The 57,531-nt window shown below is 74.2% G+C and carries 46 protein-coding genes and 1 pseudogene (2 of these 47 running past the window's edge); 20 read left to right on the forward strand and 27 right to left on the reverse strand.

Annotated elements, in window-relative coordinates; genetic code table 11:
* The 3 genes from ACWERV_RS00230 to ACWERV_RS00240 all read left to right on the forward strand — a co-directional run.
* Nucleotides 1-792, forward strand: partial view of a Gfo/Idh/MocA family protein gene (locus tag ACWERV_RS00230; protein ID WP_452926738.1) — the 3' portion only. Its footprint begins 237 nt before the window's first position; the window shows 792 of its 1,029 coding nt (coding positions 238-1,029); its start codon lies beyond the left edge, outside the window; it ends in the stop codon at nt 790-792.
* Complete coding sequence (locus tag ACWERV_RS00235; protein ID WP_452926741.1) at nt 786-1,244, forward strand: DUF6917 domain-containing protein; 459 nt, start codon at nt 786-788, stop codon at nt 1,242-1,244. The genes ACWERV_RS00230 and ACWERV_RS00235 overlap by 7 nt, the downstream gene beginning before the upstream one ends.
* A gap of 99 nt (nt 1,245-1,343) precedes the next feature.
* Entirely contained in the window at nt 1,344-1,805 is a 462-nt protein-coding gene (locus ACWERV_RS00240) for a carboxymuconolactone decarboxylase family protein (protein ID WP_452926744.1), read from the forward strand.
* On the opposite strand, the gene ACWERV_RS00245 is transcribed toward ACWERV_RS00240, so the two are convergent.
* The 5 genes from ACWERV_RS00245 to ACWERV_RS00265 all read right to left on the reverse strand — a co-directional run bounded on the left by ACWERV_RS00245 (nt 1,790) and on the right by ACWERV_RS00265 (nt 6,682).
* Nucleotides 1,790-2,461 carry a response regulator gene (locus tag ACWERV_RS00245; protein WP_398176282.1) on the reverse strand — a complete coding sequence of 224 codons (672 nt, stop codon included), beginning with the start codon at nt 2,459-2,461 and terminating at the stop codon, nt 1,790-1,792. The two genes, ACWERV_RS00240 and ACWERV_RS00245, sit on opposite strands and share 16 nt — an antisense overlap.
* Nucleotides 2,413-3,501: a sensor histidine kinase gene (locus ACWERV_RS00250; RefSeq protein ID WP_452926747.1), complete on the reverse strand. Its 1,089-nt coding sequence runs from the start codon at nt 3,499-3,501 to the stop codon at nt 2,413-2,415. The genes ACWERV_RS00245 and ACWERV_RS00250 overlap by 49 nt, the downstream gene beginning before the upstream one ends.
* Nucleotides 3,498-4,856: an FtsX-like permease family protein gene (locus tag ACWERV_RS00255; protein ID WP_452926750.1), complete on the reverse strand. Its 1,359-nt coding sequence runs from the start codon at nt 4,854-4,856 to the stop codon at nt 3,498-3,500. Before ACWERV_RS00255 ends, ACWERV_RS00250 begins: the two co-directional genes overlap by 4 nt.
* The gene (locus tag ACWERV_RS00260; RefSeq protein WP_452927176.1) at nt 4,856-5,635 is read right to left on the reverse strand and encodes an ABC transporter ATP-binding protein; all 780 of its coding nucleotides are present in this window, start codon (nt 5,633-5,635) and stop codon (nt 4,856-4,858) included. The genes ACWERV_RS00255 and ACWERV_RS00260 overlap by 1 nt, the downstream gene beginning before the upstream one ends.
* A 213-nt stretch (nt 5,636-5,848) precedes the next feature.
* Entirely contained in the window at nt 5,849-6,682 is an 834-nt protein-coding gene (locus ACWERV_RS00265; protein ID WP_452926753.1) for a DUF4232 domain-containing protein, read from the reverse strand.
* A gap of 186 nt (nt 6,683-6,868) precedes the next feature.
* Here ACWERV_RS00265 and ACWERV_RS00270 point away from each other — a divergent pair, with 186 nt between their 5' ends.
* A complete protein-coding gene (locus tag ACWERV_RS00270; RefSeq protein WP_452926755.1) occupies nt 6,869-8,239 on the forward strand; it encodes a helix-turn-helix domain-containing protein in 1,371 nt (456 codons plus the stop codon).
* Nucleotides 8,240-8,345: 106 nt separating this feature from the next.
* A complete protein-coding gene (locus ACWERV_RS00275; protein WP_452926758.1) occupies nt 8,346-9,590 on the forward strand; it encodes a glycosyltransferase family 4 protein in 1,245 nt (414 codons plus the stop codon).
* 292 nt (nt 9,591-9,882) lie between these two features.
* On the opposite strand, the gene ACWERV_RS00280 is transcribed toward ACWERV_RS00275, so the two are convergent.
* Complete coding sequence (locus ACWERV_RS00280) at nt 9,883-10,518, reverse strand: TetR/AcrR family transcriptional regulator (RefSeq protein WP_452926761.1); 636 nt, start codon at nt 10,516-10,518, stop codon at nt 9,883-9,885.
* 80 nt (nt 10,519-10,598) lie between these two features.
* Here ACWERV_RS00280 and ACWERV_RS00285 point away from each other — a divergent pair, with 80 nt between their 5' ends.
* The gene (locus ACWERV_RS00285) at nt 10,599-10,988 is read left to right on the forward strand and encodes a Dabb family protein (protein WP_452926764.1); all 390 of its coding nucleotides are present in this window, start codon (nt 10,599-10,601) and stop codon (nt 10,986-10,988) included.
* Between the two features lie 107 nt (nt 10,989-11,095).
* Here ACWERV_RS00285 and ACWERV_RS00290 read toward each other — a convergent pair.
* Nucleotides 11,096-11,311, reverse strand: a pseudogene (locus ACWERV_RS00290) (hypothetical protein); the annotation flags it as partial.
* Between the two features lie 24 nt (nt 11,312-11,335).
* Nucleotides 11,336-11,962: a TetR/AcrR family transcriptional regulator gene (locus ACWERV_RS00295; RefSeq protein ID WP_452926767.1), complete on the reverse strand. Its 627-nt coding sequence runs from the start codon at nt 11,960-11,962 to the stop codon at nt 11,336-11,338.
* 15 nt (nt 11,963-11,977) lie between these two features.
* Here ACWERV_RS00295 and ACWERV_RS00300 point away from each other — a divergent pair, with 15 nt between their 5' ends.
* Complete coding sequence (locus ACWERV_RS00300) at nt 11,978-12,790, forward strand: alpha/beta hydrolase (protein WP_452926770.1); 813 nt, start codon at nt 11,978-11,980, stop codon at nt 12,788-12,790.
* Between the two features lie 45 nt (nt 12,791-12,835).
* On the opposite strand, the gene ACWERV_RS00305 is transcribed toward ACWERV_RS00300, so the two are convergent.
* Together ACWERV_RS00305 and ACWERV_RS00310 are read right to left on the reverse strand one after the other, a co-directional pair.
* Nucleotides 12,836-13,456 carry a TetR/AcrR family transcriptional regulator gene (locus ACWERV_RS00305; RefSeq protein WP_398176314.1) on the reverse strand — a complete coding sequence of 207 codons (621 nt, stop codon included), beginning with the start codon at nt 13,454-13,456 and terminating at the stop codon, nt 12,836-12,838.
* Between the two features lie 113 nt (nt 13,457-13,569).
* Complete coding sequence (locus ACWERV_RS00310) at nt 13,570-15,303, reverse strand: MFS transporter (protein WP_452926772.1); 1,734 nt, start codon at nt 15,301-15,303, stop codon at nt 13,570-13,572.
* A 281-nt stretch (nt 15,304-15,584) separates the two neighbouring features.
* Between ACWERV_RS00310 and ACWERV_RS00315 the strand changes: the two genes are divergently transcribed.
* From ACWERV_RS00315 to pcaB, 4 genes are all read left to right on the forward strand, one after another.
* The gene (locus ACWERV_RS00315; RefSeq protein WP_452926775.1) at nt 15,585-17,477 is read left to right on the forward strand and encodes an LCP family protein; all 1,893 of its coding nucleotides are present in this window, start codon (nt 15,585-15,587) and stop codon (nt 17,475-17,477) included.
* Nucleotides 17,478-17,845: 368 nt separating this feature from the next.
* Nucleotides 17,846-18,175, forward strand: a complete 330-nt coding sequence (locus ACWERV_RS00320; protein ID WP_452926777.1) for a hypothetical protein — start codon at nt 17,846-17,848, stop codon at nt 18,173-18,175.
* A gap of 482 nt (nt 18,176-18,657) precedes the next feature.
* The gene (locus ACWERV_RS00325; protein ID WP_452926779.1) at nt 18,658-20,646 is read left to right on the forward strand and encodes an FAD/NAD(P)-binding protein; all 1,989 of its coding nucleotides are present in this window, start codon (nt 18,658-18,660) and stop codon (nt 20,644-20,646) included.
* A gap of 19 nt (nt 20,647-20,665) precedes the next feature.
* Nucleotides 20,666-22,057: a 3-carboxy-cis,cis-muconate cycloisomerase gene (gene pcaB, locus ACWERV_RS00330; protein WP_452926781.1), complete on the forward strand. Its 1,392-nt coding sequence runs from the start codon at nt 20,666-20,668 to the stop codon at nt 22,055-22,057.
* A 115-nt stretch (nt 22,058-22,172) separates the two neighbouring features.
* Here the strand turns inward: pcaB and ACWERV_RS00335 are convergent, their stop codons facing one another.
* The gene (locus ACWERV_RS00335) at nt 22,173-23,618 is read right to left on the reverse strand and encodes a collagen-binding domain-containing protein (protein ID WP_452926784.1); all 1,446 of its coding nucleotides are present in this window, start codon (nt 23,616-23,618) and stop codon (nt 22,173-22,175) included.
* Between the two features lie 165 nt (nt 23,619-23,783).
* Nucleotides 23,784-24,773, reverse strand: coding sequence for an AraC family transcriptional regulator (locus tag ACWERV_RS00340; RefSeq protein ID WP_452926786.1), 990 nt, complete (start codon nt 24,771-24,773; stop codon nt 23,784-23,786).
* Between the two features lie 270 nt (nt 24,774-25,043).
* Here ACWERV_RS00340 and ACWERV_RS00345 point away from each other — a divergent pair, with 270 nt between their 5' ends.
* Entirely contained in the window at nt 25,044-26,309 is a 1,266-nt protein-coding gene (locus ACWERV_RS00345) for an MFS transporter (RefSeq protein WP_452926788.1), read from the forward strand.
* Between the two features lie 34 nt (nt 26,310-26,343).
* On the opposite strand, the gene ACWERV_RS00350 is transcribed toward ACWERV_RS00345, so the two are convergent.
* The 11 genes from ACWERV_RS00350 to ACWERV_RS00400 all read right to left on the reverse strand — a co-directional run bounded on the left by ACWERV_RS00350 (nt 26,344) and on the right by ACWERV_RS00400 (nt 42,833).
* Complete coding sequence (locus ACWERV_RS00350) at nt 26,344-29,742, reverse strand: DEAD/DEAH box helicase (RefSeq protein WP_452926791.1); 3,399 nt, start codon at nt 29,740-29,742, stop codon at nt 26,344-26,346.
* Between the two features lie 94 nt (nt 29,743-29,836).
* A complete protein-coding gene (locus ACWERV_RS00355; RefSeq protein ID WP_452926793.1) occupies nt 29,837-32,554 on the reverse strand; it encodes a PLP-dependent cysteine synthase family protein in 2,718 nt (905 codons plus the stop codon).
* A 51-nt stretch (nt 32,555-32,605) separates the two neighbouring features.
* Nucleotides 32,606-34,261, reverse strand: a complete 1,656-nt coding sequence (locus ACWERV_RS00360; RefSeq protein WP_452926796.1) for a copper resistance CopC/CopD family protein — start codon at nt 34,259-34,261, stop codon at nt 32,606-32,608.
* Nucleotides 34,258-34,980: a YcnI family protein gene (locus tag ACWERV_RS00365; protein ID WP_452926799.1), complete on the reverse strand. Its 723-nt coding sequence runs from the start codon at nt 34,978-34,980 to the stop codon at nt 34,258-34,260. Before ACWERV_RS00365 ends, ACWERV_RS00360 begins: the two co-directional genes overlap by 4 nt.
* Nucleotides 34,980-35,780 carry an ABC transporter ATP-binding protein gene (locus tag ACWERV_RS00370; RefSeq protein WP_452926802.1) on the reverse strand — a complete coding sequence of 267 codons (801 nt, stop codon included), beginning with the start codon at nt 35,778-35,780 and terminating at the stop codon, nt 34,980-34,982. Before ACWERV_RS00370 ends, ACWERV_RS00365 begins: the two co-directional genes overlap by 1 nt.
* Nucleotides 35,774-36,892 (reverse strand): ABC transporter permease, encoded by a 1,119-nt coding sequence (locus ACWERV_RS00375; RefSeq protein ID WP_452926804.1) that lies wholly within the window; start codon nt 36,890-36,892, stop codon nt 35,774-35,776. The genes ACWERV_RS00370 and ACWERV_RS00375 overlap by 7 nt, the downstream gene beginning before the upstream one ends.
* Before the next feature lie 8 nt (nt 36,893-36,900).
* Nucleotides 36,901-38,124, reverse strand: a complete 1,224-nt coding sequence (locus tag ACWERV_RS00380) for an ABC transporter substrate-binding protein (protein ID WP_452926807.1) — start codon at nt 38,122-38,124, stop codon at nt 36,901-36,903.
* 530 nt (nt 38,125-38,654) lie between these two features.
* Complete coding sequence (locus ACWERV_RS00385; RefSeq protein WP_452926809.1) at nt 38,655-39,302, reverse strand: GNAT family N-acetyltransferase; 648 nt, start codon at nt 39,300-39,302, stop codon at nt 38,655-38,657.
* A complete protein-coding gene (locus ACWERV_RS00390) occupies nt 39,299-40,438 on the reverse strand; it encodes an LLM class flavin-dependent oxidoreductase (RefSeq protein ID WP_452926812.1) in 1,140 nt (379 codons plus the stop codon). Before ACWERV_RS00390 ends, ACWERV_RS00385 begins: the two co-directional genes overlap by 4 nt.
* A gap of 51 nt (nt 40,439-40,489) precedes the next feature.
* Nucleotides 40,490-41,788: an NtaA/DmoA family FMN-dependent monooxygenase gene (locus ACWERV_RS00395; RefSeq protein ID WP_452926815.1), complete on the reverse strand. Its 1,299-nt coding sequence runs from the start codon at nt 41,786-41,788 to the stop codon at nt 40,490-40,492.
* Between the two features lie 406 nt (nt 41,789-42,194).
* Nucleotides 42,195-42,833, reverse strand: a complete 639-nt coding sequence (locus ACWERV_RS00400; RefSeq protein WP_452926817.1) for a TetR/AcrR family transcriptional regulator — start codon at nt 42,831-42,833, stop codon at nt 42,195-42,197.
* Nucleotides 42,834-42,923: 90 nt separating this feature from the next.
* On the opposite strand from ACWERV_RS00400, the gene ACWERV_RS00405 reads away from it, so the two are divergent.
* The gene (locus ACWERV_RS00405; protein ID WP_452926820.1) at nt 42,924-43,889 is read left to right on the forward strand and encodes a zinc-binding dehydrogenase; all 966 of its coding nucleotides are present in this window, start codon (nt 42,924-42,926) and stop codon (nt 43,887-43,889) included.
* Between the two features lie 32 nt (nt 43,890-43,921).
* On the opposite strand, the gene ACWERV_RS00410 is transcribed toward ACWERV_RS00405, so the two are convergent.
* The gene (locus ACWERV_RS00410) at nt 43,922-44,725 is read right to left on the reverse strand and encodes an inositol monophosphatase family protein (protein ID WP_452926823.1); all 804 of its coding nucleotides are present in this window, start codon (nt 44,723-44,725) and stop codon (nt 43,922-43,924) included.
* A 55-nt stretch (nt 44,726-44,780) separates the two neighbouring features.
* On the opposite strand from ACWERV_RS00410, the gene ACWERV_RS00415 reads away from it, so the two are divergent.
* The gene (locus tag ACWERV_RS00415; protein WP_452926827.1) at nt 44,781-46,106 is read left to right on the forward strand and encodes a WD40/YVTN/BNR-like repeat-containing protein; all 1,326 of its coding nucleotides are present in this window, start codon (nt 44,781-44,783) and stop codon (nt 46,104-46,106) included.
* Here the strand turns inward: ACWERV_RS00415 and ACWERV_RS00420 are convergent.
* The 3 genes from ACWERV_RS00420 to ACWERV_RS00430 form a co-directional block, all read right to left on the reverse strand.
* Nucleotides 46,078-47,253 (reverse strand): serine hydrolase domain-containing protein, encoded by a 1,176-nt coding sequence (locus ACWERV_RS00420; protein ID WP_452926830.1) that lies wholly within the window; start codon nt 47,251-47,253, stop codon nt 46,078-46,080. The two genes, ACWERV_RS00415 and ACWERV_RS00420, sit on opposite strands and share 29 nt — an antisense overlap.
* Nucleotides 47,254-47,603: 350 nt before the next feature.
* Entirely contained in the window at nt 47,604-48,605 is a 1,002-nt protein-coding gene (locus tag ACWERV_RS00425; RefSeq protein WP_452926833.1) for an acetylxylan esterase, read from the reverse strand.
* Between the two features lie 64 nt (nt 48,606-48,669).
* The gene (locus tag ACWERV_RS00430; RefSeq protein WP_452926835.1) at nt 48,670-49,707 is read right to left on the reverse strand and encodes a LacI family DNA-binding transcriptional regulator; all 1,038 of its coding nucleotides are present in this window, start codon (nt 49,705-49,707) and stop codon (nt 48,670-48,672) included.
* Nucleotides 49,708-50,032: 325 nt separating this feature from the next.
* Between ACWERV_RS00430 and ACWERV_RS00435 the strand changes: the two genes are divergently transcribed.
* The 6 genes from ACWERV_RS00435 to ACWERV_RS00460 all read left to right on the forward strand — a co-directional run.
* Nucleotides 50,033-51,031 (forward strand): ABC transporter permease, encoded by a 999-nt coding sequence (locus ACWERV_RS00435; protein ID WP_452927178.1) that lies wholly within the window; start codon nt 50,033-50,035, stop codon nt 51,029-51,031.
* Between the two features lie 35 nt (nt 51,032-51,066).
* Nucleotides 51,067-51,951, forward strand: a complete 885-nt coding sequence (locus ACWERV_RS00440) for a carbohydrate ABC transporter permease (protein WP_452927181.1) — start codon at nt 51,067-51,069, stop codon at nt 51,949-51,951.
* Between the two features lie 116 nt (nt 51,952-52,067).
* Entirely contained in the window at nt 52,068-53,741 is a 1,674-nt protein-coding gene (locus ACWERV_RS00445; protein ID WP_452926838.1) for an ABC transporter substrate-binding protein, read from the forward strand.
* Nucleotides 53,742-53,832: 91 nt separating this feature from the next.
* Nucleotides 53,833-55,380: a GH39 family glycosyl hydrolase gene (locus ACWERV_RS00450; protein WP_452926842.1), complete on the forward strand. Its 1,548-nt coding sequence runs from the start codon at nt 53,833-53,835 to the stop codon at nt 55,378-55,380.
* Entirely contained in the window at nt 55,377-56,066 is a 690-nt protein-coding gene (locus tag ACWERV_RS00455; protein WP_452926845.1) for a hypothetical protein, read from the forward strand. Before ACWERV_RS00450 ends, ACWERV_RS00455 begins: the two co-directional genes overlap by 4 nt.
* On the forward strand, nt 56,063-57,531 hold the 5' portion of the coding sequence (locus ACWERV_RS00460; RefSeq protein ID WP_452926847.1) for a beta-galactosidase. It continues 562 nt past the right edge of the window; only the first 1,469 of its 2,031 coding nucleotides appear in the window; it begins with the start codon at nt 56,063-56,065; the stop codon falls past the right edge of the window. The genes ACWERV_RS00455 and ACWERV_RS00460 overlap by 4 nt, the downstream gene beginning before the upstream one ends.

A 57,531-nucleotide genomic window follows, 5' to 3' on the forward strand; every position in this document is an offset into this window, starting at 1 on the left:
GCCGCGGTGTGCGCGGACTTCCTGCGCGCGGGCGTGCCCGTGTGCGTCGAGAAGCCGCTCGCCCGCACCGTGCCGGAGGGCGCCGAACTGGCCGCGCTGAGCGCTCGGTTCGGGACGCCGCTGTTCACCGCCTTCCACCGGCGGTACAACTCCGCCGTCACCGCGCTCGCGGCCCGGCTGGCGCGCGGCCCGGCTCCGGTCGAGCACGTCACCGTCCGCTACTTCGAGCGCATCGAGGAGCACATCGGGCGGGACCGCTGGTACCTGGACGCGGCGCGCTGCGGAGGCGGCTGCGTCGCCGACAACGGGCCCAACGCGTTCGACCTCGTCCGGCTGCTGCTGGGGGACGTCGAGGTCGAGCGCGCGCGGATCCGGCGGGACGCGGCCGGGCTGGACCGGCAGGCGGTCGTCGAACTGCGGGCCGTCTCCGGCACCGCCCGCGCCACGGTCGAGCTGGACTGGTCCTACCCGGGCGAGGTCAAGGACGTCCGCGTGCGGTTGGCGGACGGCACGGCCGACCACGCCGACATGCTGGCCGGGCACCACGGCTTCAAGGCCTCGCTCGGCCACGAATACGCCGCGATCCTGGCCGACTTCACCGCCCGGCTCGCCGCCCCGACCGTCCCCGCCCCCGCCCCCGACCCCGGCGGCACCGCGGCCCTGGGCCTCGTCGAGGCGGCCTACCGCGTCGCCGTGCCCTGGCCCGGCCCGCACCACCCCGCACCCGCACCCGTACCCGCACCCGAATCCACAGACGGACCCGAACCCGTACCGGAGGCGCTCCCGTGCTGACCTCGCCCGCATCCCTGCCGCGCCCCGCCGTTCCCGAGGACGGCCGCAAGCGCATCGTGCACGGCCCGCTCGTCAAGGTGCTCCTCCACCGCAGGGACGACCGCGGCATGACCCTCGAACCGCACGCCAGCCGGTGCGTGCGCGCGGGCGAGGTGCACGAACTGGTCACCACCGACCACGACGACACCGCGCCCGGCGCCCGGATCGACCGCGTCGGCTTCCTCGGCTTCGTCGAACTGGCCTGCGGCGGGGTCGTCGACCGAGGCGACACCGTACGGATCGGGGGGCGGCGGGTCGGCACCGTCCTCGGCTTCGACGCCTGCCACTTCCCCAACCACTACAACATCGTCATCCGCGCCGACGCCCCGGTGACCGGGGCCGATCTGCGGCTCGCGCCCGAACTCCCGGTCAGCTTCGAGCAGTCACCGCTCACCGCGCCGCCCACACCGTAGGAACCGGCGCCGTACGACCCCACGCCGTACGACCCCACGCCGTACGACCCCACACCGCAGGACCCGACCCGTACGACCGCACCCGCAGGGAGCCCCCCCATGACGCGTACCAACCCCATCGCCGCGGCGCCCGACGCGCTGGCCGCGCTCACCGAGCTGTCCTCCGCCTCCGCCGAGGGCCTGCCGCCCGCGCTCGCGCAGCTCGTCAGCCTGCACGTCTCCCAGCTCAACGGCTGCGTCTACTGCACCGGCCTGCACCGCGACGGGGCCCTGGCCGCGGGTCAACCGGCGGTCAAGCTGGAGGCGTTGGCCCGCTGGGCGGACTCGCCCGACTTCACGCCCGGCGAGCGCGCCGCCCTCGGTCTCGCCGAGCACCTCACGCGGCCGTCCGGCGGCGCGGTGCCCGAGGACGTGCACGCGGAGGCCGTCCGGCACCTGGGGGACGCGGCGGCGGCCCGGGTGATCTGGACGGTCGCGGCCGTCAACGCCTGGAACCGCGTCGGCATCGCGACGGCCGCCCCGCTCGCCGGGCGGCGGCCCGCCGCTCAGGAAGGGGTCTGAGGGCTCCCGCCCTCCGTCCGCAGGTATTCCAGCACTGCGAGCACCCGGCGGTTGTCGTCCGGCGCGGTCGGCAGGTCCAGTTTCGCGAAGATGCTGTTGATGTGCTTGCTCACGGCGTTCTCCGTGACGACCAGGGCCGCGGCGACGCCCGCGTTGGAGCGGCCCTGCGCCATCAGGGACAGCACCTCGCGCTCGCGCGGGGTGAGCCGGGACATCGGCCCGCTGCCGCCCAGCCGGGAGACCATCGCCGAGACGACCTTCGGGTCGAGCACCGTCGCGCCCCTGGCCACCTGCCGGACCGCGTCCACGAAGTCCGGGACGTTGCCGACCCGGTCCTTGAGCAGATAGCCGATCGCTCCCTCGCCCGAGCTGAGCAACTCCCTTGCGTAGAGCTGCTCGACGTACTGGCTCAGCACCACCACCGGGAGTCCCGGGCGGCGTTCGCGGGCGGCGAGGGCGGCGACCAGGCCCTCGTTGCTGAAGGTCGGCGGCATCCGGACGTCCACGACCGCGACGTCCACCTCCGCGCGGGCCAGCGCCTCCGACAGCGCCTCCGGGTCGCCGACCGCGGCCACCACCTCGAAGTCGTGCGCCTCCAGCAGGCGGGTCAGGCCGTCCCGGAGGAGGGCGAGGTCTTCGGCGATGACAACGCGCACGGCACCTCCATCGTCACCCGGGTCGGGCCCCCGGGCGGGCTGTCCACGGCGAGCGTGCCGTCGAAGACCTCCAGCCGGCGCGCCACCCCGCTCAGCCCGCTCCCGGCGCCCGTGGAGGCACCGCCGGAACCGTCGTCCCCGACGACGACCGTCAGCGTACCGGCGCGGTGCGCCAGTTCCACCCACGCGCGGCTCGCCCCGGCGTGCTTGACGACGTTGGCCAGGCATTCCGTCGTCGCGAAGTACACCGCGGACTCCACCGGCGCCTCCAGCCGCCCCGGTACGTCCGCCGCGACGGTGACCGGCAGCGCCAGGTCCAGCGCCACCGCCTGCACCGCGCCGGCCAGTCCGCGGTCCGCCAGCACGGGCGGCTGGATCCCCTCCATGACGGTGCGCAGCTCCTCCAGCGCGGTCAGCGTCGTCGCCCGCGCCTCCGCCAGCAGCGCGGCGACGGCGTCCGGGTCGCGGCGCAGCAGCTCGCTCGCGAGCCCCAGGTTCATCGCCAGCGACACCATGCGGGCCTGCGCCCCGTCGTGCAGATCCCGTTCGATCCGCTTCAACTCGGCCGCCTGCACGTCGAGTACGCCGCTGCGGGTGCGGTGCAGCGCGGCCACCCGTGCGGTCAGCTCCTGCTCGCGGGCCGGGGGCAGCCGTTGCAGCCACCACGCGTGCACCACGAGGGCGACGGCCACCACGGGTGTGCTGAAGACGGGCCAGAAGAAGCCGCCGCCGGACAGCGCCCACGAGACGATGTCGATGCCCACCCACACCGCGCTCAGGGCCAGTTGGAGCGCGAACGCGCGCCGCCGCCCGCGCGGCTTGCGCAGTGCCCAGCGCAGCCCGTACTGGAGCGCCAGGTTGACGCCGAGCCCGAACCACACCCAGCGCGGCCAGAAGTACATCGGCCGCAACTGCGCCCACACCAGCGTGTCCACGACCCCGATGACGACCGAGGCGACGGCCTGCCACACCAGGAACACGCCCCAACCGGGCCAGCGCAACCGCAGGCCCGGTCGGGGGAGTTGCCGCCCCGCGCTCACGCGGCCACCGCCGTCCGCAGGGCGACCGTCGCGGGGGCGCGCCCCGCGCGGTGGGCCGCGGCGAGCGCCGCGCCCAGCCCCAGCACCGCGACCCCGGCGACCACGGCGGCGTGGATGCCGACCGCCGCGCCCGGCAGGACCTCGCCCGTCACGGCCAGGCTGTACGGCACCGCGGACGCCACGGCCGCGAGCGTGCCGAACAGCAGCCCCGTCACCAGCGTCAGCGCGGTCTCGGCGGCGACCTGCCGCAGCACCTGCCGCGGGGTCGCACCGGCCAGCCGCAGCTGGGCGAACTCGCCCTGCCGGGCGGCCGTCTCGGCCACCACCAGGTTCACCAGCATCACCGCGGAGAAGACCGCGAGCATGCCGACGACGACGTAGTTCAGCGTCGCGGTGCCCTTGTCGTCCGCGGACAGGTGCGGGTGCGCGGAATTCCACACCGACTGCATCGCGAGCGTCCCCGTGGAGATCGCCGTGCACAGCACGACCGGCATCACCGCGGTCGCCGCCCGCTGGACGCGCTGCCGCACCGCCAGCACACCGAGCCGTCCCGGCGCCCCGAACGCCCCCAGCAGCGGGGCCAGCACCGCCGCCACCGCCCGCAGCAGGACGGGCGCCAGCAGCGCGAAGCCCAGCGCGGACAGCACCGCGCCCTCGCCCGCGACCGACTGCGCGTCGATCTTCGAGCCGTCCACCGCGGTCGCCGTCACCACCGCGCAGCTCGTCCCGGCCACCACCAGCAGCACCCCCGCGGCCAGCCGGAAGCGGCTGGTGCGGCGGCCCCCGGCGGCGGCCTGCCGGTGCGCCTCCACCGCCCGGCGGCGGGCCGCCCGCCGCGCGGTGCCGAACGAGGCTGCGAGCGCGGCCAGCAGGCTGCCGCCCGCCCCGACCGCGAGCGCGGAGGCGCCGAACCGGAAGCCCACCGCGTCGCCGACCTGACCGGTGTCCTGGAGCAGGTGCAGCAGCGTCCAGCCGCCGCCGTAGCCGACCGGCAGCGCGAGCAGCACACCCGCGAGCCCCACCAGGGCCGTCTCGCCGACGACCAGCCGGACGGTCTGCGCGGGCGTGGCGCCCAGCGAGCGCAGCAGCGCCAGCTCGCCCGCCCGCTGCCGGGCCGCGACCGCCAGCGTCGTGGCCACGGCGGAGGCGACGACGAGCACGCCCCAGCCGCCGACGACCGAGGCCATGATCGTGAGCGTGTCCCGGTCCGTGCCCGTGACGTGCGGGCCGCCCGCGGTGTCCAGCAGCGCGGCGAAGGACATCAGGATCGCCGCGCCCAGGAAGACCGCGAGGAAGGCGGCGAGGAAGCTGCCGCGCCGGTGCCGTACGGAGGCGCGGGCGAGTCCGCGGGCCATCACGCGACCTCCGTCCGGGGAGCGGCGGGGGTGCGGGTGCCCGCGGACGCGGCGGAGGCGCCCGCACCGACGTCCAGGGCGGCCATCCGGCGCGCGGTCTGCGCCGCGTCCGGGGAGCGCAGCTCGTCGACCAGCCGGCCGTCGGCGAGGAAGAGGACGGTGTCGGCGTAGGCCGCCGCCACCGGGTCGTGCGTGACCATGACGACCGTCTGCCCGAACGCGTCCGCGCTCTCCCGCAGCAGCGCCAGCACCTGCCGGCTGCTCACCGTGTCCAGCGCGCCGGTCGGCTCGTCCGCGAACAGCACCGCGGGCCGCGTCGCCAGCGCGCGGGCGACCGCCACCCGCTGCTGCTGCCCGCCCGACAGCTCCGCCGGCCGCCGCTCCGCGAGGTCCGCGATGCCCAGCCGCTCCAGCACCGCCGCCGCCTCCGCGCCCACCCGGCGCCCGCGCCGCCCGGCGAGCGACTGCGGCAGCAGCACGTTCTGCCGCACGGTGAGGTACGGCACGAGGTTGTAGTGCTGGAAGACGAAGCCGATGCGCGACCGGCGGAAGCGTGTCAGCTCCGACTCCCCGCCGCCCGGCAGCTCCACCCCGCCGACCAGCACCCGCCCCGAGGTCGGCCGGTCCAGGCCCGCCGCGCACTGCAGCAGCGTGCTCTTGCCCGACCCCGACGGCCCCATGACCGACGTGAACGTCCCCGCCGCGAGCCCCAGCGACACCCCGTCCAGCGCGGTCACCGGCTCCCCGTCGCCCCCGTACACCTTGACCACGTCCACCATCCGCAGCGCCTCCCCGGCGCCACCGCGTGTCCCGTCCACTGCCCCGTCCTCCCGCCGTCCGTGCCGGTGTTTTCCGACACCGACGACGCTACGGACCCCCGGATCCCCCAGACATGCAGCCAGTATCCGGATCCCGGACTACAGAAAACCCCACCCCGCGGGTGTCCTTTCCCGTGGGGAGGGGCTGCTGCGCCAGGTCAGGGAGGGGCCGGGTCAGGACTGGTAGTCGGCGGTCTTCATGGAGGACACCGCGTCGGCGACCGTGGTGCGGTAGAGGCCGAGCTTGGGGTGCAGGACGGGGGTGGAGGCGGGGAGCGGGAAGTTGAGGGTGGCCGCGTTGGGCATGTGGTCGCCGTCGGCGAGGACGTTCAGCTCGTCGATGCCGGGGACGGTGCCGGTGGTCGCGCCGCTCGGGTCGAGGTCGATCACGGCGTAGGCGGTGCCGCCCGCGTACACCGGGTAGGCCGGGGCGCCGCCGAGGCCGCTGGGGATCAGCGGGTGGACGGCCTTGTCACCGTTCGGGGCCTTCGCGTTGTCGAGGTAGACGAGCGGGTAGTAGCTCAGGCCGCACGAGCGCTTCCCGGTGTTGCGCACCTCGATGACCCGCTGGGAGGGGGCGCCGGAGCGGCCTGTCACATGCACCGAGAGCTGCTGCGGCGTGCAGGGGTGGGTGAAGGCGTAGCTGTCGCTGGTCGCGTCACCGCCGCCCTTCGAGCTGCTGCCCTGCGAGCCGGTGCCCTTCGCGCCGCTGCTGCTGCCGTTGCCGTTCCCGCCGCTGGTGCCGTTGCCGCTGCCGTTCCCGCCGCTGCTCTTGCCGTCGCCGGAGTGCGAGGCGGCCGGCGCGGGGGACGCGGGGTCGGTGGAGGGGGCCGCGGTGGACGCGCCCGGGGCGGTGGTGCTCGACGCCGTCGTGGACGGGGCCCCTGCCGTGTCGTCCGACTGGCACGCCGTGAGCGTGAGCACACCGAGTCCGAGGACGGCGGCGGACGCGAGCGCCCGGACGGAGGTGAGGGACGCGGCGGACAGGAAAGCGGGCTTCGTCGGCATGGTGGCCGCCCTTCGTGTGGATCACTGGGTGATTCGCTGACTGGCTTGCGTCATCACCGTCGGGCGTGGCCCGTCCCGTCCGCCACAATCTCGCGACAGTCCGGGACGCTGGGACATTCCAGCCCCTCTGAGCTGCGATGATGTACCCACCTGGAACGCCGTTCCGGGACGGGGAGGGACTGGGGCATGACCACGCACGTCGAGGAGTTCGCGGGGCGGCTGCGCGAGCTGAAGGAGCGCTCGGGGCGCAGTTACGGCCAGCTGGCCACTCGGCTGCACCTCAGCACCTCCACTCTGCACCGCTACTGCAACGGCGCGGCCGTACCGACCGACTACGCCCCCGTCGAACGCTTCGCCCGGCTTTGCGGCGCTACGTCCGAAGAACTGCTCACACTTCACCGCAGCTGGGTGCTCGCGGACGCAACACGCCGCGAAACCGACCGACCGGGGGAGCCGCGGCCCGCGCCCTTGACGGGGCCGGTCGCTGAGTCGGCTGCCGAACCGGTCGCGGGACCGGCCGCGGGACCGGCTGCCGAGCAGGTCGCGGACCGCGCGCAGGACCCGCGGCCCGCCGCCGAGCCCGCCGCCGAGCCCGCCGCCGAACCCGAGCCCGAGCCCGGACCCGACGTCACCGCCGAGCCCGGTGCCGCCGCGGGCCGGCCGCCGCGGCGGGCCCGCCGCACCGTGCTGGTCCTGGGGGCCGTCGCGGCGATCGCGGCCGTCGCCACGCTGCCGCTCGCGCTGCACGGGAGGGGCGACGGCGACCGCGGCAGCGGCCCGCCCTCGCCGCTCCCGGCGACGCACAGCCTCACCGCCGCCCCGCCGACGGCGCCGCCGTCCCCCGCCGTGACCTCGGCGTCCGCCACCCCCACGACGGCGTCCCCCACGGCGACCGCGCCCACCGCGCCCGCCACCCACGCCCCCGACACCGGCCCGGCGCCCTTCACGGTCAATGTGATGGCCGACAACTGGAACTCGCAGTGCGGGCAGTGGTTCCGGATGCCGCAGCAGCCCGGCAAGGTGCCCCCGCCGCCGTCGCTGGAGCAGACGGACGCGTGGGCGGCGGCGCTGGGCGGCGTCCCGGCGGGGCACCTGCGGCTGGAGCTGACCGCGCAGACCGGGGCGACGCAGCCGATCGTGCTGCACGCGCTCTACGTCCACGTCGTGAGCAGCAAGCCGGCGCGGAAGGGCACCGTCTACACCCCCGGCTCCGGCTGCGGCGGCGCCCTGGACCCGGCGTACTTCGCCGTCGACCTCGACGCGACGACCCCGCGCACCACGCCGGTCCGCGGCTTCGCCGACGACGGCCAGACGCGGACCCTCAGCACATTCCCGTACCGGATCTCCGCGACCGACCCCCAGGTCCTGGACGTGGACGCGGGCACCGCCGACCGCGACGTCAGCTGGTACCTGGAACTGTCCTGGAGCAGCGGCGACCGCTCCGGCAGGCTCACCGTCGACGACGGCGGCCACCCCTTCCGCACGGTCGGCCTCAAGGGCGATCCGGCCTACTTCTACAACGGCGAGGCGTGGGCCCCCACGACGGCGGACAGCTGACAGCCGGCCGCCGGACGGCCGGTGTTCAGCCGGAGTTTGGTATTCGCACAGTTTTTGCCTAGGTTCGGGGGTCAGGCGGTGGAGCGAGGTGTGGGGGAGCGCAGGCGTGAAGATCACGTTCTTGATTCATGACCTTTACGGGCTCGGCGGGACCAACCGGACGACGCTCAACCTCGCCGCCGCGTTCGCCGAGCGGCACACCGTGACGATCGTGTCCGTGCGTCGGCACCGCACGGAGCCGGAGTTCGAGATAGACCCGCGCCTGACGGTCGTGCCGCTGGTGGACGCGCGGTCGGGGTCCGACGACCGGGCCGACCCGCTGACGGCGCAGCCTTCGACGGCCTTCCCGCAGGCCGAGAAGCGGCTGCACCAGTACAGCCGGCTCATCGACCGCCGGGTCGAGGAGTATCTGCGCGACTGCGACGCCGACATTGTCATCGGCACCCGGCCCGGCCTCAACGTCTACCTCTCGCGCTTCGGCCCGCCCACGGCCCTGCGGATCGCGCAGGAGCACCTGACGTTCGAGAGCCACGGCCGAAAGCTGCGCGCGCAGTTCGCCCGCTTCTACCGGCGGCTGGACGCCCTGGTCACCATCACCGAGGCGGACGCCGCGGTCTACCGGGCGCGTATGAGCCTGCCCGGCCTGCGTGTGCTGGCGATCCCGAACTCCGTGCCCGACATCGGTGTCCCGCCCGCGGACGGCACCGCCAAGGTCATCGCCGCCGCCGGGCGGCTGGCCCGCGGCAAGCGGTACGACCTGCTCATCGACGCGTTCGGCGACGTCGCCGCCAAGTACCCGGACTGGACGCTGCGGATCTACGGCGTCGGCCCGGAGAAGGCGGCGATCCAGCAGATCATCGACGACCGCGGGCTGAGCGGCCGGGCGGTGCTGATGGGGGTCGTCTCGCCGATCGAGGGGGAGTTCGCGAAGGCGTCGATCGTGGCGTCCGCCTCGGAGGCGGAGTCCTTCGGCATGACGCTCGTCGAGGCGATGCGCTGCGGTCTGCCGGTCGTCTCGACCGACTGCCCGCTCGGCCCCGCCGAGATCATCACCGACGGGGTCGACGGCCGCCTGGTGCCCGTGGGCGACCGGGACGCGCTGGCCGCCGCGCTGCTGGAGCTCGTCGCCGACGAGTCCGCCCGGCGCCGGATGGGCCGGGCCGCGCTCGAATCCGCGCACCGCTACGACCCCGAGCGCATCGTCGCCGCGTACGAAGCCCTTTTCGCCGACCTCGACGCCTCGCGCCGCTCGCGCGCCTTCGCCCGGCAGACCGCCCGCGTCCGCCACTCGGTAACCCGTACCCCCGCCGCCGCCCTGCGCCGCGCGGCCCGGCGGCTGCGCCGCGGCTGACCCGCCACAGCGGGCCCTGACACCTGAGCGGGGCCCGCCGCTCTCAGGCGAATCCGGGGGTCGAGGAACATCCGTGCAGAGCTGCTGACGGCCGAGTGCGACGACCGGGCCCGCCGGCGACTCGGGCACCGGCAAGTCGCACCTGTTGATCGCAGCTTCCGAGGTTCTCCCGACGAGCAGGACTCCCCAACGACTTGCCGACGACGAACACTGATCCTCCGGGAACAGCGGCTGCCGCCTCTTCGAGCACCGGGGTCGCCCGCCGCACGATCGTCTGTAACTGCTGGCCGCCCTAGGCGCGGTCCGCCCCATAGGCGCGCAGGAAGACCTCCACGGCCGCGTCTGCGATCGCATCCGGGTCGGCGTCGGGCCGGTACTCCAGTGGGCCGGTGAGCAGGGCGAGGAGGTGCTCGGCGGCAAGCTCCGGGTCGCACGGGCGCAGGCGGCCGACGAGCGCCAGGCGGGCCAGTCGGTCAGCGAGCGCGGACCGTATCCTCAGGGCCGTGCGCTCGCGCACGCTCGCCGCCAGGCCGGGGAACTGCCCCGACTCGGCACTTGCCAACCGCCACACCGCGCGCGCGTCTTCGTCACGGCAGGCCCGCAACAGGTCGCGGGTCGCGACCCCGAGCGCGGCGCGCGGGTCACCGTCCGCCGCAACCTCCCGCAGCTGCTCGACGATGGCGACGCCCCGCGCGCCCACCCGGTCGGCGGCGGACTCCACGGCCTCGCGGTAGAGGCTCTCCTTGTCGTGCAGGTGGTTGTAGACGGTCGGCTTCGCGACGCGTGCCTCCTGCGCGACCTCCTGCACGCACGTCTGCGCGTAGCCGCGCCGCGCAAACAGCGCGAACGCGCTGTCCAGGATCGCCTGCCGCCGATCGTCACGCCCACGAGGCCTGCCGACGCTGCCGGTTGACACTTCTGAACCCATGGGTTCAGTCTAATGCTGAACCAGCTGGATCGGATTTCTGAACCGACCAGTTCAGTCAACCTGAAAGGGGTGGGGCGGACGTGATCGTCCACATGCTGCGTTTCTCGTTCAAGGAGACCGCGACAGAGGAGGAGCGCGAGCACGTGCTCGCGGTGATGCGGCGCACGGCCTCGGTGGAGTCGGTGTCGTTCTCGACGGTGGGCCAGAACCTCGACGACACCGACGGCTTCACCCACGCCTACTGCGTGGGAATCGCGGACCTGCCGGCGCTGCGGCGCTATATGCACGACCCGGTCCACCTGGCCGGCGACCCGGAGATCATGCCGCACCTCGCCAGGCTCGCCATCGGCCCGGACCTGTCCGACGACATGACGCCCACGCTGGCACGGGAGATCCTCGCCCTGCACGACGAGAAGGTCGCGCTCTACCCGGGGTGGGCCGCCGAATTCGGCCCACTGCTGGCGGCCTAGCTGACGCTGTGGCCGAGAAGGTGCGGCCAGAGCACCAGTGAGTCCTGAGCCGTGCCGTCCAGCCCATCCGCCACAGGGTCTTCTCGCGCAGGTGGACGTCGCGGCGGGCTGCCCCACAGCAGCTCCAGCGTCTCGCCGATCTCGTCGTCCGCGACGGCGCCGAGCGGGCGGCCCTCGCCGATCCGCTCGGCGGTCTTCCCGACGGCGATGCCGTAGTTCCGGACGGTGTTCGGGTGGGTGAGCGAGCCGAGGAAGGCGTCGACGGCCGTCCGGACGGTCAGCGCGAAGACTTCACCACCGCGCTGGGGCCGACGGACCGTCAGCCGCTCACCAGCGGCGATCCGGGCTCAGCGCACGATCCGGGATGGATGTTCCGCAAGCCCGAATCCCCGCTCCAGCGCGTCCAGCGCCGCCCCCGCCGCCGCCCGGACGTCCGCCCCGACGCGCTCCGGCGGGTGGTCCGCGACCAGGCCGGACTGGGCGACGTCCTGCCGCAGCGCCAGCGTGCCCGCCGCCAGCGCACCCCACGCGCGCGAGCCCACCGCCTCGGCGAGCGGGTGCGACCACCCCTGGGTGAGGGCGGCCCGGCGTACGGTCAGGGCGGGGGAGTCGCGCTCGCAGCGCGCCCACACCCGCATCGCCTCCCAGGTCGCCGCGTCGACCGTGTCCCAGCGGCAGGGCCCGGCGAGGAGCGGGCCGTCGAGGACGAGCGGGCGCAGTGCCGCGGTGGCGGCGGCGGGCGTGAGGCCGCGGACCGTCGTGACGAGGTGGTCGAGGACGGCGGGCTCGGTGTCGAAGAACAGCTCGTCCTTCGCGCCGAAGTAGTTCGTCACGGTCTTGACGGACACCCCGGCGGCCGCCGCGACCTGCGCGAGCGTGACGTTCTCGAAGCCCTGCCGCTCGAACAGCCGGGTCGCCTGGTCCGAGATCCGCTGCCGGGTCTCCGCCTGCTTGCGCTCCCTCAAACCTGCCATGGTAGAAATATTATCATGATGGAAACTTTCGAGACCGCGCTGGTCTCAGGCTCCTTCCATGCCGCCTCCGCGGACCGTACGGTCGACTACCGCGTCCTGCTCCCCGCCGACCGCGCCCCCGGCGAGCGGCTGCCGCTCGTGCTCCACCTGCACGGGGCGAGGTCCTCGGCGGCGTCCCTGGAGCTGCTGCGGCCGCTCTACGACGCGGCGGTCGGCCGCGGCGACCTCCCGCGCGCGGTCGTCGCGTGCGTGAGCACCCCGACGCAGGGCGGCTTCTACATCGACGGGCCCGGCGGGCGCTGGGAGTCGGTCGTCGCCGCGGACTTCCCCGCCCATCTCGCCGCGCACCTCGGGCCGCTGGGCCCGACCGCGCTCCTCGGCTCGTCCATGGGCGGCTACGGCGTGCTCAAGCTCGCCTTCGCCGAACCCGAGCGCTGGGCGGCCGTCGCCGCGCTCTCGCCCGTCGTCTTCCCCGGCGAGACGCCGGACGGCGTCCCGGCCCGCGCCCTGCCCTCGCTGCTCGGTGAGCTGCACGCGGCGATGTCGCTGGGCAGCGGCGACCCCGCCGTCTACACGGCCAACAGCGTCCACGGGCGGGCCCGCGCGCACGCCGACCGCATCCGCGCCGCCCGGCTCCCCGTCCTCGTCGACTGCGGCGGGGCGGACGAGTTCGGCCTGCACGAAGGGGCGGAGTACCTGCACGGGGTGCTCGACACGCTCGGCGTCGCGCACACCTACCGGCTGGTGCCCGGCGCCGGGCACGTCGGCCCCGAGGCGGACGCGCGCACGGCGGACGCGATCGCCTTCGTGGGGCGGGCGCTGCGCTGAGAGCCGCCGGACCGGCGGGCGGTACGGGGGCGGTACGGGGCCGGGTCAGCCGGCCAGGTAGCCCTGGACGGCGCGTCCGATACGGCCGACGACGTCCTCCAGCGGCGCGTCGCACAGCGGCGGGATGCGGTAGACGTACCGCACGAGGGCGGCGCCGATGAGCTGCGAACCGGCGAGTTCCGCGCGCAGTTCGGCGTCGTCGCCCTCCAGCATCGCGCCGACGCGCGCGATGACCTCGCCCCGTACGAAGTCGCGGAGCACCGTGGCGGCGGCCTCGTTGGAGGCGGCCGAGACGAGCATCGCCTGGAAGGGGTGGCGGCGCTCCGGGTCCTCCCAGATGCCGAAGAAGTACGCGGCGAGCGCGTGCCCGAGGCCGTCCGCGCCGCTGCCCCGGCCGCCCGCGGCCAGGACGCGTCCCACACCCTCGTGCGGCTGCACCGCACCGTCGAGCACCGCCTTGAACAGGCCGTCCTTGCCGCCGAAATACTGCACGATCAGCGACGGGTCGACGTCCGCGGCCCGTGCGACCGCCCGCACGCTCGTCGCCTCGTAGCCGTGCGCGAACTGCTCGCGCGCCGCCCGCAGGATGTCCCCGCGGGTGTCGGCGTCGCCCCCGCGCCGACCCCCCTTGCGCCGGGCGGGCGGCTGGGGGGCGGAGGTGGGCACGGCGAGAAGTATAGGCGGGGCCGGTGAGGGCCCGGCGGCTCGCGGAGCGGCGGGGGCCGGTGACGGCCCGGGAGTCCGCGGAGCCGCGGGGGCCGGTGACGGCGGCTCGGGGGTCATGCCGCCGGGAGGGTCGAGACGTCTCCGCCGCGGACCCGCGGCAGCGCCGCCACCAGCAGGAAGGAGAGGGCGAAGACGCCCACCTGCCAGCCCAGCGCCTGCTGGAGCGTGCGGCTGAAGTCGTGCCGCCGGGCCTGCGGCAGGGCCTCGGCGAGGACGGCCCGCCGGACCGCCGCCCGTACGTCCGCGGGGGCGGCCGCGGCACGGGCGTCCATGCGGGCGCAGCTCGCGGGGGTGGCAGCGGGGTCGGTGGCGTGGGCGCGGTCGGTGAAGCAGGCGGTGAAGCCGGTGAGCACGTCGCGCTGCTGGTCCGCGGTGAGGTGGGCCGCGGTGAGCCGCTGGCGCAGCTCCGGGGTGACGGCGTCGACCGAGCGCTGCGCGTTCCCGCCGAGCAGGCCGAAGAAGACGACACCCGCCACCGCGATGCCGAGCGCCGCGCCGACCTGCTGCGCGGTGGCCAGCACGCCCGAGGCGGACCCGGCGTCGCGCTGCGGCAGCCCCGCGGTGATGACGCCGGTGACGGGGGCGAGGAAGAGCCCGGCGCCGACGCCGGCGACGGCGAGCGAGGGCAGCAGCTGGTAGCCGTGCAGGCCGGTGCCCGCGGCGTGCAGGGTGAGCAGCACGCCGGTCATGCCGGCGACGAGCAGCGCGGTGCCGAGCGAGAGCGTCCGGGTGCCCAGGCGGCGGACGGCCGCGCTGGAGCGGGCCGAGGCGAGCGCGACGAAGACGGCGAAGCCGAGCGTGACCGTGCCCGCGCCGACCGCGCTGTAGCCGAAGCCCGCCTGGAGGGTGAGGATGAAGAGGAAGAAGAAGCTCGGGATCCCGGCGAAGAAGACCAGGTTGACGGCCAGGCCGACGCTGAAGGAGCGGCGGCCGAAGAGTCCGGGCCGGATCAGCGGGTCGGCGTCCACGTGCCGTCCGAGCCGCCGCTGCTGCGCGGCGAAGGCGCCGAGCACGGGCACGCTGAGCGCGAGCAGCACCCACGCCCACACCGGCCAGCCCTGGTCGCGGCCCACCACGAGCGGCAGCACCAGCAGGAAGAGCCCGCCGGTGACGAGCAGCGCGCCCGCGAGGTCGAGGCGGCGGCCGCGGTCGCCGTACGTCTCGGGGAGGATGCGCAGCGCGCCGACGAGGGCGAGGGCGCCGATGGGCAGGTTGAGGTAGAAGATCGCGCGCCAGCCCGTACCGAGGACGTCGGCCGCAATGAGGGCGCCGCCGAGGACGGGCCCGGAGATGGTCGCCAGGCCGATCGAGGCGCCGTACGCGCCGAGCGCCTTCGGGCGGCTGCGCTCGTCGTACAGGCTCTGGATGATGGCCAGGACCTGCGGGAACATCAGGCCCGAGCACATGCCCTGCACGAGCCGCGCGACGACGAGGGTCGTGGCGTCCGGCGCCGCGCCGCACAGCGCGGAGGTGAGGACGAAGCCGAGCATCCCGATGAGGAAGAGGCGGCGCCTGCCGTGGCTGTCGCCGAGGCGGCCGCCGGTGACGAGGGTGCAGGCGAAGGTGAGGCTGTAGCCGGCCAGGACGAGCTGCACGGTGCCGAAGCCGGCGCCGAGGTCGTCCTGGATCGACGGGATCGCGACGGTGACGATCGTCGTGTCGAGCAGCTGCATGAAGACGGCCGAGAGGACCACCACCAGCGCGAGCGCGCGGTGGCCGCGCCTGGCGGCGAGCCGGGCGCCGGCGGCGGTGACTCCGTCTCCGGCGGCGGGAGTTGCGGCGGACATGGATAACTCCTCGCGTGTTGAGTTCTTTGTGCCGCGCAGAACTCTACGCTTGTTGAGTTTCTTGTCAACGGCTCGGACGCGACCGGTGCCGCAGGGGGGCGGACGGGGCGCGGGCGGCGGCCCGGACGTACGCAACGGGTGCGGTTGTGGGGGAAGTTGGGCGCGAATGATCAACCGGCCTACAACTTTCGGCCGTCCGTGACCGTCTTACCGGGTGTCGGCGGACTGTCCCGCCCGGCCGCGCCACGGGCGAACGCCCATGACATGGGGGATGGTCACGGATGTACGGCGACACGACGGAGGGCGGCGGCCCCTGGCCGGACGGCGGTACGGGCGCGGGTCCCGGACACGGTTACGGGCCCGGTTACGGCCCCGGTCCCGGCCCCGGCGCGGACACCGGCTACTCAGGCCGTCCCGGGCACCCCGGCCGTCCCGACCCCTCCGGCTACCCCGGCTATTCCGGTCACCCCGGCGTCCCCGGCCCGCGCCATCCCGAGCCCGAGCCCGAGCCCGAGCCGGAGCCGGAGGCGGAGTCCGGGGGCGACGGCCCCGACCACGGCCACGGCTCCCATGACGGCGACGGGCCGCAGCCCGGCGTCACCCCGCAGCCCGGCGGCGGCCACCGCCGGGGCGGCGCCCGTGGCCGGAAGAAGCCGGTCAGCCGCCGCCGCAAGGTCCTCAAGTGGACCGCCATCGGCACCTGCGTCGTCGTCCTCGGCACCGCGGGCGCCGCGTTCGGCTACTACGAGTACCTCGCCGGCAAGATCCAGAAGGGCGAGCGCGTCAGCGGCAAGAGCACCGTCCACAAGGCGAAGGCCAACGCCGACGGCACGAGCGCGATGAACATCCTCATCATCGGCTCCGACAACCGCGACGACCCCGAGGACGCCAAGCTCGGCGGCGCGAAGGACGCCAAGGGCGAGCGCGCGGACGTCATCATGATCGCCCACCTGTCCGCGGACCGCAGCAACATGTCGGTCGTGAGCATCCCGCGCGACACCCGGGTGCAGATACCGGAGTGCACCGATCCCAAGACGCACCACGTGTACGCGCCGACGGAGGACATCATCAACGCCTCCCTCACCCGCGGCGGCGCGGGCTGCACGCTCGCGACCGTGCAGAACCTCACCAAGGTCTACATCGACCACTGGATGATGATCCGCTTCCACGGCGTGGTGGACATGGCACGGGTCGTCGGCGGCGTGGACGTCTGCGTGGAGAAGCCCGTCTACGACCACCCGACGCCTCAGGCCCCCGGCACGTCCCACCTGCTGCTGAAGAAGGCCGGCAAGCAGACCATCACCGACCCGGAGATGGCGCTCGCCTGGCTGCGCGCCCGGCACCCCTTCATGGACGACGCGGGCCGCGCCAAGGCCCAGCACATGTACATGAGTTCGCTCATCCGCAAGCTGCGCGGCGAGAACCTCTTCAGCAACCCGTCCAAGCTCAACGACATCGCCACGACGGCGATGTCGGCCTTCGTCGTCTCCGAGGAGATCGGCACCCCGAAGAAGCTGTACGACCTGGGGATGCAGCTCAAGACCGTGCCGCCGGACCGCATCACCATGGCGACGATGCCGCACGACGCCGACCCCGAGGCCCCCAAGGCCCACTACATCCCGTCCAAGGACGCCGAGACCGTCTGGGCGATGCTGCGCAACGACACCGCGATGGACGCCAACGGCAAGCCCAAGTCCACCGTCTCGCCGACGACTTCGCCCAAGCCCTCGGGCCCGCCCGCGGCCGCCCCGGCGACCGTCGCCGTCACCGTCGTCAACGGCACGGCGGGCAACGCGACCGGTCAGGCCGTCCCGGGCCGCGCGGGCGACATCGCCGACGCGCTCAAGGCGGCGGGTTACACGCAGGCGGACTACGACAAGCAGGCCGCACCCAGCCCCGCCACGACCGTCACCTACCCGACGAGCGGCGGCGCGCAGGCGAAGGCCGACGCGACGGCGGTCGCGGGCGCCCTCAAGATCCCGGTGAGCGGAGTGAGGGCGAGCGCCGACGCCGAGCACATCACCCTCACGGTCGGCGCGGACTGGCGCACCGGCACCGATTACGCGAAGACCGCCCCCAAGGCGGGCGGCATCCCGAAGTCCGCCCAGGTGGTCAACGGCGCCGAGGAAGGCTGCATGCCGGTCTACTGGCCGTACGTCTACCACGGCAAGTAGGCCCCGCGGGCCCGGCGTTCACCGCGCGCGGGCCGCGTCGCCGACTACGGGGCGGAACGACCCCCTCGGCTTCGGCCTCGACCGCGTCCTCGACGGCGTCCAGGCCCTCGTCGACCGGGCCCAGGACGTGTCCTGGGCCCGGTCCGCCGTGCGCGCCGGAGCGCGCGCCGGTCGCGCCTGTGACGGGTGTGCCTCCGCAGACTTGTTCATGGCTGAATCATCTGGGGCCGGATCCGGTCTGATGGGCGTATGGTCATTTGTCCGGTCGGCTGCGCGGGGGCGCACCGGCCGTACCAGCGGCGGAGCGCCGGGGGAGGCCGCACACGCCCGTCCGCGGAGGGGGACTCATGACAGGGGGGCGACGGGAGATGGACGACGGAAGACGGGACGAAGAAGGCCGGCTCGCCGAGGTCCTCGACGAGCTGGCCGGCCGAACCGGGCTCCCCGTGGGGGAGGCGGACGTCGGCGGTGCCGACGACCACTGGCCGCTGTACGAGGCGGCCCTCGCCGACCCGGCCAACCACGCGCTGCTCTTCGAGGCGGTCTGGTTCGAGCCGGACCAGAACGTCGCGCTGAGCGTCGTCCTGCGTGTGCTCGGCGGGCTCCCCGAGGATGAGCAGGCACGATGGGTCGCCCAGCTCCGCTGGGAGTACGCCCGCGAATACGCTCGCCGCTCCGCACACGGGGCCCTCCGCTGACCCCCACGCGGGGTGCGCATGCCGCGCCGGGCAACCACCAGGGGCGCGGGGAACTGCGCGAGCAACCCACCACCGGCCGGTGGTCCGGATCGGACCGAAGAGACCCTTTGGGTCGGTATCCGACCCGCGCCCCGATGGGGGCTGGGGGCACCTCCCAGGCGAAGCTCTGGGGGAGCGCAGTTCCCCGCGCCCCTGAAAACGCTCGCCCGGCGCGGCACGCGCGACCTCCCCCGCGCGGCAGCGCAAAACGTGCCCGGCGCGGCTCGCGCGGGTGGGAAACGGGTGGCGCGAGGGGGGCTACCAGCGCGCCAAGGGCGCGGATAGTGCGCGGCAAGGCGGCAGACCAAAGGTGGGCGTAGTCCGTAAAGTTATGCACTCACCTGGGAGAGGAGCTGGCCCGGATGACGTACTCCGGGGGCGAACCGCGGCCCGGCGGAACGGCGGGGGCGGGGGGCCCGGCGCGCGGGTTGGAGGTGTGCGTCGTGGGGGCCGGCCCGCGCGGCCTCTCACTGCTCGAACGGCTCGTGGCCCGTGAGCGGCGGCACCCGCGGTGGCAGCGGCTCACGCTGCACGTCGTGGATCCGGATCCGCCGGGCGCGGGCCGGGTGTGGCGGCTGGACCAGTCGCGGCATCTGCTCATGAACACCGTCGCGAGCCAGGTCACCGTCTTCACGGACGCGAGCGTCAGTATCGAGGGGCCGTTGGAGCGGGGCCCGAGCCTGTACGAGTGGGCGAAGGCGCTCGCCGACATCGCGGACGCGTCGGGTGCGACGGGACCGGACGACGCGGCGCTGTGCGAGGCCCGTGCGCTCGGGCCGGACACGTATCCGACGCGCGCGCTCTACGGGCAGTACCTGACGTGGGCGTTCCGGCACGTCGCGGCGGACGCCCCCGCGCACGTCCGGGTGCGGGTGCACGCGTCGCGGGCGGTCGCGCTGGACGACGGGGACGGCGCCCTCGGCCCGCACGGGCCGCAGACCGTCACGCTGGAGGACGGCACCCGGCTGACCGGCCTCGGCGCGGTGCTGCTGGCGCAGGGCCATGTGCCGGTCCATCCGACGAGCACGGAGCGGGAGTTGGCGGCGTTCGCCGACCGGCACCGGCTCACGTACGTCCCGCCAGCGAATCCGGCGGACACCGACGTGTCGGCGGTCGCGCCCGGCGAGACGGTGCTGCTGCGCGGCCTGGGGCTGGGCTTCTTCGACTACATGGCGCTCTTCACGCACGCCCGCGGCGGGGTGTTCGAGCGCAGCGGCGGCAAGCTGGTGTACCGGGCGTCGGGCAAGGAGCCGCACATGGTGGCGGGTTCGCGCCGCGGTGTGCCGTACCAGGCGCGCGGCGACAACCAGAAGGGCGCGCACGGGCGTTACACCCCGCGGCTGCTGACCGCCGAGTACGTCGCGGCGCTGCGGACCCCGGCCACCGCGCGGGAGCCGGTGCGCTTCGGCACCGGGCTGTGGGCGCTGATCGCGATGGAGGTGCAGTGCGTCTACTACGAGACGCTGCTCGCGCACCGTGAGACCCCGGCGGTGGCGGCGGACTTCGCGGCCCGCTACCTGAACGCCGCGCCCGGCGAGGACCAGCGGCGGCTGCTGGACGAGGCGGGGATCGCCCCGGCGGACCGCTGGGACTGGGAGCGGCTCGAACGCCCCTACGGCGCACCGCAGTTGCGGGACGCGGCCGCCTTCCGGGCGTGGCTGCGCGGCTATCTGGACGACGATGTGCGCAAGGCCCACGAGGGCAATGTGGACGGGCCGTTCAAGGCGGCCCTGGACATCCTGCGCGACCTGCGCAACGAGGTGCGGCTCGCGGTCGATCACGGCGGGCTCGACGCGGCCTCGCACCGCGACGAGCTGGACGGCTGGTACACCCCGCTCAACGCCTACCTGTCGATCGGGCCGCCCGCCTCCCGGATCGAGGAGATGGCCGCGCTCATCGACGCCGGGATCCTGGACGTCACCGGTCCCGGCCTGCGGGTCGGCATCGCGGCGGACCCGGCGGACGGCGGCCCGTGCTTCGTGGCGACCTCCACGGAGATCCCCGACGTGCGGGTGCGGGCCACCGCGCTGATCGAGGCCCGGCTGCCGGACATCGACCTGCGCCGTACCGCCGACCCGCTGATGACGCACCTGCTGCGGACCGGCCAGTGCCGCACCTACCGCGTCCCCGGCACGGACGGCACGGACTACGAGACCGGCGGCCTCGCCGTCTCCCGCCGCCCGTGCCGCCTGCTCGACGCGCACGGCGCCGCGCACCCGCGGCGCTTCGCGTACGGGGTGCCGACGGAATCGGTGCACTGGGTGACGGCGGCGGGCATCCGCCCGGGGGTCGGCTCGGTGACGCTGGAGGAGTCCGACGACATCGCCGCGGCCGTCCTGGCGCTGCCCGAACCCGGACTCCCGCAGGGCCGGTTGCCGGAGCCGGCCGACAGGCGCGACCGTACGGTGAAGACCGCCGGGACACCGGGATGACGGGACGAGGAGAGCGCGCATGAGCTACGGGGAGCACCAACCCGCCTGGGTCGACCTGGGGTTGCTCTCGCCGGTACGGGCCGGTACCCCCGCCGAGGCCGCGGTCGGCGACGCCGCCTGGCTCCAGGCGATGCTGGACGCCGAAGCGGCGCTGGTACGGGCGCAGGTGCGCTGCGGTACCGTGCCCGCGGCCGCCGCCGAGGCGATCACGGCGGCGGCGCGGGCCGAGCACCTGGACGCCCGCCATCTCGCGCTCGCCGCACGGGAGACGGCCAACCCGGTCGTCGGACTGGTCGCCGCGCTCACCGCCGTGGTGGCACAAAGGGCGCCGGACGCGGCGGAGTTCGTGCACCGCGGCTCCACCAGCCAGGACATCCTGGACACCGGTGCGATGCTGGTCGCCGCGCGGGCGCTGCGGCTGATCCGCGCCGACCTGCACACGGTCGCCGACACCCTCGCGGTGCTCGCCGCCGAGCACCGCGACACGGTGATGGCCGGCCGCACCCTCGCCCTGCACGCCGTGCCCACCACCTTCGGGCTGAAGGCCGCGGGCTGGCGGCAGTTGGTGCTGGAGGCGGCCGAGCGGATCGGCGCGGTCGCCGACCGCGGGCTGCCGGTGTCGCTGGGCGGCGCCGCGGGCACCCTCGCGGGCTACCACCAGTACGCGGGGGAGGGCGCCGAACCGGCCGCCGTGCTCGACCTGGTGGCCGCCTTCGCCGCCGAGACGGGCCTGGCCGTGCCCGCCCTGCCCTGGCACGCGCTGCGCACCCCGCTCGCCGACCTCGGCGCCGCGCTCGCGCACACCACGGGCGCGCTCGGCAAGATCGCCGCGGACGTGCTGGTGCTGGCCCGCACGGAAATCGCCGAGGCCGCCGAGCCGGGCGGCGTGGGCCGCGGCGCGTCCTCCGCGATGCCGCACAAGCGCAACCCGGTGCTGGCCACGCTCATCCGCTCGGCGGCGATCCAAGTGCCCGCGCTCGCAGGCGTGCTGGCGTCCTGCCTGGTCACGGAGGACGAGCGGTCGGCGGGCGTCTGGCACGCCGAATGGCAGCCGCTGCGCGAGTGCCTGCGGCTGACGGGCGGGGCCGCGTACACCGCGGTCGAGCTGGTGCGCGGCCTCACCGTCCACCCGGAGCGGATGCGCGCCAACCTCGCCGCGACCGGCGGGCAGATCGCCTCCGAGCGCGTCTCGGCGGTGCTGGCCCCGGCCCTCGGCAAGGCCGCGGCGAAGGAACTGCTGGGCGCGGCCTCGCTGCGCGCCGCCGCCGAGGGCCGTCCGCTCGTCGACGTTCTGGCCGAAGAGCCCCGGCTCCAGGGCCTGCTGGACGCGACGCAACTGGCCTCCCTGCTGGACCCGGCGAACTACACGGGCGCGGCAGGCCCGTTGGTGGACCAGGCCCTCAAGAGCTGACCCCTGCCGGGGACCGGTGGCGGGACCTGGCGCGGGACCTGCGGCCCGTGGCCCGCCACATGTGCGGAGCCGCGGGCCGCGCCGGTATCCCGTACGCGGTGGCGGTGTGCGGGCCTCAGCCGCCGTAGCCCTGCCCGTAGATCGGCGGCTTGGTGCTCGGCGGGCAACTGGTGGACGGGGACGGGCTCGGCTTACGGGTGGGCGGAGCGGTGGTGGGGGGTGTGGTCGGGGGTGTGGTGGGGGGAGTCGTGGGCGGTGTGGTCGGGGGTGTGGTGGGGGGAGTCGTGGGCGGTGTGGTCGGGGGTGTGGTGGGGGGAGTCGTCGGGGGTGTGGTCGGGGGTGTCGTGGGCGGTGTGGTCGGGGGTGTGGTGGGGGGAGTCGTAGGGGGTGTGGTCGGCAGGGTCGTGGGCCCGGTGGTGGGCGGGGTGGTCGGTGGGGTCGTCGGCGGGACGGCGCCGCAGTCGATCGAGGCGTCGAAGGGGAAGTTGTGGATCTCGCCCGCGTTGACCCAGGTGCCATCGGCGAGCTGCGGGCCCGCGGTCAGTCGGCGTACGACGATGTCGCCCTCGATGTTGGAGGCGTCGGTGTCGGTGAGGTGGGCGCGGGGGGCGAAGATCGTGCCTTCGAGGCTGTCCCCGGTGGCGAGATCGATGTCCGTGGCGTCGGGGAAGTCCCAGAGCATGTACGGAGCCTGGTCCCCGTCGACGCCCGCGAGCGTCGGTACGTCCCACGTGTACTGTCCGCCGGTGGCCGTGGTGTCCACGACGACCAGGAAGGGCGTGTCGGCGGTCGGCTGGTCGCGGAAGGTCAGGGTGCCGATGCGGTTGAGGTCGTCACCGGTGACGTGCAGGACGTTGGTCCGCCCGGGGACGAGGCGGACGTACGCGTTCGTCCCGGCCGGGAAGCCGGACTGCGGGTCGAGCGGGTCGCCGTTCGAGTCCTCCAGCACCACGTTGGCGTCGCACGTCGCCATCGCGTCGGCGCGGGCGCGGTAATCGGCGAAGAGCGTCGTGAAGTCGATGAGGCCGGGCTTCGGGGCCACGGAGGCGGGCGGCTGGTCGGTGGTGAGCTGGATGCGGGGGGTGGCCCCGTAGCCCGCGCCTTCCGGGACGACCTGGGTGCTGACGCTCGCGCCGTTCGCGTCCCGGTCGAGGACGTCCACGCCGGTGGGGTCGCCGATCTTGACGTAGCCGTTGTTCAGTACCTGGAGCACCCCCGCCGGGTCGCTCGCTCCGGGCAGCACACGGCCACCGACCAGCAGCGCGGTGGGCTGCGCGTCGCCGTCGTCGACGAAGGTGCCGGTGGTGTGCAGCGCGACGTTGTAGCCGGGGCCGAAGGACAGGTCGCCGCCGAGGGCGACCGTCCCCTCGGTCTCGGTGGTGCCGAGCAGGGCGTCGTGCTCGACGACGGTCCCGAAGCCCTGGTTGCCGACGACGGGGTTCCCGACGGCGCGGGTGGCGGCGACCGCGGCGGGAACGGAGGGCATGGCGACGAGCCCGGCGACGGCGAGACCGCACGTGCACACGGTGAGACCGGCGGTGACGAAGAGTGGTTTGCGCATGCCCGCGACCGTAGGCAGCGGGCATCGCGAACCCTCCGGACCGGCCGGGGGCACGCCACCCGTACATCCGATCGGCGCACCCCGCTGTGGGCCGTGCGAGTAGTACCGGCACCGGCACCGGCCCCGGACCAGCCCGGGGGAGTCCGCGGCGGACGGGACGGGGAGTCAGCGTCCCTCGGGATGGGGGAGGAGGTGGGCGGCGTGCCGGAAGTCGCGGGGGGTGACGCCGTAGGCGGCGCGGAAACTGCGGCTGAAGGTCGCGTGGTCCTTGAAGCCCCAGCGCGCGGCGATCGCGTGGACGGGCACGGACTCCCGTGCGGTGTCGGCGAGTTCGCGGCGGGCGCCTTCGAGCCGCTGCTCGCGGATGTACGCGGCCACCGTCGTGCCCTGCGCCTGGAAGAGCCGGTGCAGATGGCTGCGGGAGATGTGCCGGGCGGCGGCGACGCTGCTCGGCGTGAGGTCGCCGTCGGCGAGGTGGCCGCGGATGAAGGCCATCAGCTCCAGCGTGAGGGCGCGGGTGCGGGTCTCCGGCGGGAGGCCGTCCTCGGCGTCGAGGACGTGCGCGAACTGCGCGCTCACCAGGTCGGCGAGGACCCGCCCCAGGCGCGGGGCGTCGGCCTGCCGGTACTCGCTCGTGTGCGAGGTCACCTGGGTGAGGAACTGCGCGACCAGGGCGCCGATGCCCGTCCGCCCCGGGAGGTCGCGCCCGACGACGTCACGCACCCGGTCCCACGGCAGGCTCAGCGCGCAGCGGGGCACCTCGACCCCGATCATCTCGATCCACGGTCCGGCGCCGGCGACGCTCATCGGCACCGACGAGACGTTCATGTGGAAGTCCCCGGCCCGGAGGTCCCGTTGCGGCCGGTCCGGCCACCGGGTCGACGCCTCGCCCTGCACGACCAGCGACAGGTTGACCGTCTCCGGGTCGGACTGGCGGATGCGGCGCGGGGTGCGGTGGAAGGTCAGCTGCGGGAAGTTCGCGGGCCACAGCGTCATCCCGCCGAGGTCCATCAGCCGCAGCGTCCCGCGGAAGTCGGCGGCGTAGTCGCTCGTGAGGTCCATCGGCGCGTGGGTGCTGCTCATCAGGTCGTGCCAGACGTCGAAGCGGTCGGCGACCGCCACGTCCTCGCTGCGGTAGACCATCTCGTCCAGCATTCAGGATCACCCCCGACGCTCCTGCCCCAACCGGCCTCCCCGACGCTGGCGTAGCGGAGTCAACCGCATCCCCCGTGCGGGCGCCACACTCGGCGACGCTCCGGGCCCGCCGGGAGTTGCGCACCGCGCGACTTCTGGCCCGAATTCGGTTGCGGCCAGCCGGTTCGGCACGGGAACATCCGCGGGTGTTCACCACGCCCCGGGTCTCGTAGCTCGGCACCAAGCGCGACACCGCCCTTGTGCCCATGAGCGACCACGGAGCGTATTCACATGAACACCCCTCGTCAGACCGGTCCGTTGCGTGACCGGAACCTCCCGCTGCTGCTGAGCGGCCAGATCCTCTCGTCCGTCGGCGACCAGGCGCAGGGCATGGCCCTGCCGCTCGTCGTCCTGGCCCTCACCGGCTCGGCCACCCGCGCCGGGCTCGTCCTCGGCCTGAGCACCCTGTCCTTCCTCGTCTTCGGGCTCGCCGCCGGGGCGCTCGCCGACCGCTGCGACCGGCGCGCGCTGATGGTGTGGTGCGACGCCGGGCGCGCCCTGCTCACCGCGGGCGTCGCCGTCGCGCTGTGGCGGGGCGTGCTGGGCATGCCGCAGCTGTACGCCACGGCCGTGCTGTCCGGCATGCTCACCACGCTGTTCCAGACCGCGAGCACCGCCGCGCTGCCCGCCGTCGTCGGCCCGCGGCGGCTGGCCGCCGCACTCGGCTGGTCGCAGACCGCGACGGGCGCGGTCGGTGTCCTCGGCGCGCCGCTCGCGGGCGCGCTGTACGCGGCCGGGCGCGTCGTGCCCTTCGCCGTCAACGCGGTCTCCTTCGCCGGGTCGGCGCTCGCGCTGCGGCTGCTGCGCGCGGACTTCCGGCCCGCGGCGGCCGCCTCCCCGCGGCCCGGCCGGCTCGCCGCCGACATCCGCGAGGGCCTGCGGTGGCTGTGGGACCGGCCCGTCCTCCGCTTCCTCACCCTCGTCAACGCCGCCGACAAGATCCGCTACGGCGCCGGCTACCTGCTCATCGTGACCCTCGCCCGGCAGGCGGGCGCCTCCCCGCTGTGGATCGGCGTCATCTTCGGCGGCGCCGCCGCGGGCACGATGGCGGGCGCGCTCGTCTCCCAGCGGGCCGTCCGCCGCTTCCCGCTCGGGCGGATCGCGGTCGTGATGCTGTGGTCCGAGGCGCTGATGTTCCCGCTGTATGCGCTCGCGCCCGGCCCCCTCGCTCTCGCGGCCGTCGCGGCGGCGGAATCCGTCGTGGCCCCCGTGTACATGGTGGCCATGACCACGCACCAGCTCCGTGCCACGCCGGACGCGCTGCGCGGCCGGGTGTCGGCCGCGGTCTCCACCCTCACGACGGGGGCGCTGTCCGCCGGGACGCTGGCGGGCGGGTTCCTGCTCTCCTCGCTGGGGGCGCACCCCCTGGTCTGGGTCTCCACGGCATGGCTCGCCGCGCTGGCCCTGCTGACGACGGCGCATCCGGCGGTCCGCGCGCCGGTGCCCGAGCCGCCGGGCGACCCGGCGCGGTCGCCGGACGCGGCGACCGCGTCCTGACGGACCCGACAACACCGGGGCGGTCGGCGCCGGTTCAGTCCCGGTGCTCCTGGTAGTCGACGCGCCGCAACTGCCCGGCGAGCACGGAGAAGTGCGTGTGGCCGCGCCAGGACTCGTGGTCGCCGATGACGACCAGGCGGCGCCTGGCGCGGCTGACGGCGACGTTGAGGAGGTTGGGCTTCGCGGCCGCCCAGCGGCGGGACCCGGCCGCGTCCGGGTGGGTGCCGAGGACGAGGACCACCACGTCGGCCTCCTTGCCCTGCGCGGTGTGGACGGTGCCCACCCGCTGCCACGGGACCAGGCCCCGCAGTTGCTGCGCCGCGCGGGTCGCGACCTCCCGGAAGGGGCTGATGACGTAGAGCCGGTCGGCGGTCAGGCCCTCGGCAAGGAGCCGCTCCACGGTCGCGGTCAGCGCGCGGCCCTCGGCGGGCACCCACTTGCCCTCGGCCTGCGGGGAGCGCACATGCCACCAGAAGCTCTCCCGGGGCGGCCGGAAGTCGCCCCGGTCGCCGGTGCCGTGGACCATGAGCCCGGCGTACGCGATGGTGTTGCTGACGGTGAACATCGGCTCGTCGCAGCGGCGGTGGACGCGCAGCGGCGCGCCGACCCACACCTGCGTGGAACCGTCCGGGAGCTGCGCGGGCAGGGTCGTGCCCCACCGGCCGAGGCGGTCCGCGACCTGCTGGGCGGACGTCCAGGACGGCGCCCATTCCTGGGCGGCGCCGTGGTGTTCGCGCAGCCGCTGCTGGGCGGTCCACGGCAGCACGACGACCGGCTCCAGTTGCAGCGGGTCGCCGACGAGGACGGCGCGGCGGGTCCGCCACAGCGCGCCCACCGGCATCTGCGGTGAGGCCTGCCCGGCCTCGTCGACGAAGAGCCAGCCCAGGTCGCCGCCGCCGAGGCCGGTGAAGAGCCGGTCGTAGGAGGCGAAGGTGGTGGAGACCACCGGGACGGTGAGGAAGAGGCTCTGCCAGGCGGCGCGCACCGCCTCGGGCGCGAGGTCCTTCGGGGCGCCGCCCCCGACGACCTCCATGGCGGCCTGGAGGTTCCGGCGCATGACGTCGCCCGCGGCGCCCAGGAAGGCGCGGTGCAGCCGCAGCGCCTCCAGGAAGAGCCGGGTGCGGGCCTCGGCGAAGGCGGTGTCGGACCAGGGCGCGGACTTCTCCCGGCGCTCCGCGGCGGCGTCGTCGGCGTCCTCGGTGAAGTCCGCCGGGTCCGGGACGGCGTCCCCCCAGCGCTCACGGGCCGTGCGGACGGTCGCCTCCAGGGCCTCGACGGCGCCCCGCCGGACGTCCGCCGCCTCGGCCATGTGCTCCGCGGCGGCCAGCGTGTCGGCGGCCCGCCGGTGCCGGTCGCGGGCCGCGGCGGCGTCCTGACCGGCGCGTTCGGCGGCCGCGGACAGCCGCTCGTACGTCTCCTGCCAGGTGCGGTGGGCGCGGCCCGCGCCCAGCAGATTCCGCAGACCGGCGGGCTTCGCGGCGAGGTGCGCGCGGAGGTGGTCGCGGTGGCCGTGCTCGCTGTCCGCCGCCCGCTCGGCCTCCCGGGCCGCCTCGGCCTCCTGCCGCCGCAGCTCCGGTACGGCGCCCGAGGCCACGGCGGCGCTCGCCACCGCGTCGGCCAGCTCCCCGCGGGCCGCGGGCAGGGCGGCGAGCGCGTCGGCGACCTGTCGGCGCTCCGTGCGGAGCCGCTCGACCAGGCGCCGGGCGGCTTGGAAGCGCCGCCGGGCCCCGGCCCAGTCGACCGGCGCGGGCGCATGGGCGCCCCGGCCGCTCAGCACGTGCCACAGCCCCTCGTCGGTGGGGACGGACCGGCCGGGGGCGCCGCCCGCGGCCGGGGTGCGCCTGCTGCCCCACCAGAAGCTCTGGACGAATTCGCCGCGGTTCTTCCGGTTGCCGAGCCGGGCGGCGACGGCTCCCCACGCGGGCTCCCCGCCGAGCATGAGGCTCGCCTGCTCGGTGAGGTAGCCGGCTTCGTCGTGCCACTGGGGGGCGATGGCGCCGAGGGACGGGATCTCGCTGGTGATGTTCTCCACCGCCCCGTTGTTGGCCGAGGCGACGACCATCTCGTAACCGGCCAGCCGCGGCTTCAGCTCGTGGACGGTGCGCGTGTACTGCTCGCCGCGCCAGGTGTGCGCCTTCCCGAACGCGTCGCGCGGGTCGGCCACTTCGGCGAGCGCGCAGGCCCGCTGGGTGACCAGGGCGGCGATGACGTCGCGCAGCAGGGTGGTCTTGCCCGTGCCGGGCGGTCCGTTGACGGAGAAGACGCCGCCCTGCGTGCCGAGTTCGGCGAGCATCCGGTTGACCGCGAACTGCTGGCTCAGGACGAGCGAGTGGCCGGACGCCGAGGGCCAGCGCCCCAGCGGGATCCGGTCAGGGCTGACCTCCGCCAGCACCTCCGCCGGGCGGTCCCGGACGTCGCGGCGCTGCCCGGTGTCGATCCGGGCGGCGTCCGTGAGGTAGGCGGTCAGCGGGCGGCCCGCGCCCTTGCTCGCGAGTTCGTCCGCGATCCGGTCGAGGTCGTCGGCGATGAAGCTGTTGAGGAAGCCCTCGTTCGCGGCCTCGTCCGCGCGGTCCTCCCTGACCTGGACGCTCTGCACGCGGGCCGCGTCCGGCACCAGGTCCTCCGTGACGTGGAGGCGGGCGGCGAGCCATGCGGTGAAGGCGGCGATCCCGTCGAAGGTCACCGGGCGGGTGCCGAAGCGGGAGGGCGGTTCGCCCTCGTCCTCGTCCTCGTCCGAGGCCGCCCCGCCGCCCCGGAGCCGGTCGAACGCCCCCCGGGCCAGGGACTCGGCCGTCTCCCCGGCGGCCGCCTGCGCGGCCTGCCCGACGACGCCCCCGACCGCCTCCCCCACCAGGCCCCGCGCCAGCGTGCCGAGGCCCGTGACGGCGCCCCCGGTCACCGAGTCGGCGACCAGCGTGCCCGCGGCGGCCAGCAGGCCCCCGGCGCCGGGCCGGGCCCCGCGTACGGTGAGCCGCCCGTCGCCCAGCTCCTGGAGGCACCGCTCGTACTCGGCGGCGGCGTCGTCGAAGCCGTCCAGCCACCGCGCGTCGCCCGGCCCCGGGGAGCGGGTGCGCCCGACCGCCCACGCGCACGACGACACGCACACGGAGTCGGCCAGCAGCAGCCCGTCCTCGTTGACGGTGAAGGACAGCAGCGCGCTGGAGCCGCCGAGCCGCCCGTCGCGGTCCTCGGCGGCCGCATCCGGGAAGACCTCGGCGAGCACGTCCCGTACCCGCTCCACCGGGAAGACCCCGCAGTAGACGGTGTGCTGCCAGACGCAGTCCTTGCGCGGCCGCGGCAGAGCGCCGCCCTCCTCCCACGGCAGCGGGACGCCCCGCCTGACCGCGACGACCTGCTCGCGCGGCCGGACGTCGGGCACCTTCTGCGGGCTGAAGAGCTCGACCGCCCGCCAGAACCGCACGACCTCGGCCATACGGCGTCGCTCACCCGCTCCCGCCGCCACGAGGCCCCCCTCCGTCTCCGCTTCCCCGCAACCCTAGCCCCGCGGGACCGGGCGGGCGGGGCGGTCAGTGCCAGGTGGACGGGTGGTCGCGGTGGGTGGGGAGGTAGGCGGCGGGGGTGAAGTGGTGGTCGTAGAAGTCCGGGTCGAGGTGCTGGGCCTGGAGGTAGTTGAGGATGTGGACGGTGGGGACGGTGCCGGGGATCTTGCCGAAGGTCTCGTCGATGTAGCGCACCTGGCCGGTCAGCAGCCGCACGAAGCGCTCGTCGTACGGGGCGGCGGAGGCGCGGACGCCGCGGGTGTCGCGCCACGGGCCGGGGGTGGCGGGGTGGAAGGGGCCGCCGGGACCGAACTTGCGCTCGGTGAAGCGCTCTACGGCCTCGGCGGCGTCCGCGACGTGCGGGCGGGACAGCGTCTCGAAGACGCCGGTGAGGCCGGTCGGGTTGGGCAGCGCCCAGCGCTCGTCGTGCTGGACGTGGAAGCCGAGGCCGGGCACGTCCGGGCGGCCGGAGGCGCCGAGCACCGAGAGCCGGTCGATGCCGTCGAAGGTCCAGCCGCCCAGGCCCATCGCGCCCAGCAGCAGATGGCCGTTGTAGACGCCGGTGATCAGCTCGGCGCTCGCCTCGGCCAGGGTGTACTGCTCCACGAAGGACAGCGGGAAGGGGTCGCCCGCGTGCCGCAGGGACGGGTCGTGCGCGCCGGGCAGCGGGCGGCCGTTGACGTCGTCGTAGACGCCGTAGCCGTTCTGGAGGAAGAAGGCCAGGTTGGCGATGAGGTGCTGGGCCAGGTCGGCGACCGGGACGACGAGCAGGGAGCCGGGGTGGTTGGCGATCCAGGTGTTGTGGCCCTCCAGGTACGGCTCCTCGCGGGGCAGCCACAGGCGTTGCGCGGACAGCTTGCGGTAGCGGGCGGTGGTGGCGTTCAGCCAGGCGTCGATGTCGGGTTCGGCGCCGGGGCCGGTGCCGGGGCCGGTCTCGCCCGCCGGGGCGGCGTCGCGGGTGGAGAGGAAGTACGTGCCCGAGTCGTCGGTGAAGAAGAAGTCGGTGGTGTGGAAGCCGGCCGCGGAGGGGAAGGTGCGGCCGACCGCGGAGCCCGGGTAGTTGGGGAGCGCCGGGGCGTAGCCGGGGTGGTGCGAGATGCCGAAGTTCCAGCCGGTCACGCCGGTGACGACGGCGAGGACGAGCGCCCGCTCGGCCTCGCTGAGCGGCTGGACGGGCCTGGTGCTGGTGAAGGCCAGTTCGCCGGAGGGGATGCGGCCGCCGACCGGGAAGCGCCGCGAGCGCCGCCCGTTGACGGCCGCGAGCAGCGGGAAGCGCAGCAGCCCGGCGATCGCCTCGCGCTCCTGCCCGGAAAGGCGCAGGGGCGGGGCGGGCTGCGCGGCCGGGGAAGCCGGTTCGGCGGCGGGCCGCGCGGTCGGCGGGTCCGCCCGCACGGCGTGCCACCGCACCGTGCCCGTCACCCGGCCGTGGTGGAGGACCTGGGCGACCTCCCCGTCCGCCGCGACCCACCCCGTCACCGCCGGGTCGGCCAGCGGCAGCCCGGCGCCCAGGCGCGGGCCGAACGGCCGTACCGCGCCGGTCACGGAGGGCGCCGCGCGCAGCAGCCCCGGCGTGGTCCAGCCGAGGAGGTCCGTGGGGTGCGGGGCGAGCCGGCGCCCGCCGCGCGGGTACGCGGCCAGCACCACGTCGTCCTCGCCCGCCCCGGCCGCGGTGAGCCGCCGGGCCGCCTCGGCGGCGTCCTCGTCCCGCTCCACCAGCGGCGCCGGGGTGGCGCGGTCGCCGACGAGCGGGCCCGCGGCGGGCTCGCCGCCGTGGAAGCCGTTCGCCGCGAGCCACCGGTCGTTGAAGTACGTCGACAGGTAGGCCCGCCCGGAGTCCGGCAGCAGCACCACCACCGTGTCGTCCTCCGTGAGGTCGCGCGCCACGCGCAGTGCCGCGGCGAGGGCGACGCCCGAGGAGCCGCCCGCGAGGATGCCCTCGGTGCGGGCCAGCCGGCGTACCGCGTCGATCGCCTCCTGGTCCTCGACGGTGACGTAGTGGTCGATCACACCGGTGTCGAGTGCCCGCGGCCAGGTGTCCTCGGCGGCGTCGGGGTGGAGGAAGTGGCCCGCGCCCTCGATGTACTTTTGGCTGCCGTCGCCGCCGGAGTAGAGGGACGTGACGGGGTCCGCGCCGATCACCCGGACCCGGCCGCCGCTCGCCTCCTTCAGGAAGCGGCCCGTCCCCGTGACCGTCCCGCCGGTGCCGACGGTGGCCACGAAGTGGGTGACGGCGCCCTCGGTGTCGGTCCAGATCTCGGGTCCGGTGGTCGTGTAGTGGGCGGCCGGGTTGGCGGGGTTGTCGTACTGGTCGGCGAACCAGGCGCCGGGCGTCGCGGCGGCGAAGCGCATGCCCTGGGAGCGCATGCTGCCGGGGTGGTCGCGGGGCACGAAGGCGTCGACGAGGCGCACGTCGGCGCCGTACGCGGCGAGCTGGTCCCGCTTCTCCCGGGAGGTCGAGGAGCTGGTGAAGACCACCGCGCGGTAGCCGAGGTGGGCGGCGGCGAGCGCGAGGCCGATGCCGGTGTTGCCGCTGGTGACCTCGACGACGGTGCCGCCGGGGCGCAGCGAGCCGTCCGCCTCGGCCCGGCGGATCATCGACAGCGCCGCCCGATCCTTGACGCTCGCACCGGGGTTCTGCCACTCGGGCTTGACGTACACGCGCGGGCGCAGGCCCTGCGCGGCGCGGGTGAGCCGGATGAGCGGCGTCCCGCCGACGGCGTCGAGCAAGGACTCGTAGCTGGCCATGGGGTCTCCTCGGACGGGCGGTCGGTCAGGCGGTGCGCCGGGGCGGGCGGTTCACAGGACCCGGTAGTGGAGTGCGGTGGTGTACTGCTCGGTCGGACCGGCGACGACGGTGAGTGTCGCGGTCCAGCGTCCCGCGGCGGGGACGACGACCGAGGAGCTGACGAAGGTGAACGCCGTGGCCCGGCCCGGAAGGACCGGACCCGGCAGCCGGTACGGGAAGGCGACCCGCACGTCCCGGACGCCCCCGGCGCCCTGCCCGACGTCGAGCTGCACCGACCGCGGCAGCGCGGTGGCGTCGCTCGCGCCCCGCGCGGTCACCCGGAAGCTCTGCGGGCCGCGCCGGGCGGGCGCGACCTCGAAGGTCACGGTGTACGGGCCGGCCACCGTGTGCACGACCCTGGCCGGGGCGTACGCGGCGGCCGCGGGCGCGACGGAGGACAGCACACCGGAGACGACGACGATCACCGCGCCGATCCCGGCCTCGGCCCGTACCCGCCCGCGCAGCCGCGCGGTCTCCCCCGGCGGCACGGTGTCCGGACCGGTACCCCGGCGGCCCACCCAGCGGTGGCCGCGCCACCCCAGCAGCAGGGCCCCGGCCACGAGTGCGAGCTTCACCAGGAGTATCCACCCGTAGGTCGTGCCCACCAGCGCGGGCACGTACCGCACCTGGACCAGCGCCTGGACCAGGCCGGTGAGCGCCAGCACGGCGACGGCGGACGCCGCGTAACGCGACCAGCGGGGCAGCCGGGCGAGCCGGGCGGGGGTCAGGCGGCGCCGCAGCAGCAGCCAGCCGAGGACGGCGAGGCCGCCCAGCCATGCCGTGACGGCCGCCACGTGGGCCAGCGTGAGCGGGAAGTGCCACCACGCGCCCGTACCGCCGTGCCCGTTGCGGACCACGGTGGCCAGCGCGGCGAGCGCGAGCACCGTCCCCCCGGCGGCGCGCAGCCGCGGCAGCAGCGCGAGGGCCGCCGCGAGCAGCCCGGCCCGTACGTACACCGCCCGCGCGTAGCCCGATCCGGCGAAGGCGCGCAGGCCCGTCCAGGTCGCGCCGCCCGGCACCGCGGAGGCGTCCCACAGGTACTGCGCCACCACCTGGAGCGCCGAGGCGAGCAGCGCCAGCAGCAGGCCCGCGGCGGCGGCCCGGCGCAGCAGCCGGCGCTCGCCGGGGTCGGCGCCGAGCACGAGTCCGGCGGGCAGCAGGCCGAAGGCGGCGACGAGTCCCAGGTAGAGCAGGCCCTTGACGGCTCCGGCCAGCAGTTGCAGCCCGGCGCTGGGCCGCGGGGCGGGCGGGGCGGCGGCGGCCTGCGCGGGCACGCCGTAGCCGAACTCGATCGAGCCGCCCACCGGGTGGGTGTCGGCGGAGACGACCGACCAGCTGGCGATGTACGTGCCCTTGGCGAGCCCGGCCCGCAGCCCGATGACCAGGGTGCGGTGGCCGCCGGTGAGCCGCACCGGGCCGGAGCCGACCTCCCGGCCCGCCGCGTCCACCACCCCGGCCGGGTGCTGTGCGGCGGGCAGCGTGACGGGCTCGTCGAAGGTCACCCGCACCTGCGTCGGGGGCGCGGCGACCCGCGCACCGTTCGCAGGGCTGGTGGCGACCGTGTACGCGTGCGCGGCGGCGGGCGGCGCCGTCCGCACCAGGCCGGTCAGGGCGCCGAGCAGGGCGAGGAGGGTGAGCGCGCAGCGCCGCCTCCAGGGCCCGGTCACGAAGACGTACGCTCCGGCTCCCGGCTGCTCGCCTCGGCCGCGGGCGGTACGGCCGCGGGGCGGCGGGCCCTGGTCAGCGCGGCGCCGCCCACCGCCCCCGCCCCCAGGGCCAGCACGATGCCGGTGACGCCGAGCCAGGTGCCGCGCCCGGAGTCCGCCGCGCTCTCCGGCGAGGACGCGCCGGGGGCCGCCGCCGGGGTGACGGTCACGCTGGGCGCCGGGTGCTCGGGCTCGGCGCCGCCCTGCGCCTGCTGCACCCAGTCGACCTCGGTGCCGTCGGAGTAGCGCTGCACGGTCGGCAGGTAGAGCGTGCCGTGGGCGGGCAGCGGGCCCACCGACAGCGAGAACCGCCCGAACTGCCCCGGCGCCAGCCCCTCCCCGGTCGCCGTCCAGGTCACCGCGGTGACGGCCGAGGTGACGGCCCGCCCGTCGTCGTCCTTGCCCGGCGTCGCGAGGGCGCTACGGGTGAGCTGCACGCGCCAGCCGGGCACGGGCTCGCTCAGCACCGAGGTCAGCGGGGTGGCGGCCGGCAGGTGCACGGTCAGCCCCACCGTGCGGGCGGTCTGCGACTCGACGGGCACCTTGAAGGTGAGCACGGCGCTGCCGCCGCCCGTCGTGTCCGACGCCGTCACGGTGACGTGCGCGGCGGCCGGCCAGGCCGCCGCGAGCAGCAGGGCCGCGGCCCCGGCCGTACCGGCGATCGCTCTGGCGTACGTCATCAGGTCCGTCCTGTCTCTTCGAGCTCGTCGGGCTGCGTGGTGGCCTCCTCGTCGAGCAGCGCGAGGATCCGCGCGCGCAGGGCGACGAACGCGGGGGCGGACTGCTCGCGCGGGCGGTCGAGCCCGACCTCGACGACCTCGCGGATACGGGCGGGCCGCGGCGACAGCACCACCAGCCGGTCGGCGAGCACCAGCGCCTCGCTGACGTCGTGGGTGATGAGGACCGCGGTGAAGCCCCGTTCCTGCCACAGCCGCAGCAGCTCGCCCTGGAGCACCCGGCGGGTCAGCGCGTCGAGCTTGCCCAGCGGTTCGTCGAGCAGCAGCACCGAGGGGTCGTTGACCAGCGCGCGGGCCAGCGCGGCCCGTTGCGCCATGCCGCCGGACAGCTGCGCGGGCCAGGCGTCGGCGAAGTCGGTCAGGCCGACGAGCGCGAGCGCGTCGTCGATGCGCTGCCGGGAGGACGCCAGGGCGCGGCGGGCCTGCGGCCCGATCGCCACGTTGCCGCGGACCGTCCGCCAGGGCAGCAGCGTCGGGTCCTGGAAGACCAGCGCGCGGCTCGGGTCGGGCCCGGTCACCCGGGCGCCGCCGACCTGCACGGTGCCGAACAGCGGCCGGTCGAGCCCGGCGAGCAGCCGGATCAGCGTCGACTTGCCCGAGCCGCTCGGCCCGACCAGGGCGACGAACTCGCCCGGCCGTACCGACAGCGAGATGTCGTCGAGGACCGCGAGGTCGCCGTCGGCGGCGCGGAAGGCCTGGGTGACGTTGCGGATGTCGACGGCGGCGCCGTGGCCGGTCACCATCGGGTCAGCTCCTTCTCCCAGCGCAGCACCCAGCCGCGCAGCCGGAACAGCAGGGTCAGCAGCAGGCCGCAGACACCGACGAGGACGACGATGCCCGCGTACAGCGCGGGGAAGTCGCCCCAGCCCTTCTGCCAGTTGAGGTACCAGCCGAGCCCGGAGTTGACGCCGAAGTTCTCCGCCACGGTGAGGCTCACGAAGGACGAGCCGAGCGCCATGAAGGCACCGGTGAAGATGCTCGGCAGCGCGGCCGGCAGGCTCACCCGCAGCACCAGGAACCAGCTCCTGGCGCCCAGGGTCTGCGTGACGTCGTAGTACGAGCGCGGCACGCTCACGATGCCCGCCCTGGTCAGGACGGTGATGGGGAACCACACGCTGACCGCGATCAGGAAGACCGCCCCGCTGTAGGCGCTCGGGAAGAGCGCGAAGATCACCGGGACCCAGGCCAGTGTGGGCACGGGCCCGAGGAACATCAGCACCGGGTGCACCCAGTAATTGGCCTGCTGCCACCAGCCGATCATCACGCCCGTGGCGAGGCCCGCGACCAGGCCGAGCACGAAACCGAGCGCGAGCAGCTGGAGGGAGTTGCCCAGGCTCTCGGCGAGGATCCGCCGGTCGCTCCACAGGTGCTCGAAGATCTCCTGCGGGGCGGCGAAGTACGGCGTTTCGAGCGCCTGCGTCTTCGCGGTGGACAGCTCCCAGAAGACCGCCCAGGCCGCGGAACCGACCAGCCAGGGCGAACCGTGCGCGACCCGGGCCGCCGCGCGCGCCCCGAGCCGCCCGCCGGTCGCGGCCACCGCCCAGAACACGGCGGCCAGACCGGCGACGGCCAGCCCGGTGACCGCGGTGAAGGGCGTGGTGTGCCGGACGGCGGCGAGGTCGGGCGGCGGCAGCCGGGGGCTGTCGGACAGCGTCCAGGTGAGCACGCCGAAAGCGGCCCAGCCGAGGATGCCGGCCGCGGTGATGACGGGGTTGATACGGACCGGGTGGGTGGTCTTCTGCAGGGCGGCGTGGATACGGGCGGCGCCCTGCACGGTCTTCTCCGCCGGGGGTGGGGCGGCCGGCCGCGCCTCGGGGGCTGCCGCGGGCGGGCCGGTGAGCGGGGTGGTGGTCACGGGCGTCCTCAGAAGTCCAGGCCGAGGTTGACGAAGACCTTGTCGGCCAGCGCTGCGGCATCGGTGGCCGACGGCAGGAAGCCGGTGTGGATGAACTTCGCGATGCCCGGCCGCAGGGCCTCCTGGAGGTTCCTGGGCGACGGGTCGAAGGTGAGGGTGCGCAGCACCGGGAGGATGTTCGCGGGCTTGTCGGGGACGTAGTTCTTCGCGGACTCGATCTCGGCGGTCTTCTCCAGGTTGCTCCCCACCCAGCGCGAGCCGCGCGCCCACGCGTTGACGAGCTTGGCGGCGGTGACCGGGTCCTCGGAGACGAAGGTCTGGTTGAGGGCGACCGCGCAGCACGGGTACGAGGCGTTGCGGCTGAGGTCGCGGTTGTTCGACACCTCGCGCGCCCAGCCGTCCTTGACGCCCTGGATGATCGGCAGGAAGCCGCCCGCCGTCGCGATGGCGTCGACCTTGCCGTCCTTGAGCGCCTTGGGCAGCAGGTCCTGCTCGATGACCACCCATTCGACCTGCTTGGCGGCCGGGCTGGAGTTGATCCCGGCGTCCAGCAGGTCGAGGGAGAAGAAGTTGGTGGCCGAGCCCTGGAGGTTGCTGACGCCGATCCGGCGGCCCTTGAGGGCGGCGACGGAGGCCACGGAGCCGTCGTTGCGCACGTAGAGGTCGAGGCAGCCGTGGTGCAGGCCGCCGGACAGCTTGACGGGGGCGCCGTTGTAGATGGGGCCGAGGAAGTTGAAGAAGATCCCGTTGCTCGCGGTGTACTTGCCGGAGCCGACCGCCGCGGCGACGTCCTCGTCCGTACCGGTCTTCTTCAGGACGACGTCGAGTCCCGCCTCCTTGAAGAAGCCGTTCTCGTACGCGGCGATCAGCGGCGCGTCGCAGACACCGCTGGGCGCGGTCAACCGGATCTGGCGGCCCGCCCAGGACTTGGTGACGGTCAGGCCGTCCGCCTTGCTGTCGTCGGCCCCGCCGCGCCGCAGGAAGGCCCAGCTGCCCAGGCCCGCGGCGGCCGCGACGCCGAGGCCGACACCGCCGAGCGAGAGCAGGCGGCGGCGCGAGAGGCCGGAGGCGTCGTCGAGATCGACGTTCGCCTCGACGAGCGGGGTGCCGCCTCCGGGCCCGGGAGCGGACTCGGCGGCGGGTTCGGGAGTGGGCTCGCGGTCGGGCTCGTGGTCGTGGTCGGGCTCGTGGTCGGGCTCGGGCTCGGGGGAAGCGGGAAGGTCGTCACTCATCGTTCGCACATCCTGGGATCGGTTGGCGGGACGGCCCGGTGCCACGGCCGGGGAAGGCGGCACCGCGTGCGTACGCGTGGACGTACGCACGCGGGGCGCGGGCGTGGCGTGCTGCCGGGGATCAGCGGGAGGGCGCCGCGGCGCGGGCCGGGCGGACCGCGGTACGGCGGAGGGGGCCGGGCGGCCGGCTCGGTGACCGGCGGCCCGGCTCAGTGACCGGCGGGCTGCCCCGGACAGAGGGCGGCGGCTATGCGCCCGAGGTCGACATGCCGGCGGCAGCAGCCGCGGAAGGCGGAGGGCTTGCCGCAGGACAGCGATGTCGGCCGCTCGGCCATCCCCCGCCACCCCCACCCGGCGGCACATGCCGCCCGCCCGTTCCGCGCTCGTCGAATGTCGCGGTCCGACACGGTGCGGCCGCGGCACAAAACGTAGCTCCGCGGCGACGAGCGGGGCAAGGCGGTGGTTTTTGCAGGTTCATGAAGGCTGTGTCAACGCGCTTTGCGGTCGCGTCAACGTGGTGTGAGGCCGTGTCACCGCGTCCTTTCCCCCGGTGAACGGGCCCCGGGGTCGGTACGCGGCAGGTCGGACCCGGACCCGGCCCCGGGCGGGTACGGGTGGCGGCGTGGCGGCGGGAACTCGTCCGGGCGGATCGGCTCGTCGCCCACCAGCCGCTTGGCGAAGGGCAGCGGGCCGGTCAGCGACCCGGGGTCGGCGGTGACGTCGAACAGCGGGGTGTAGCCGGTGACCAGGTACAGGCCGCGGGCCTCCGGCTGGCGCGTCCCGGTGGTCAGGTAGACCCGCCGGTAGCCGGCCTCGGCGGCGGCCCGTTCCAGCGCGGCCACCACGCGCCGCCCCAGCCCCTGGCGGCGGTGCCCGCTGTGCGTCCAGATGCGTTTGAGCTCCGCGGTCCGCTCGTCGAAGCGGCGGAAGGCGCCGCCCGCGACCGGTTCGCCGTCCCGCAGCAGCAGGAGCAGCAGCCCGCCGCGCCGCGGCTCGAACTCCTCCACCGGGTAGCGCGCCAGCTCCCGCCCGGCCCCGCCGGGCGAGGGGTAGCGGGTGGTGTACTCGTACTCCAGCTCCCGCAGCAGCGGCTGGGCCAGCGGGTCCGCCAGCGTCGCCACCCGCAGTTCGACGCGGGGCCCGGCGGGGCCCGCCGTCGTTTCCGGCGCCGCCGTCACCGCTGCGCCGCTTCCGCCACCGGCCGGGCCTCCCGCGCGTCCTTCGCCGCCCGTTCGGCGTCCCGGCGGGCGACCTCCGCGCGGACCAGCGGGATGACGTGGCGGCCGAAGTCGATGGCGTCGCCGAGCAGGTCGTAGCCGCGGGCCGAGATGATGTCGACGCCGAGGTCGATGTAGTCCAGCAGCGCCTGGGCGACCGTCTCCGGGGTGCCGACCAGGGCGTTGGAGTTGCCCGCGCCACCCGTGACCGCGGCGGTGCGGGTCCACAGCGCGCGGTCGTAGCGCTCGCCCTGCTCGGCGATGCCGATCAGCCGCTGCGAGCCGGTGTTCTGCGGGGCGTCGCCGCCGCGCCGCCGCCACGTGCCCGCCGCCTTGCGCCGCTCGATGGCGCCGACCGTGCGGTCCGCCTTCTCCCAGGCCAGTTCCTCCGTCGCGGCGACGATCGGCCGGAAGGCGACCTGGATCCGCGGCGGGGTGCTGCGGCCCGCGGCCAGCGCGGCGGCCTTGACCGCCGCGATCTGCTGGGCGGTCTCCGCCAGCGGCTCGCCCCACAGCGCGTAGATGTCGGCGACCGCGCCACCGGCTGCGTACGCGGCGGGCGACGATCCGCCGAACGAGATGTCGGGGTGCGGCTGCCGGACCGGGAAGACGTCGGAGACGTAGTCGTGGAAGCGGTAGTGCGCGCCCTCGTGGTCGAACGCCTCGTGCTCGGTCCACACCCGCTTGACGATCTCGATGTACTCCCGGGTGCGCGCGTAGCGCTCGTCCTTGGCCAGCACGTCGCCCTCGCGCTGCTGCTCGTGGTCGCTGCCGCCGGTGATGAAGTGCACCGCGAGGCGGCCCTCGCTGATCTGGTCGAGGGTCGCGAACTCCCGTGCCGCGAAGGTCGGGTAGGACACGTTGGGGCGGTGCGCCAGCAGGATCTGCAGGCGCTCGGTGCGCGCCGCGAGGTACGCCGCCGCGGTGCCCGGCTCCGGCGAGGCGGAGCTGTACGCGAACAGCACCCGGTCCCAGCCGTGGTCCTCGTGGGCGCGGGCCAGCCGCAGCGTGTAGTCCTTGTCGAAGGAGGAGCCGCTGCGTGCGGTGGTCTCGGAGCCGTCGTTGGTGGCGGCGATACCGAGGAATTCGACGGGCATGGCGAAGCCTTTCGTGGTGGGGTGGGAGGGGTTCTTCGGGGGGCGGGGCGGTCAGGTGCCCGCGGGCGGCAGGTCGAGGCCGAGGTTCTCGCGCAGCGTCGTACCGGCGTAGTCGGCGGCGACGATCTTCCGTTTGCGCAGCTCGTGCAGGAGGCCGTTGACGGCGAAGTCGTGCTGGCGCGGGTCGTCGAGCCCGCCGACGAGGACGACGTCGAGCACCCCGGCCCTGAAGCGCTCCTCCACCGCGTCGGCCAGCTGCTCCGGTGTGCCCGCGGCCGCCCAGTGGCCGGTGTCCTGCGCGGCGACGATCAGTTCGCGCAGCGTGTAGCCCTGCCGTGCGTACCCGGCGAAGATGTCGACGCGTCCGCGCCGCCGGTTCACCGATGTGACGTCCGGCAGCAGGCTCTCGGGCAGCTTCGCGTCCAGCGGCAGCCCGGAGAGGTCGAGGCCGCCGCCGAGCATGTCGGCCACCTGGGCGCGGCCGCGTTCGAAGTCGATCGCCTCGCGCCGCTCGCGCACCAGCCGCCGCGCCTCCTCCTCCGTGGCGCCGTAGGTGGCGTGGAAGGAGCTGAAGATCAGCGGCAGCCCGCCGGGCCGGCCGAACTCCTCAGCCTGGCCGCGGATCTTGCGGGTGAAGTCGAGCGCGACGTCCAGCGTGGGCAGCGAGGTGAACACCACCTCGGCGTACCGCGCGCCCAGCGTGCGGCCCGCGTCGGACTGCCCGGCCTGGAACTGCACCGGGCGGCCCTGCGGCAGCGGCGGGATGTTCAGCGGGCCCGCCACCGAGAAGTGGCGCCCGTGGTGGTCGATGGGCCGTACCTTCGCAGGGTTCAGCACCGCGGTGCCGTCCGGCCCGCGGGTCAGCGCGCCCGGCCGCCAGCTGTCCCACAGCGCGTTGACGACGTCCAGCGTCTCGGCGGCGCGCGCGTACCGCTCCTCCGGGCTCGGCAGTCCGCCGGGCCCGAAGTTCTCCTCGCCGAGCGAGGACGTCACCAGGTTCCACGCCGCCCGCCCGTTGCTGACGTGGTCGAGCGTGCCGAACAGCCGCGCCAGGTTGTACGGGTGGTGGAAGGTGCTCGACACGGTCGCGATCAGGCCGATCCGCGAGGTCACCGCGCTGAGCGCGGACACGAACACCAGCGCCTCCTGCGAGCCGATCGCGCCCTGCGCGCCGAAGCTCAGCAGGTCGGCGGTGAACAGCGCGTCGATCCGCGCGGCCTCGGCGAGCGCCGCGACCCGCAGCGCGGTGTCGAGGGTGGACCGCTGCGGGTCGAGCGCGAGGTCGTACGTCTCCGACACACCGCCGGCTCCGGTCACGGTCTTCAGCGTCCTGGGAGGTTTCGCGCTCACGGGGGCGTCCCTTCTCGGCCGGTGCCGGGGGCACCGGTGGCGTCATGGAGCTGGGGCTGGGCCTGGGGTTCGGCGTCGGCGGTGCGCGCGCGGGCGCGGGCGGCCGCCGGGGCTCGCGGGCACGGCGGCGCGCGAGCGGAAAACGGGGGAGGGGCGCCGTCAGGGACGGCGGTGCGTCAGCGACAGAGCGCGGTGTGGGTACGGCACAGGTCGACGTGCCGACGCTTCGTACAGCCGGGCCGCGGAACCGCGACCCCGGCCGGTACGACGCGCGAACCCTTCACGACCACTCCGATCGGCCGGGCCCCGAGGGCCGGGCACTGCTCCGCGGCCCCGGGGACGTCCCGGGCCGCGTGATCCGTGTTGACGGTGCGGGACGAACGTACGTGGCGGGCAGCGGGAGTTGTCAAGACCCCCCGGCCCGCGGCGGTCCCGCGTGCAGGCGCGGGGCCCGCGGGAGCGGCGGCGACGGCGGCGCGGCACGGAACGCCTCGATCACGTAGGCGGCGAAGCGGCGGGACGCCGCGAGGCGGACGGCGGGCGGGGTGTCCTGCGCGCCGCGGTGCGCCATGAGCATCAGGATCAGGTCGTCGACGACGAAGTCGGGGCGCAGCGCGCCCGTCCGCTGCGCGCGGCGGGTCAGCTCACCGACCGCGCGCAGGGTCTGCTCGCGCTCCGCCGCGAAGTCCATGGCCTCGGGGAAGGCCGCCGCGAAGACGTCCGCGAACCCCCGGCTGTGGGCGTGCAGTTCGCAGATCCGCGTCACCACACCGCGGAATCCGCGCCACGGGTCGGGGTCGGCGAGGGCGTCGCGGACCACCTCCCGGCAGGCCCGCCGCTGGTCGGCGTACGCCGCGTGGATCAGCTCCCGCTTGGTCGGGAAGTGCCGGTAGAGCGTGGCCGGGCCGACCTCCGCGTGCCGGGCCACCTCCCGTACGGGCGCGCCCAGGCCCGCCTCGGCGAAGACCGTCCGCGCGGCCGCCAGGATGCGGGCGCGGTTGTCCCGGGCGTCCGAGCGCAGCACGTGAGACACATGGGCCGTCATGCCCTCCCACTTTAGCCAGCGGGCCGCGCCCGGCCGTTACGTTCCGGCAGCGGTAAGGCCGATCCGTACGAGCAGAAGCCGGAGCATGCGATGAAAGCCGTCGTCGTCAGGACGTTCGGGGACCCCACCGGGCTGGAGGTCGTCGACCTTCCCGTGCCCGTACCCGGTCCGGGGCAGGTACGGGTCGCCGCCGAGGCGATCGGGGTGGGCGGTGTGGACGCCGTCATCCGCCGGGGCACGCTCGGCGCCTACGGTTTCCGGGAGGGCCACCTGCTCGGCAGCGAGGTCGCGGGAAGGGTCACGGCCGTCGGCGAGGGCGTGGACGCCTCGTGGACGGGACGCCGGGTGTGGGCGTTCACCGGCCTGTCGGGCGGGTACGCCGAGCACGCCGTCGCCGCGGTCGAGGACGTCCTCCCGCTGCCCGACGCCCTGACCGCCGTCGACGCGGTCACTCTGGGCGGCAGCGGCGTGGTCGCCCACTTCGCCCTGAGCCGTGCGCGTTCCGGCCCCGGCGAGCGGGTGCTCGTACGCGGCGCGGCGGGCGGTATCGGCGTCCTGGCCGTCCAGCTCGCGGCCCGGGGCGGCGCCTCGGCGGTCGCCGTCACCACCGCCTCGCCCGAACGCGGCGCCCGGCTGCGCGCGCTGGGCGCCACCCACGTCCTGGACCGCTCCGGCGCGGGCGGCGGCCCCGGCGCACCGGCCGACTTCGACGTGGTGATCGACGTCGTGGGCGGCCCCCGCCTCCCCGACTTCCTCGACCGCCTCGCCCCCAACGGCCGCTACGTCTGCGTCGGCGTGGTCGCGGGGCCCCCGCCCGCGGACTTCGGCACCCACCTGATGGCCGCCTTCCGCAAATCCCTCTCCTTCGCGACCTTCAGCTCCGACACCGTCCCCGCCCCCGACCGCCGCACCGTCCGCACCGCCCACTTCGCCGAGGCCGCCCGCGGCGAACTCCTCCCCGTCGTCCACGCCGTCCTGCCCCTGGCGCAGGCAGCGTCGGCCCACCACGCCATGGACGCGGGCGAGGTCTTCGGCCGCCTGGCCCTGACCCCCTGACCACGATCGCCCCGCCGGCGCGGGGCCGGGGCTCAGTGGGTCGCCGCGATGATGCCGAGCAGCCGGGTGTGGGTGGGGGCGTCCGCCGCCGCGAGGAGGCCGCGGGTGGTGGGGCCGAGGGGGGAGCCGTCCAGGGCGGTCACCACGCAGCCCGCGGCCCGGCACAGGGCGATGCCCGCGGCGAAGTGGACGCTGGAGGCCATGTCGCCGCCGTCGGTGACGTAGGCGGCGCGGCGGCCCGCGGCGACCCACGCGAGGGCCAGCGACGTGGAGCCGACGCGGGTGCGGAAGTGCTGGTCGAACGCGGGGTCGGCCATCATGTCGAGGGCCCGGAAGCCGTACGGGCCGCGGGCCAGCGGGTCGAGGTTGACATCGACGAGGCGGGTCGCGGCCGACGGCTCCAGGGGCGCGGAGACGGCGCCGTTGGTGCGGAGCCAGGCCGTGCCGCCGTCCGTGCAGAACACCTCGCCCGCGAAGGGGTCGGCGACGGCCGCGGCCCCGCCGCGCAGCGCGACGTTGACGGCCACCAGCATCGTGCCGGACGCGTAGTTGAGCGTGCCGCACAGCGGGTCGACGAGCCATTCGCGCTGGGTGCCCGCCGCGCCGCCCTGCCGCCCGAACTCTTCGCCGAGGAAGGCGTCGTCGGGGCGGGCGGCGCGGACGACGCCCAGGATCGTCTTCTCCGCCTCGATGTCCGCGGCGGTCGCGAAGTCGCCGCCGCCCTTGTCCACGCGGTCCAGCCGCGTCCCGTACAGCGCGCGGACCACGTCGGCGCCCGCCTTGGCGGCGGCGGCCGCGACCTCGGCGTCCGCCGCGGGGGTGTAGGTGCTGGTCATGACAGGAGGCTATCCCCGGGGCGGATGCCGGAACCGCTCGGCTAGCGTGGACCGCATGACACGACGAGGGGGGCGGCTCGCGGTCCTCGCGGGCCTCACGGCGTGCGCCGCGGCGACACTGACCGGGTGCGGGACCGAACGCGGCGGGGGCGGCGACACGAGCGCGACGAAGCTGGGCTTCACCCGGTACGCGAACGCCGTCGAGTACGCCGCGCAGGACTACGGTAACGAGAAGGCGTACGTGGCCCCGGGCGAGGGCCTGCGGCAGCTCGTCCCGCTGGGCAACTGCGCCTTCGGCATCGGCACGTACGCCAACGGATACCAGTACGTGGACGTCAACTGGGCCGCTTCCAAGGGCTGTACGTCCTTCGCGATCACCCCGCGACCGGGGCAGGCGAAGGAGGACGACAAGCCGTACTCGATGCGCAGCGGCTGGCGCGGCGGCGGTCTGCGCGCCGAGGTCGCGGTGCCGTGGACCGGCGGCTCCGTCCTCGGCATCGGCGGCACCATCACCCGCCAGGAACCGGACGGCTCCCAAACGACCCTGGCCACCCTGCCGTTGACCTTCCGCACCGACCCGGCGCAGGAGACGTCCGACGACGCCTCGGTCAACACCGCCGTCACGGTGGGCGACCGGCTGCTCATCGGCGGCGGGGAGTACGTCAGCAAGGTCGAAACGCCGTACGTCCTCGCCTCCGACGACGGCGGGCGCACCGTGCGGCGGGTGCCGCTGCCGACCCTGAACGGGCTGCAACCCCCCACCCCTGTAGGCGGGTTGGCGGTGGACGGCACGCGAGTCGTCGCCGTCGGCATGGAGGCCGACAACGCCTACGACTACCACACGGACGCGGGCACCCTGCCGTTCTGGTACAGCACGGACTCCGGCACGAGCTGGATCGCGGGCCAGGTCACCGGCACACCCCCGGGCACCCAGATCCGCGACGTCCTGCACGCGTCCGGGCGGTGGTACGCGGTGGGCGGCCGCGCGGCGAAGGGAGCGGTCTACGACTCCCTGCCGTACGTCCTCACCAGCACCGACGGCCTGCACTGGACACGCGTCGACAACGACGCGATGGGCAGCGGCCAGATCGTCACCGCGACCGTGGACGGCGCCGGGCACCCCGTACTCGTCGGCACCGCCGCCCGGCCCAAGTCCAAGCCCGAGGACCGCTCGGTCTACTGCGCCACCGTGTGGATCGGGGACGGCACCGCCGACACCGCGAAGTGGCGGCGCGGCGGCCTCGGCTGCTCCGAGAACCCGCCGACCACCGCCGTCACCCTCGCGGGCGGCCGCGTCCTCGTCGCGGGCAACGCCGACCTGTGGGCCACCGCCGCCCCGCCGGACGTGACGGTCACCTCAGCGCGGCACGCACCGCGTTGACCAGCGTCGCGGCCCGCCGGTCGTCGGCGCGCTCCACGATGCGGTTCACCACGTAGCAGAACGCCAACCCCCGTTCGGGGTCGGCGAAGGCCAGCGAACCGCCCCGCCCCTGGTGCCCGAAGGCGGCGGGGCCGGTCAACGGGCTGAGCAGGGTCGGCAGTTGGAAGCCCGAACCGAAACGGCTCGGCAGCCCCGTGACCAGGTCGGGCCCCGACGACTGCTGCACGGTCGCCGCCGCCACCGTCCCCGGCGCCAGCAGCCGCACCCCGTCCACCTCGCCGACCAGCGCCGCGTACATCCGCGCGAGCGCGCGGGCGGTGCCGATGCCGTTCGACGACGGGACCTCCGCGGCCTGCACCTCCACCGACCCGAAGTCCACGTCCGCCGGGTCCGTCACCGCGAACGCGCGGTTCGCCAGCGACCCCGGATCCGCCCACATCGCCACCGCCGTACGGATCTCCGCGGGCAGCGACTCCGGCGGCAGCGACGCGAGATCGACCTCCGGCGCGGGGTACGACATGACGCTCACCCGCTCCCGCGCGGCCGGCGGCAGGCCGATGTGGAAGTCCAGCCCGCCCAGCGGCGCCGCGATCTCCTCGGCGACGAACCGCCCCGGCGTACGCCCCGACACCCGGCGGATCACCTCGCCGACCAGCCACCCGAACGTCCGCCCGTGGTAACCGTGCGCCGTCCCCGGCTCCCACTGCGGCTTCTGCGCGGCCAGCGCCTCCACCATCGGCGTCCACGCGAGCGCGTCCGCGAGCGGCACGGGCGTGTCGAGCGCGACGAGGCCCGCGCGGTGCGAGAGCAGCCAGCGCACCGGGAGGCGGCCCTTGCCGTGGGCGGCGAATTCGGGCCAGTAGTCGGCGACCGGCGCGTCGAGGTCCAGCGCGCCGCGCTCGGCGAGCATATGGGCGGCGGTCGCGACCACGCCCTTCGTCGCGGAGTACACGAGCTGGAGGGTGTCCCGCTGCCACGGCCGCCCCGCCGCCGCGTCGGCGAGACCGCCCCACACATCGACGACCGGCTCCCCGCCGACATACACGCACAACGCGGCGCCGACGTCCCCGCGCTCCCTGAAGTTCTCCGCGAATGCGGCTTCGACGCCGCCGAATCGGGGAGCGGCCTCCCCGTGGATCCTCGTCATACCCCCCATCCTCACCCGCGCGCGAGCCGCCCCTTGCGCCGAGGGCGCCCGTTTTTCCCGCGAGCGGGTGAGCTGCCCTTTGCGCCGAGGGCGCCCGTTTTTCCCGCGAGCGGGTGAGCTGCCCTTTGCGCCGCTGGGCACGCGTTTTTTAGGGGCGCGGGGAACTGCGCGCTCAGCCCCCACCGGGGCGCGGGTCGGACACCGACCCAAGGGGTCGCTTCGGTCCGATCCGGACCACCGGCCGGTGGTGGGTTGCTCGCGCAGTTCCCCGCGCCCCTAAAAACGACTGCCTGGCGGCGCAGCCGCAGCGATCCCCGCCCCGGGGGCGCAGGCCCTGCGCAGCAGGGAGGTCAGGGCGCCAACCGGGCGCGGAGCCAGACGAGTTGGCGGGCGGCGTGCAACGCCTCCCCGCCTTCGTGGTGGTTGAACGGATAGACGTGGAGCGCCCGCTCCACCTGCTCACCCCCCGCGGCAGCGGCCCCCGCACCGTAGTGGTTGTACGCCGCGAACACCGTGCTCGGCGGGCACACCGTGTCGCGCAGGCCCACGCCCACGTGGACCGGCGCGGTGGCGCGGCGCGCGAAGTTGACGCCGTCCACGTACGACAGCGTCGTACGCACGCGCTCCTCCGCCTCGCGGTGCACGGCGAGGTAGCGCACGACCTCGCCGTACGGGTCCGCGTCGGTGATGTCGATCGCGCGCTGGACGTGGCAGAGGAAGGGTGCGGCGATCATGAGGGCGGCGAGGTCGGGGACGAGGCCGGCGACGGCGAGGGCGAGTCCGCCGCCCTGGCTGTTGCCGACCGCGGCGACGCGCCGCGGATCGACGCCGGGCAGCGCCCGTACCGCCGTGACCGCGCGCACCGCGTCGGTGATCAGGCGGCGGTAGTAGTAGTCGTGGGGGTCGAGGACGCCGCGGACGACGGCGCCGGGGCCGCCGAGGGGGCCGGCGCCGGGGTCGGGGGTGTCGCCGCCGTTGCCGTAGAGGTCGCCCTGGCCGCGGGTGTCCATGAGCAGGTGGGCGTATCCGGCGGCGGCCCAGGTGAGGCGTTCGTGCGGGAGGCCGCGGCCGCGCCCGTAGCCGAGGTATTCGACGACGGCGGGGAGGGGGGCGGGGTCGCCCGCGGGGCGGGTGAACCAGCCGCGGACGGGGTGGCCGCCGAAGCCGGCGAAGGTGATGTCGAAGGTCTCGACGAGGCTGAGGCCGGTGTCGGCGGGGCGGACGTCGAGGAGGACGGGCGCGGTGTCGGACTGCTTGAGGGTGGTGGCCCAGAACGCGTCGAAGTCGTCGGGCTCGCGCACGTCGGGCGTGTAGCGGTGCAGCTCGCCGATCGGGAGGTCGAACAGGGCCACGGGGGTCCTCCAGCGGGAGAAGGGAAGGGGTCCGGGCGGCGGGGGGCCGCACATGGGGGGCCGGTCAGGGCCCGGGTCGGGGCGGCGCCGTGCTCTCCCGGACGACCAGTTCGGTGCCCAGGTCGATGCGTTTGGTGGGGACGTCCACACCGGCCGCGAGGTCCAGCAGCATGCGGGTGGCGGCGGCGGCCATGTCGTGCAGCGGCTGGTGGACGGTGGTGAGCGCGGGTTCCATCCAGGCGGCGACCGGCAGGTTGTCGTAGCCGACGACGGACAGGTCGCCGGGCAGGCGCAGGCCCAACTGCCGTGCGGCGCGCAGGACTCCCATGGCCTGGGCGTCGGATCCGGCGAAGATGGCGGTGGGTGGGTCGGGGAGCTGGAGCAGTTGCATGCCGTGCTCGTATCCGGCGTCGAGGTAGAAGTTGCCGTGCCGGACGAGGCCGGGGTCCATGGTGAGGCCGGCTTCGTCGTGGGCGCTGCTGAAGCCGGCGACGCGGGCGCGGCTGCACAGCAGGTCCTCCGGGCCGGCGATGACGGCGATCCGGCGGTGGCCGAGTTCGAGCAGGTGGCGGGCGGCGATGAGGCCGCCGTTCCAGTTGTTGGAGCCGACGGTGGGTACGGCGGCGGGGGTGGCGCTGTCGGTGTCGACGGCGACGAAGGGGACGCGCTGGCGGCGCAGCTTCTCCTGCTGGGCGTCGGTGAGCCCGCACTGGACGAGGAGGACGCCGAGCGGGCGGCGGCCGACGATCAGGTCCAGCCAGGTGTCCTGCGGGCGGTGCATCCCGCCGAGCTGGGTGAGCACCAGTTCGACTCCGGCGGCGGCGACCGCCTCCTCCACGCCGCGGATGATCTCCATGGCCCATGCCGAGTCGAACTCGTGGAAGACCAGGTGGACCTGGCTGGTCGGCTCGCTCGACCGGCGGGTGCGGCGCCGGTAGCGGTGGCGTTCGAGGCTGGCCTCCACGCGCGCCCGGGTCTCGTCGGCGACGTCGGCGCGTCCGTTGAGGACCTTGGAGACGGTCGCCACCGAGACGCCCACCTCGCTGGCGATGGTGGCGATCGTCGCGGCCCGCTGCCCGCCTGCTGGATCGGTACTGGTCACGGAGGTGCCCTAGCTGCGGGGTGTCGAAAGTTTCGACACATCTACTGAAACAAGCTGTGCCCATGGGGTGGGCAGATGGCGAATATACGGCACTGGGTGGGGCCAGGCCAGGCTCAAAAGCTGCTGTCACGCCTATTGACACCCGTTCTGCCACGTCCTTAGGCTGCCCGACACATTAAGCAAGAATTTCGAAAGTTTCGACTCCGCCCACTCTTTTCCTGCCGCCTCCTGGAGGTCGGCCCGGTCCTGCGCATGGCCGAACCAGCGCCAGGCGACGTGGGCGTGCGTCGCCCATCCACCGCACGGAGGCCCGACGATGAGCACGATGGGGACGGTGGACCTGCCGTCCGAAGCCTCTGGCGCGGGCGGGCGGAAATCCGCCCGGACCCGCCCCAAAGGCCGTAAGACTGCCAAGGGGGCAAAACGGTCCTGGCGGCAGTCGCTGCGCCGCGACTGGCAGCTCTATTCGCTCGCGGTACTGCCGCTGCTGTTCTTCGCGGTCTTCCGCTATCTGCCGATGCTCGGGAATGTCATCGCCTTCCGGCGATATCACCCCGGCGGCAGCATGTTCGGCGACCAGTGGGTGGGCTGGCGCTACTTCAAGCTCTTCTGGCACGACCCGCAGTTCTGGCACGTCTTCACGAACACCCTGCTCATGGGCGTGCTGACGCTGGTCTTCGCCTTCCCGATGCCGATCGTGCTGGCGCTGCTGCTGAACGAGGTGCGCAGCCGCAGGTTCAAGAAGATCGTGCAGTCGGTCTCCTACCTGCCGCACTTCCTGTCCACGGTCATCGTGGCCGGCGTGGTCATGCAGTTCCTGGCCGCCGACGGCCCGGTCAACCAGGCGGTCAAGCACTTCGGGCACAAGCCGATCCTGTTCATCCAGGAGCCCGGCTGGTTCCGCTCCATCTACGTGTCGTCCGAGCTGTGGCAGACGGTCGGCTGGGGCACGATCCTCTACCTGGCCGCGCTCACCGCGATCGACGACAACCTCTACGAGGCCGCGCGGATCGACGGCGCCAACCGGTGGAAGCAGACCTGGCACGTCACGCTGCCGGGCATCCGGCCCACGATGGTCACGCTGCTGATCCTCAACATCGGCACGTTCATGGCGGTCGGCTTCGAGAAGATCCTGCTCCTCTACAACCCGCTGACGTACCCGACGGCGGATGTCATCTCCACGTACCTGTACCGGATGGGCGTCGTCTCCAACAACTTCAGCTACGCCGCCGCGATCGGGCTGTTCGAGTCCCTGATCGGGCTGGTGCTGATCGTCTCGGCCAACCGGATTTCGCGTCGCACAGTGGGGACGAGCCTGTGGTAGCCCTGGACACAACCGCCACCGAGGACCGGCCGTCGATGCGGCCGGACGGGATCCGCGTCAGCCGCGGTTACCGGGTCTTCCAGGTGGTCAACACGCTGATCCTGCTCGGCGTCGTCGTCGTGACGCTCTACCCGGTCGTCAACATCGTGGCCCGCTCCTTCAGCGAGGACGGCTACATCCGGTCGGGCAAGGTCAACCTGTGGCCGCGCGGCTTCAACGTCACGACCTACAAGGCCGTGATGGGCAACTCGCTGTTCTGGACGGACTATCGCAACACGGTCGTCTACACCGTCGTCGCCACGGTCGTCGCGATGGTGCTCACCACCTGCTACGCGTACGTGCTGTCCAAGAAGGACCTGCGCGGCCGCGGGGTGCTGGTCGGGATCGCCGTCTTCACGATGTTCTTCACCGGCGGCCTGATCCCCAACTACGTGCTGGTGACCACGCTCGGGCTGAAGAACAGCGTGTGGGCCATCGCGCTGCCCAACGCGATCAGCGTGTTCAACCTGCTGGTGATGAAGGCCTTCTTCGAGGGTCTGCCGGTGGAGCTGGAGGAGGCCGCCGCGATCGACGGCCTGAACACGTACGGCATCCTGTGGCGCGTCGTGCTCCCGCTGTCCAAGGCGGTGCTGGCCACGATGGTGCTCTTCTACGCGGTGTCGTTCTGGAACTCGTGGTTCACGGCCTTCCTCTACATGGACCACTCCGACCTGATGCCGGTCACCGTCTACCTCCGCAACATGATCGCCGGTGCCACGGGCGGCACCTCGGTGGGCTTCTCGGAGGCGGACGCGACCGCGATCGGCGCCAACATCCAGGCCGTGACGATCGTCCTCACCACCCTTCCGATCCTGGCCGTCTACCCCTTCGTCCAGCGCTACTTCGTCTCCGGGGTCACGCTCGGCGCCGTCAAGGGCTGACCCCCGCGAGCGCCGCCGCGGGCCGCGACCGCGGCCCCGTACGACAAGCCCTGCCACACCCGTCCCATACCACCCCCTACCCCGAACTCCCGCGCCACGCGGGAATGGAGTCCCCCATGAACAACATCTCCCGGCGGTCGATGCTGATCTCGCTGGGCGCCACCCTCGGCGCCGCGACGCTCGGACTGAGCGCGTGCAGCAGCGACAGCGGCGACGACAAGAAAAGCTCGGACCTGTCGAAGAACAGAGAAGACGCCATGGACAAGTTCGGCGTCGGCGACCAGTTCAAGGCGAGCAAGCCGTTCACCCTCACCACTCTGCTCAACGACAACCCCGGCTACCCGGAGAAGGGCAACTGGCTGTTCTGGACGGAGCTGGCCAAGCGCACCAACGTCACGCTCAAGCCGACCGTCGTCCCCTTGAGCGACTACGAGAACAAGCGCAGCGTCATCATCGGCGCCGGCGACGCGCCGTACCTGATCCCCAAGACCTACCCGGGCCAGGAGGCGACCTTCGTCTCCTCCGGCGCGATCCTGCCGGTCAGCGACTACGTCGACCTGATGCCCAACTACCAGGACAAGGTCAAGAAGTGGAACCTCCAGGGTGACGTCGACACCGTCATCCAGGACGACGGCAAGTACTACGTGCTGCCGGGCCTGCACGAGGACGTCTGGATCGACTACACCTTCGCGATCCGCACCGACATCCTGGACGCACTGGGCCTGCAGATGCCGAAGACGGTCGACGACCTCTACAACGTCCTCAAGGCGATGAAGGCCGCGCACCCCGACCTGTACCCGATGACGGACCGCTGGAGCCAGCCCACCCCCGGCGGCGCGATGCTCCAGACCTTCGGCCAGGCCTTCGGCGCCGGGTACGGCGGCGGCTGGGGCTACGCCAACGCCAGCTACGACAGCGCCTCCGACAAGTTCGTGCTGACCGGCGCGATGGACCAGTACAAGGCGATGCTGGAGTTCGTCGCGAAGCTGGTGAAGGAGAAGCTGCTCGACCCGGAGAGCTTCACCCAGACCGACGACCAGGCCAACGCGAAGTTCACCGCGGGCAAGTCGTTCGTGATCTCCACCAACGCGCAGGAGCTGGTCAACACCTACCGTCCGGGTCTGGCCAAGTCGGTGCCCGCCGCCAAGGTCACCAAGATGCCGGTGCCGACCGGCCCGGCCGGTGACGTCAAGGTGGGCCTGCGCCTGGAGAACGGCCTGATGATCTCCAAGAAGGCGCGCGACTCCAAGGACTTCGTCGCGATGATGCAGTTCGTGGACTGGCTGTTCTACTCCGACGAGGGCCAGGTCTTCGCCAAGTGGGGCGTCGAGGGCGTCACCTACACCAAGGACGCGGCCGGCAACTTCAAGCTCACCAAGGACGTCGACTACATCGGCCTCAACCCGACGGCGACCAAGAAGCTGAACGTCGACTTCGGCTTCGCCAACGGCAACTTCGCGTACGGCGGCAGCACCCAGCTGCTGGAGTCCGTCTTCTCCGACGAGGAGAAGGAGTTCCAGAAGATCATGACCGCCCGCAAGACGCTGCCCGTGCCGCCCCCGCACCCGCTCAACGCCGACGAGCAGGAGCAGTTCTCGCTCTACGAGGCGCCGCTGAAGGACTACGTCCAGCAGCAGACCCTGGACTTCATCCTCGGCAAGCGCTCCCTCAGCGACTGGGACAAGTTCAAGAGCGAGCTCAAGGGCAAGAACGGCGACCAGTACCTGAGCCTCATCAACGGCGCCTACGACCGCTACAAGAGCAAGAAGAACGGCTCCGACAAGAGCTGACGCTCCTGTGATGTGCCGCCAGGCGGGGATTCTCCCACCGGACCGGCCGGCCACCGACGCCACGAACGCACCCTCGCAAAGGACCACCACTGTGCGGATCTCAGTACCCGACCAGCCCTCAGGACACCTGACGGACGCGTGGCGCTTCTGCGTCGGGACCGGCCGGTTCGACCTCGCCCTGCGGCGCGACTACCAGGACTCGCTCGCCCTCGTCCAGCAGGACATCGGCTTCCGGCACATCCGCGGCCACGGCCTGCTGAGCGACCAGACCGGTGTGCACCGCCCCTACGAGCACGCCGGGAAGCGGCACGTACGGCACTCCTTCACCTACGTCGACCAGGTCGTCGACGCCTACCTCGACCTCGGCATCAAGCCCTTCGTCGAACTCGGCTTCATGCCGCAGGGGTTGGCGTCCGGCGAACAGACGGTCTTCTGGTGGAAGGGCAACGTCACCCCGCCGCGCGACTGGCGCGAATGGGCGGACCTGGTCCGCGGCACGGTCGCGCACCTCGTCGACCGCTACGGCCTCGACGAGGTGCGCACCTGGCCCATCGAGGTGTGGAACGAGCCCAACCTCCCCGACTTCTGGCAGGGCGCCGACCAGGACGCCTACCACCGCCTCTACGAGATCAGCGCCGCGGCGGTCAAGGAGGTGGACGCCGGACTCCAGGTCGGCGGGCCCTCGCTGGCGCCCGGCTACCAGCCGCACTGGATGACCGGCTTCGCCGACTTCGTCGAATCCAGCGGCGCCCCCTGCGACTTCGTCAGCCGGCACGCCTACTCCACCGGCCCCGCCCAGCACGTCCCCTTCGGGGTACACCAGACGCTCGGCCCCGCCGCGATGCTGCTGGAGCAGTTCGCGGCGCCGCGCGAGCAGCTCGCGGGCAGCAAGCTCGCCGAACTGCCCGTGCACATCACGGAGTTCAACTCCTCCTACCGCCCCGACAACCCGGTGCACGACACCGCGCTGCACGCCGCGTACCTCGCGCCCGTGCTGGCGGGCGGCGGCGAGCTGGTGGACTCCTTCTCCTACTGGACCTTCAGCGACATGTTCGAGGAGGTCGGCATCCCCACCGCGCTCTTCCACGGCGGTTTCGGGCTGCTCACCCACCGGCAGATCAAGAAGCCCACCTACCACCTGTACGCCTTCATGGCCCGGATGGGCGACGACGTCCTCGCGCGCGGCGCCGACCACCTCGTCACCCGGCACCCCGACGGCCGGGTCACCGTCCTGGCCTGGGCCCCCGTGGACCACACCGGCACCGGCGACGTCACCGACGGCCACACCGTACGGCTGTCCGTCCCGGTCGGCGGCCCCCCGGACGCCACCGTCTACGCACACCGCTCCTCGGTCTCCGAGGACGCGGGCAACGCGTACGCCGCGTGGACCGAGATGGGCCGCCCCCTGTCGCCCGACCGCCGGCAACTGGCAGCTTTGCGGGAGGCCGCCGAGCCGTCCCGCATCCACCGCTCGCTGCCCGTTGCCGGCGGGAGGGTCGAGGCCGACCTCGTCCTGGGCCGCCACGAGGTCACCCTGCTGGAGCTGACCCCGGTCACCGACCACACCCCGCAGTGGTGGGACGAGCGCCGGATGCTCGGCCTCGACCCCACCGCCGACTCGACGGGAGACCCGGCATGAGCGCCGCGTCCGCAGCCCGCAAGGAATTCGGCGAGGGCCCGCTGGCCCGCGCCGCCGCCCTCGTCTACAGCCTGCTGGTGATCGAGGTGCTGCTGCTGGTCGCGGTGGCCCCCGGCCTGCTCGTGCTCGGGCTGCTCGACCGCGACGCGAGCAACGTGCCGCTCGCCGCACTGTGCGCGCTGCCCGCCGGACCGGCCTGGTCCGCCGGGCTCTACGCGTGGCAGCGGCGCAGCCGCGACCTCACCGAACTGCACCCGGCGCGCGCCTTCCGGCGCGGCTACCGCGCCAACGCGGCCGACGCGCTGAAGGTGTTCACGCCCTGGCTGGTCGCGATGGCGCTCGTCGCCACCGTCCTCACCCACCGCGACGCGTCGGGCGTGCCGGGCTGGTGGACCGGGTTGCTCGCCGTCTTCGCCGCCGTGTCCGCGCTGTGGATGGTCAACGCCCTGGTGATCAGCGCCCTGTTCAGCTTCCGCACCCGCGACACCGCCCGGCTCGCCGCCTTCTTCCTGGTGCGCGGCTTCAAGGCCACGATCGGCAACCTGTGCGTGCTGGCCGCGGCCTTCGCCGTCACCCTGGCCGGCGCGCAACTGCTGCCCCTCCTGCTCGCGTCGGTCGTCGCCGCCGCGACACTCGTCAACAGCCGACCGATGATCGACGCGATCCGCGAGGAATTCACCGCATGAGCCTGCCCGTCACGCCCAGCACGCCCTTCGGCGGGGACTACAACCCCGAGCAGTGGCCGGAGCACGTGTGGAAGGACGACTACCGGCTCTTCGACGCCGCGCACATCGACACCGTCACCCTCGGCGTCTTCGTCTGGGCCAAGACCCAACCGGCCGAGGACACCTACGACTTCACCGTCCTGGACCGGGCCGTGGACGAGGCCGAGGCGCACGGCCGCCGGATCTGCCTGGCCACCGGTACCGGCGCGCACCCCGCGTGGCTCGCCCGCGCCCACCCCGACGTGACCCGCACCGACTTCGAGGGCCGCAAGCACCGCTTCGGCCAGCGCCACAACTCCTGCCCCAGCTCCCCGGCCTTCCGCCGCCTGTCGGCGGAACTCGCCGCCCGCGTCGCCGAGCGCTACGCGGGACGGCCCTCGGTCATCGCCTGGCACATCGGCAACGAGTACGGCGGCGCCTGCTACTGCGACCTGTGCGCGGCGGGCTTCCGCGACTGGCTGCGCGAGCGGTACGGGACGCTGGAGGCGCTCAACACCGCCTGGTACACCGACTTCTGGTCGCACACCTTCTACGACTGGGACGAGATCGAGCCGCCGTCCGCGCTCACCGAGCACTGGCGCGGCCCCGACCACACCGCCTTCCAGGGCATCACCCTGGACTACCTGCGCTTCATGTCCGACGCGATGCTCGCCAACTTCCGCGACGAGAAGGCCGCGATCCGCCGCTTCAGCCCCGACCTGCCGGTCACCACCAACTTCATGGGCATGTACCGGCCGATCGACTACCACCGCTGGGCCGAGCACCTGGACTTCGCGTCCTGGGACAACTACCCGCCGGAGAACACCACCCCGGCGTGGATGGGCCTGAGCCACGACCTGATGCGCGGCCTCAAGGGCGGCCAGCCGTTCTGGCTCATGGAGCAGGCCCCCACCACGACCGCGTGCCGCGACGTCAACCCCGTCAAGCGGCCCGGCGTGATGCGGCTGTGGAGCTGGCAGGCGATCGCGCACGGCGCCGACGCCGTCCTGTACTTCCAGATGCGGGCCTCGCGCGGCGCGAGCGAGAAGCTCTTCGGCGCGGTCGTCAACCACGCCGGACGGGACGACACCCGGGTCTTCCGCGAAGTGGCCGCGCTCGGCCGTGAGTTGGCGGACTTCGGCCCGGTCGCACTGGGCGCCCGTACCCCGGCGAAGGTCGCGCTGCTCTTCGACTGGGACAGCTGGTGGACGCTGGAGATCTCCGACGGCCCCAACCGCCACGTCCGCTACCCGCAGGTCGTGCTCGGCTACTACCGGGCGCTGTGGGAGGCGGGCGTCGACGTCGACGTGATCCCCGTGACCGCCGCACTCGACGGCTACGACGTGGTCGTGGCCCCCGCCCTGCACATGGTCAAGGGCGACCTCGCCGAGCGCCTCGAAGCCGTCGCCCGGCGCGGCGGCTCGGTGCTCGCGAGCTACCTGTCCGG

This window comes from Streptomyces sp. NPDC004031 (assembly GCF_053604375.1).

Excerpts from the sequence above, each read along its gene's own strand:
- ACWERV_RS00420 (WP_452926830.1), bottom strand. The coding sequence starts at position 47,253 with ATGACGAGGATCCACGGGGAGGCCGCTCCCCGATTCGGCGGCGTCGAA.
- ACWERV_RS00440 (WP_452927181.1), top strand. The coding sequence starts at position 51,067 with ATGCGGCCGGACGGGATCCGCGTCAGCCGCGGTTACCGGGTCTTCCAG.
- ACWERV_RS00260 (WP_452927176.1), bottom strand. The coding sequence starts at position 5,635 with ATGGTGGACGTGGTCAAGGTGTACGGGGGCGACGGGGAGCCGGTGACC.
- ACWERV_RS00270 (WP_452926755.1), top strand. The coding sequence starts at position 6,869 with ATGACCACGCACGTCGAGGAGTTCGCGGGGCGGCTGCGCGAGCTGAAG.
- ACWERV_RS00300 (WP_452926770.1), top strand. The coding sequence starts at position 11,978 with ATGATGGAAACTTTCGAGACCGCGCTGGTCTCAGGCTCCTTCCATGCC.
- ACWERV_RS00280 (WP_452926761.1), bottom strand. The coding sequence starts at position 10,518 with ATGGGTTCAGAAGTGTCAACCGGCAGCGTCGGCAGGCCTCGTGGGCGT.
- ACWERV_RS00335 (WP_452926784.1), bottom strand. The coding sequence starts at position 23,618 with ATGCGCAAACCACTCTTCGTCACCGCCGGTCTCACCGTGTGCACGTGC.
- ACWERV_RS00380 (WP_452926807.1), bottom strand. The coding sequence starts at position 38,124 with ATGAGTGACGACCTTCCCGCTTCCCCCGAGCCCGAGCCCGACCACGAG.
- ACWERV_RS00400 (WP_452926817.1), bottom strand. The coding sequence starts at position 42,833 with ATGACGGCCCATGTGTCTCACGTGCTGCGCTCGGACGCCCGGGACAAC.
- ACWERV_RS00405 (WP_452926820.1), top strand. The coding sequence starts at position 42,924 with ATGAAAGCCGTCGTCGTCAGGACGTTCGGGGACCCCACCGGGCTGGAG.
- ACWERV_RS00340 (WP_452926786.1), bottom strand. The coding sequence starts at position 24,773 with ATGCTGGACGAGATGGTCTACCGCAGCGAGGACGTGGCGGTCGCCGAC.
- ACWERV_RS00310 (WP_452926772.1), bottom strand. The coding sequence starts at position 15,303 with ATGTCCGCCGCAACTCCCGCCGCCGGAGACGGAGTCACCGCCGCCGGC.
- ACWERV_RS00455 (WP_452926845.1), top strand. The coding sequence starts at position 55,377 with ATGAGCGCCGCGTCCGCAGCCCGCAAGGAATTCGGCGAGGGCCCGCTG.
- ACWERV_RS00240 (WP_452926744.1), top strand. The coding sequence starts at position 1,344 with ATGACGCGTACCAACCCCATCGCCGCGGCGCCCGACGCGCTGGCCGCG.
- ACWERV_RS00390 (WP_452926812.1), bottom strand. The coding sequence starts at position 40,438 with ATGCCCGTCGAATTCCTCGGTATCGCCGCCACCAACGACGGCTCCGAG.
- ACWERV_RS00445 (WP_452926838.1), top strand. The coding sequence starts at position 52,068 with ATGAACAACATCTCCCGGCGGTCGATGCTGATCTCGCTGGGCGCCACC.
- ACWERV_RS00370 (WP_452926802.1), bottom strand. The coding sequence starts at position 35,780 with ATGGTGACCGGCCACGGCGCCGCCGTCGACATCCGCAACGTCACCCAG.
- pcaB (WP_452926781.1), top strand. The coding sequence starts at position 20,666 with ATGAGCTACGGGGAGCACCAACCCGCCTGGGTCGACCTGGGGTTGCTC.
- ACWERV_RS00365 (WP_452926799.1), bottom strand. The coding sequence starts at position 34,980 with ATGACGTACGCCAGAGCGATCGCCGGTACGGCCGGGGCCGCGGCCCTG.
- ACWERV_RS00320 (WP_452926777.1), top strand. The coding sequence starts at position 17,846 with ATGGACGACGGAAGACGGGACGAAGAAGGCCGGCTCGCCGAGGTCCTC.
- ACWERV_RS00315 (WP_452926775.1), top strand. The coding sequence starts at position 15,585 with ATGTACGGCGACACGACGGAGGGCGGCGGCCCCTGGCCGGACGGCGGT.
- ACWERV_RS00345 (WP_452926788.1), top strand. The coding sequence starts at position 25,044 with ATGAACACCCCTCGTCAGACCGGTCCGTTGCGTGACCGGAACCTCCCG.
- ACWERV_RS00415 (WP_452926827.1), top strand. The coding sequence starts at position 44,781 with ATGACACGACGAGGGGGGCGGCTCGCGGTCCTCGCGGGCCTCACGGCG.
- ACWERV_RS00265 (WP_452926753.1), bottom strand. The coding sequence starts at position 6,682 with ATGCCGACGAAGCCCGCTTTCCTGTCCGCCGCGTCCCTCACCTCCGTC.
- ACWERV_RS00355 (WP_452926793.1), bottom strand. The coding sequence starts at position 32,554 with ATGGCCAGCTACGAGTCCTTGCTCGACGCCGTCGGCGGGACGCCGCTC.
- ACWERV_RS00255 (WP_452926750.1), bottom strand. The coding sequence starts at position 4,856 with ATGGCCCGCGGACTCGCCCGCGCCTCCGTACGGCACCGGCGCGGCAGC.
- ACWERV_RS00295 (WP_452926767.1), bottom strand. The coding sequence starts at position 11,962 with ATGGCAGGTTTGAGGGAGCGCAAGCAGGCGGAGACCCGGCAGCGGATC.
- ACWERV_RS00435 (WP_452927178.1), top strand. The coding sequence starts at position 50,033 with ATGGGGACGGTGGACCTGCCGTCCGAAGCCTCTGGCGCGGGCGGGCGG.
- ACWERV_RS00350 (WP_452926791.1), bottom strand. The coding sequence starts at position 29,742 with ATGGCCGAGGTCGTGCGGTTCTGGCGGGCGGTCGAGCTCTTCAGCCCG.
- ACWERV_RS00410 (WP_452926823.1), bottom strand. The coding sequence starts at position 44,725 with ATGACCAGCACCTACACCCCCGCGGCGGACGCCGAGGTCGCGGCCGCC.